Source organism: Nocardia sp. NPDC055165, assembly GCF_053606985.1.
This window is the reverse complement of sequence record NZ_JBSGSS010000009.1, coordinates 1-57,671: the sequence shown is the minus strand read 5'-3', so window position 1 is coordinate 57,671 and position 57,671 is coordinate 1. Positions and strand designations below refer to the sequence as shown.

Sequence of the window (57,671 nt, the reverse complement as noted above, 5' to 3'; positions counted from 1 at the left end):
CGCATCGCCGGCGCCCAGCTCGCGGTGGGGCCGCGGCTTCCGCACGGCGCGCCGCCGCCGCGGCTCAACTCTTGAACGCGGCCACCGTCGGCTGCCGCAGCGGACCGAACAGCGGGTCGTCGAACACGCTCCGCTCGACGACCGGGTCCGGCTCCCGCAACAGCTCGGCGGTGCTGATGTCGGACCAGTCGTAACGTCCGTCCTCGCACTGCATTTCGACCATCGAGACCGCCGAGACGGTGTCGTCGAGGGCGAAGTCGGCGAACCCGTCCTCGGCGAGCGCGGTGCGGATCTCGTGCACCGGTGACGGGTGGGTCACGTGGGCCAGCGCCAGGTAGGGACGCAGCGGCTCCCCGAAATCGGGGATCCGCTCGCGGATCCACACATCGGTCAGCGCATCGGTCAGATCCGCGCGCACCCGCAGCAGTTCCTCCGACACAGTGACCGGCAGCCGGATCGTCTCGGCGGTGACCTCGGGCGGCCCGAAGGCGAGCTGGAACGGCGCGAGTTCGGCGAGCAGGTCGCGGGCGCCCGCCACCAGCGCCGCCAGGTGCACCCCTTTGACCCCGTCGGCGAACCCGATGCCCTGCACGCCGATCCGCAGCCGGGCGGCGTCGACCTGTTCGAGTCCGGGCAGGCGTGACAACGTGGGCGCGAAGATCTCGACCAGCTTGTCGGCGACCGGCTGGGTCGGCATGATCTGCCAGTTGTAGAACGAACGACCCGGCGTCCACCCCGGACGCCACCACCAGCGACTGGCAACAGTCATTTCGCTCGCGATCATCGTGCGCCACCTCCCGATCTCGGCCGACCCGCGGGTGAACACCCGGCTGGCCGGTCGTCCGCCCGACACGATCGGCACCGATGCTGCGATGCCAGTTACCTCACAGCGACGGTATTCCCGGTGTGATCGGCGGGCAACCTGGTGAGACCGTTCCGTTGCGTCTTCGACGCACTACACTGACGCCATGCCTGTTCGACGGCTGATCACGCTCTCCGCGTTCGCCCTCCTGCTTCCCCTCACTGTTTCCGCGTGCACGATGACCGGACCCGGTACCACCTCCGAATGCAGTGTGAGCGGGTGCACCGTCACCTTCGATCGTGGAGTGAGCGCCAAAGCCTCGGTGCTCGGTATCGACGTGGAGCTCGTCGCGGTGAACGGTGACATGGTCACCTTGAGCGTCGGCGGTCAGCAGATCACGGTTCCGGTCGGCCAGTCGCAGGCCAGCAACGGGACCGATGTGCGGGTCAGCGAGGTGACCGACGACAAGGTCGTCGTCGTCTTCGCGACCGGCCTGAACCCGAACTGATCATCCGGGCACGTTCGACCGTTCTCCTGCTTCGCTGACCACCCAGGGCGCGTTCGGTTGATCGAGAATCCAGCGCCAGCTCCCGTCGGGTTGCCTGCGCGCCACCTCGACGGTCGCGCCGGTGCCTCCCGGCAACCGCGACGACGTCAGCGCCAGATCGCCCGCGAGCAAGGCGGGCGCCTGGTGCCCGGGTTGGAACACCGGTCGATCGGCGACCAGCCGCGCGTACGCCGCCCGTATCTCGTCCACGCCCGTCGCGACGACACCGTCGGGCAGTGCGAGCACCGCGTCGGACTCGTACAGCTCGACGAGTCCGTCCACATCACCGGCGTTCAATCGCTCGACCACCAGCCGACTCAGATCCTCCGGGCGCTGCGCACGTTCGCGCATCTTCTCGGCCATCGCCACCCTCCCTCGACTCGGGTTGTGCGACAACGGTAACGCCGGGGTCCGACATGAATCGGACACTCGGCACGGAGGTCAGGGGTGGTCGTGCATCGTCACCGCGAATCGGTGCCAATTCCCGTCATAGGGGGTGTAGACGGGCTGATATCCCGCACCGCCGTGATCCGGCGGCGGAGTTCCGGGCGGGAAGTAGGCCAGACCGCCCACAATCGCCATGTCATCGATAGTGAACTGGCACCCGCCGTCACTGGACCTGACCCTGTCGGTCCGAATGACCCCGAACCACTCTTCCTCCGATTCCCGGCAGCTCTGCGCGGCATCGGTCATCGCGTCGGCCGACAGCCACCACCCGACTTTCTCCGGCACCCCGAACCACACCAGACCCAGCCCGGCGATCACCACTACCGGCGCGACGGCGACGGCCCGGTACTCCCGATACCGAGCACACCCGATCGGCGCCAGAATCATCCACGACAGCCCGCAGGCCAGCAGTATCAGTACCGCGAGAACCCAGCCGAGAACGTCGATGTGCGTGGCATCGACCACTAGCATCAGCGCGATCGCCCCCATCGCGGCCCCGGTGGTGACCCGCATCGTCACCGACCATCGCCGTGGCGCCCGAACCGTCCCCACCGTCGTCATCAGCCCACTCTACGAGCGCCCCGCCCCCGCAGTGACGGCGAAACCCCCGAAGGCCAACGGCCTCCAGGGGTTTCGCGGACACCACGTGATGTCAGCCGATCACAGCGGCGGGAATCCCGACGATCCGGTCGCCATCCAGTTCCAGAACTCGGTGACGCGGTTGAGGACCAACGCCATGATGTCGAGGGCAGTGCTTCCCATTGTCTTCCTTCACATCCGAACGAACACTTCGCGCGTTCACCATAGCAACCGGCATCGAGTGAGCAACGTTGTGATAACGGACAGATGACAGCGACCATGATGGTCTCCGGTGACGAGCCTGATCGCCGTGACCGAATAAATCCGGCAGCCGATCATCGGATGCACCGGTCGCCATATAGCGAAATGCCCATATGAAACGCGCCAGGTGAACATCAGGGAAACGCACCTGTACAGACGGCTGCCGACAGTGTGATGGTGCCTACAAAAATCATCCCATCCGGAATGAACAAAATATAGACAGACAATCACGTACCCGAATACGGCCTTTTCCAACCCCGATGCAGGACAGGTGAATCCGTGCCGCAATCGCGAAAAGCAGCAGGCAACAGAGTTTTGTTCAGCTAAACCGTGATGCCCATCACTGTGCTGCTCTCAGCAGAATCACATATACGATCAATCTCGCCGAGGCTTCACGGAAATGTTTTCACCGCCGAAGTTCAACGCAGCAGGTGACACAGTGCGGTGTTCTCCTCCCCCATCCTTCCGCCGCTTCGGCATGCATTCGTCACGAGGTGAACCGGTCATGGAATACACCCACCTGTCCGAATTCGAAATCCGTTCAGGCGCTTTGTCGATGTGGACGCCCGAGCTCGCCGCCGACGCGTGGCAGCCCGACGATCGCCCGCTCACCAGCGTGCACGCCGATTACTGCGCGAGCGTCGATCCCACCGATCCGCTGCCCGGTCGCGGGCGCTGGATCGGCACCGTCTTCGAGATGGACGCCCCGCTCGACGGTCCCACCTGGCGTGAGACGCTGCGGCGCTGGCATGCCAGGCACGAGGGTCTGCGCACCACGGTGACCACCGCATCGGCGGGCGAGCCGCGCAGACTCGTCGCCGCGCCCACCGCCGTCGATATCACCGAACAGCCCGTTGCCGACTGCACCGACGGTACCCGGATCAACGAATTCCTCAGCGGCACACTCGAAGAGCGCCTGTCGCCACTGGTGTGGCCGCACTGCCTGGCCGCCACGGTCGAGCACGCCGCCACCGGTGACTTCACCGTCCTCGTCGCGGCCGATCATTCCGTGATGGACGCCTACGCACAGGCCATCCTGATCCTCGAACTGCGCACGCTCTACCGGGAGGTCATGGCGGGCGAGGCGTCGCGCGAGTCGGTCACCTTCGGTAGCGCGGCCGACTTCGCCGTCCTGGAGCGAGCGAGCGCGGCCGAACTCGGTCCGGATTCGCCCGCGGTCGCGACGTGGCGCGAATTCCTCGCCGACGGTGCCATGCCGCGCTTCGCCCCGCAGGCCCAGCGGCCCGCGCGCGCGGATCTGCCCCAGCCCAGTGTGTCGCGACGGCTGCTCGATCTCCCCGAACTCGAGCAGGTCGAAGCGGTCCTCGACCAGGTGCGCCACCGGATGTCGGTGGCGGTGTTCGCCGCGCTGGCGGTGGCCAATCAGCGGCGGTTCGGCGCGGACCGGATGCGTACCGCGATGCCGATCGCGACCCGCCCCGATCTGCGCTGGCTGGAGTCGATGGGCTGGTTCGTCAATGTGGTCCCGGTCGATATCGCGCTCACCCCCGGTGTCGGCATCGCCGGAGCCATGGATCTGGCGCGGGCCGCACTGCGTCGTTCACGCACCGCCAACGACGCCTCCTGGTCGCGCGTCCTCGACCTGCTCGATGTCGCCGAGACGCCGCGTTTCGGCATCTCCTTCCTCGACATCCGCGTACTGCCCGGCTATGAATTGGTCGCCGACCTGCGCGGACGGACCCTGCGGGCCGAGTCGTACTCGGCCGACGAGGTGTTCCTGTGGGTTGTGCGCGCCGCCGACGGCCTGTACGTGTCGACACGGTATCCCGCCGGCTTCCCCGCCGAGGTCATGGACGAGTTCCTGACCGCGTTCGGTCAGGCACTGTCGTCGATCACGGCCGCGGTGCACGCGGATCCGGCGGTCGACCAGGCTCGCGCCGGGCAGCCGTCCGCAGCGGTTCATGCGGGGTCGGCGGCCGACGTACTGCCGCCGTCGGTCGTGGCGGAAACACCGATGCCGACCGATGCCCGAGCTCTGCGAGCCGGCACGCTGCGTGTCGCCGTGCAGGCGGGGTGAGCGGATGCGCCCCCTGTTGGCCTTCACCGGCAGCCGAGGAGACGCCCAACCCGGCATCCTGCTGGCTCGTGCGCTGCGTGCGCGCGGTCACGACGTGACCTTGGCGCTCGCCCCGAACCTCGTCGCCTTCGCCCGTGAACACGGGGTTGCGGCGGTGCCGTTCGGCTGCGATACGGCCGACCTCTTGGTGGCACAGCGCACCGATCGACGGTTCGCCGGCCGCGATCCGCGCGCCCGGCTACGGGCGCTGTTCGATCTGCAACGGCGTGGCGTGCCCGAGCAGCTTCACGACCTGCGCGCACTGGCACCCGGACATGACCTGGTGGTCGCGGGGATGGCAGGCGAGGAAGTGGCCGAGTCGGTGGCGCGGGCGCTCGGACTGCCGTTCGCGGCGGTGCACTTCTTCCCGATCCAGCCGAACAGTACGGTCCCGGTCGCGCCGGTGCGCTGGGCGGACCGGCTTCCCGGGTTCGTGCACCGAGGGGGGTGGTCGCTCCTGGCACGGGCACGTGCGGCCGCGTTGGCCCCCGTTCTGCCGAGCGGGCGGCCGCCCGCTCGGGCGGCGACAGCGTCATCGGTAGCGTCCGCCGAAGCTGGGGCGACTGCGCGAATCCAGGCCTATGACCCGCGGCTGTTCCCTGGTCTGCGTCAGCAGTTGCCGGGCCCGTTCACGGGATTCCTGACCGATGTGGACGGATTCCTCACCGGTGTACCAGGTTTCGCGAGCCACGCACCTGCCGCCACCGCGGCCGAGGATCTCGATGCGTGGCTCGATGCGGGAACCGCGCCGATCTATGTCGGGTTCGGTTCCATGGATGTCGGCGATCCGGCTGCCTTCGTCGCGATGTTGCGCGAGGTGTGCGCCCGGCGGGGCCGTCGGCTGCTGCTGGCGTCGGGCTGGGCGAGGATCGATCCGGGATTCGAGGATGCCGTCGCGATCGTCGGTCACATCGACCACGCTCGGATACTGCCTCGTTGCGCCGTGGCCGTGCACCACGGCGGCGCCGGGACGACGGCGGCCGCACTGAGAGCGGGTGTGCCGCAAGTGATCTGCTCGGTCCAGGCCGACCAGCCCTACTGGGGCCAGGCGTTACGGCGACTCGGTCTCGCGGCCACGATTCCCGCGACGAAGCTCACCGCCGAACGCCTCGACGCACTACTCGACCAGGTCTCGCGTCCCGACGTGGTCGAGCGCGCGGCCTCCTGGGCCGCCGGTTTCACCACCGACGGTGTCGAGCGAGCCGCCGATGCCGTCGAAGCGCTGCTGGGTTCGCCGGACGCCCCTGAACTGCTCCATTCCGCCGGGAGGCAACTGTGAGTACCGACATCGCCATCCGCACCACCGGTCTCGGCAAGTCCTACGGTGATTTCACCGCCGTCGGCAGCGTCGACCTCACCATCGCGGCGGGGACCGTGTTCGCCCTGCTCGGCCCCAACGGCGCGGGTAAGACCACCACCGTGCGCATGCTCGCGACCCTGGTCCGTCCCGATCGCGGCTCCGCCGCGATCTTCGGCTACGACATCACACGCGACGCGACCGCGGTGCGCTCGATGATCGGGCTCACCGGCCAGTACGCCTCCGTCGACGAAACCCTCACCGCCGGTGAGAATTTGCGGCTCTTCGGGCGCTTGCTCGGGCTGTCCCGCCGTGATGCCGCACGCCGCAGTGCCGAGCTGCTCGAGGAGTTCGAGCTGTCGAAGGTCACCGACCGGCCGGTGAACCAGTTCTCCGGTGGTATGCGCCGGCGGCTCGATCTGGCGGCGACGCTGATCACCGATCCGCCGCTGATCTTCCTCGACGAGCCGACCACCGGACTCGACCCGCACACCCGCGACAAGATGTGGGGCGTGATCCGGCGTCTGGTCGCCCGCGGCGCGACCGTTCTGCTCACCACGCAGTACCTCGAAGAGGCCGACGCGCTGGCCGACCGGATCGCCGTCATCGACCGCGGGACGATCGTCGCCGAGGGCACCGCGGCCGAGTTGAAGTCGTCCATCGGCGATCAGGTGTTGCGCCTGGAACTCGCCGACCCCGCCCGATCCGCGCACGCGGAGGCCATCATCGTCTCGCTCACCGGCGAGGTGCCGGAAGGGTCGTCGGCGGGCATGCTCACCGTCGCACTCACCGATGCGGGCACCGCCGCCGATATCGTCGCCGCCTGCCGTGGCGCGGGCATCGCACTGCGCGGGTTCGCTGTCGACCGTCCCGATCTCAACGAGGTCTTCCTCGCGCTGACCGGCACCGACCGCGTCGCCGCCTGATCCGAAAGACCGAGGCCACCATGACTGCCACCATCGCCGAGAGCACCGTCGAGCTCACCGCAGCACCGACGATCGACCGCCGTCCCCGGATCACCCATGTCAGCCTGCGCGCCTCGCTGTTCCAGTCGCTGATGATGGCGTGGCGCGGTCTGCTCACCTTCCGGCACAGCCCGCAGTTGCTCTACGACGCGCTGCTGCTGCCCATTGTGGGGCCGTTGCTGTTCGGCAGCATCTTCGGCACTGCCATCGCGGGCAGCATGCAGGCCTACCTACCGATTCTGATTCCCGGCGTGCTGGTGCAGATCGTGCTGACGTCGTCGGTCGCGACCGGCGTGCAGTTGTCCGAAGACATTCGGTCCGGGGTCTTCGATCGGTTCGTCGCCATGCCGATCGCCCGATCCGCACCGGTCGCCGGAGCGCTGCTGGCCGGGGCGACCCGGTATGTCATCGCCGCGACCACGGTGGTGATCGTGGGGTTCGCGATGGGGTATCGGCCCGATCATCCGGTCGGGTTCGCCGCCGGTGCGGTGCTCGTCGTCCTGGCCACCACCGCGATCAGCTGGTTGTTCGCGTTCATCGGCGTCACCGTATCGAGACCCGCCGCGGTCCAAGGCATGTCGATGCTGGTGCTCACCTTCCTGAGCTTCGCCTCCAACGCCCTGGTGCCCGAGTCGGCGATGCCGACCTGGCTCCGCTACGTCTCCGACTACAACCCGGTGTCCTATCTGGTGTCCGCGGTGCGCGGGCTCGCCGAGAACGGCGTCATCGGCACCGACGCCCTGTGGTCGGTGGTGGCCTCGCTCGTGATCGCCGCCGTCTTCGCACCCCTGACCGTCCGCACCCTGCGTGCTCGCTGAGGAGTTCTGATGACACTCACCATGTCGACCCCGCCCGTCATCTCCCGGGTCGGTGTCAACCGGCTCACCGCCGACGACGACCTGTTCCTCAAGCTGCACAGCCTCTACGGCAACGCCCTGGTCAATCAGCTCGCGTGGCGGTTCGACGCGCCCCTCGACCCTGAACTGCTCACCCGATTCCACACCCGGTTGGCCCAGGGTTTCCTGGCCCGGCGCGTGCAACCGGCCCGGGTACCGTTCGCCCGCCCCTACTGGCTGCCCGCGACGGAATCGCTTCCGCTGGGCTGGGATTCGGTGCCCGTCGCCGACGAGGAGATCCTAGACTGGTACTTCGCGCAGAGCCGGGTCGACTTCGATCCCGAGACCGGTCGGGTGTGGCGACTGTCCGCGGCGCCGACCACGGCGGGTGGGACGCTGGTGTCACTGGTCACCTCGCATGTGGCATCCGACGGCGGCGCGGTGCTGTTCGCCGTGGGCGACGCACTGGCGCGGCTCGATGAGAGCCCGGACGTGACAACCGGTTCGGGCCTGCTGGTCGGGACACAGCCACGCAACACGCTGGGTGCGAATCTTATCGACGCGGGCCGCCAGCTACGTGCGGTCGCACACGGGATTCGCGCGGCGATCGCCACCCGTGGCGTCATCGAGCCGGACCGCAACCCTCGCCCCGCGCTGCCCGAGCTGCCCCTGCCGGCCCAGTGGTCACCGGCGGATCTGGTGGTCCAGGTCGATCTCGCGGAGTGGAACGCCGCCGCCACACGGCATTCCGGCACCACGAACGGGCTCCTGATCGCCCTGGGAGCCGGTCTCCTCGGGCGCAGCGGGCGCGTCGGTGACACCGCCGGCATCCGCGTCGACATCCCCCATTCGATGCGCATCCCCGACGATCCCCGGGCCAATGCCACCACCGGCCTGCCGATCTCGGTCACCTACCGCACCGGCGAACGCATCGACCTCGCCGCCGTTCGCTCGGCTGTGAAGCGCGCCGCTACCGCCTATCGCGACCCGGCGACCACACCCGCTCTGCAACACCTCCAGCCGTTGCAGATGATCCTGCCCCGTTTCGTCCTCCGTCGTTTCGCGCGCACCGCCAAGGCCCCAGAATGCCTGTGCACAAACCTCGGCGAAACTGCCAGTGGCGTAGCCGATTTCGCAGGTCATCACGCCTCCGCCGTCCTCATGCGGCCTGTCGTCTGCACCAACGACACCGCCATGTTCCGCCGAGTGGAGGTAGGTGTGAATCTCTCCTTCTCCACCGACGGCCACACGGTCACCTTGGCTGTCACCGGCGCCGACCCCGACCGCTTTCCCAGCCGCACCGCCCTGCGTGAGCTGCTGACGGCAGAATGCGCGTCGTGGGGTCTCGCCCCCGACTTCTGGTGACTCCTCCGCGTCAGTGACCCGTCGCCACCGCACGCACAGCCGCCCGAGCCGCGACGAGGACGGGGTCCCATACCGGGGAGAACGGTGGGGCGTAGCCGAGGTCGAGCGCGGTCACCTGCTCCACCGTCATTCTGGCGGTGAGCGCCACTGCCGCGATGTCGATTCGCTTGGCGGCACCGGTGTAGCCGACGATCTGCACGCCGAGCAGCCGCCCGGTGCGACGTTCGGCGAGCATCTTCACCGTCATGGGTTCCGCGCCGGGGAAATACCCTGCGCGACCGGTGGATTCGATGGTGACGGAGTGGAACTGCAACCCCGCCCGCCTAGCGTCGTCCTCTCCCAGGCCGGTCCGCGCCACCTCGAGGTCGCAGACCTTGCTCATGGCGGTACCGACCACGCCGGGGAAGGTGGCGTATCCGCCGCCGACCCCTGATCCGATCACCTGCCCGTGCTTGTTCGCGTGGGTGCCGAGCGGAATGTGGCGCAGCGAGCCCGACACCAGGTCCAGCACCTCCACGCAGTCACCGCCGGCCCAGATGTCGTCGTATCCGCGCACGCGCTGAGCGAGATCGGTGAGCAGACCACCGCTCTCCCCCAGCGGAAGCCCGGCCCGACGCGCCAGCTCGGTCGCCGGTTGCACGCCGATCCCGAGCACGACCACATCGGCCGGGTACTCGGTGTCGGCGGTCGTCACGGCGCGGACCCTGCCCTCCTCCGAGGTCCGCATTCCGGTTACCTCGGTACCGCGAACGACCCGTATTCCCATCCCCTCCATGGCTTCTCGCACGCGCGCACCCATATCCGGATCCAACGTGGACATGGGTTCAGCGCCCCGAGTGACCATGGTGACCTCGAACCCCCGACGCACCAACGCCTCAGCCATCTCGACACCGATGTAGCCCGCACCCACCACAACGGCTCTACGCCCGCCGGCAGACTCCAGGCCTTCGATCAGTGCCTGCCCATCGTCGAGGGTCTGCACTCCGTAGACCCCCTCGGCGTCGATACCGGGCAGTGGCGGACGGATCGGTGTCGCCCCCGTGGCCAACACGAGCTGGTCGTAACCCGTCCACGCTTGTACGCCGGTGTCGAGATCGCGAGACAGGACCCGTCGCCCCACCGGATCGATCTCGAGAGCCTCGGTCCGCATCCGCAGGTCGATGTCACGAGCGCGATGTTCGGCCACCGAGCGCGCGATCAGATGATCGGCATGGGCAACGTCACCGGCCACCCAGTACGGAATCCCGCACGCCGAATACGAGGAATGGTGCCCCTTCTCGAACACCACGATCTCGAGCTCACCGGCATCGCGCAATCTCCGCGCCTGCGACGCCGCCGCCATCCCCGTCGCATCCGCCCCGACAACCACCATCCGTGCGCCCATGTCACCACCGTACGAGAGCCTGTCGTGGTTTCGGCCACCAGCACCGCGAGTCGCCGGTTCACGAGTTTCACGGACCGAGGCCGTCGAAGATCCTATGAGTTGTCGGATCCACCTACACCCAGGCGGTTCCCTTGCGTTCCAACCACTCCCAGATCAGCTCGGCGGCCGATTCACCATCGCGCAGCGTTGTCGATGCCAGTTCGTCGAGGGAATCGGGTGAGCGGATCTCGAGGTAGTAGTCGGTGTCGCTGTGACGGTAGGTCTGGATGAATTCAGGGTGGTCAGGACGGGATACCGTCATGAACGGGCCGCCGCGACTGTATTGCAGTTTGCTGATCCAATAGCTCAGCTGGGTGCGGGTGAGTGTGGTCAGGGTGCGCCCGCCGACCGTCACGTCCAGATTTCTGTGTATCGCCGGCGCTGTTTCCGGCAGTACGTCGGGCCATTCGTGGCCGGTGTTGTCATTCTTCATCCGGATACCCCCAGTCGAAAGCCACGCGGGCCTGCGGGACGAGCGCCGTCACCCGACGGGTGAGGCGATCTTCGAAAGCCTCACTCCAGCGGAAGAATCCGCTGAAGATCACCGGGTAGTCCGAGTCCGCGCGGACGAACAGACCGTCCTCGGTCTCCCCCATCCAGACGAACACCTCGTCTTCCAGCCGCTCGTCCTTGAACACTTCGACGAGCAAGTCGGTCATTCCCACCCACTCGCGTTCGTTCGCGAGCCCCCGAACAGTCAGGGCGACATCGATATTCACTGACACCGGAGGAGACTATCGCCCGCCACCGACAACGTTTCTCGAGCTGAACGCTCAGGATTCGCGCGCGGCGATCGCGGCTTGGATTCTGCGTAGCGTGCGCAGGCCCTTCTTCGCGGCGACGCTCACCATGCCGTCGAAGACGGTGGAACCGCGATCGTTGGCCATCAATCGTTCCAGTGTCGGCACGGCGCGATCGTCGCCGGTCGAACCGAGGGCGACGGCCGCCCAGTACCGCTTGTCGGGATCGTCACCCGAGGCCGCCTCGATCAGCCTCGGGATGATGTCGGGAGCGAACTCCGACAACGCACTGGCGATGTAGCCGATGCGGTAGTAGCGGCGGTTCTCGAATTCGTCCCAGAGCGCTGCCAGTGCCGCGTCACCACCGATCATGCCGAGGGCTTCGGCGGTGCGTTCGCGCATTCCGCTGATCGAGTCCTGCAGCAGGGGCGCGAGGGCCGGGACCACCGCTTCGTCCCCGAGGACGCCGAGGGCGATCACCGCCTGGTCGCGGGCGATGTCCTGTGGGTGGTCCAGCATCGCGACCAAGCCGGGAACCGCATCGCGGATGCCGAGGGCCGCGCAGCCCATCGCGGCCCATGCCTGGCAGTTGTAACGGGTGTCGGCGAGGGACGCGAGCAGGGGTTCGCGCAGGGTGTCGTCACCGAAGACCTCCGCCCGGTTCAGCGCCCTGCTGTAGAGCGACCGATGGTAGTCGGGATAGTCGCGAACGAGCGCGCGCAGTGTCTCCTTGGCGGACATATCGCCGTCCTCAGCCCGCACGAGCAGATGGCGCAAGTTTTCCTCGCGGGTCTCGAGGTCGCCATCTTTGAGTAGTCGCACGTCAGCTGGGTTCACCGCCCAACGGTACCTGGCAACTCGCCAGATCCTCGACACACCGCAGGTCACGGCGCCGGGCCTCGACACCGGCCCCTTCACGAGGTCACTGAGTGAAGTAGATGAGCACCACCGTGGAGACGACCAGAAACAACATGGCCCAGGCGACTTGCGACAACACCGCGATCGTCCAACCGACAGCGCTGCGCCCCGGCTTCCAGCCCAACTCGGCCAACTCAGCCGCGATCAAGTTCCGTACCGGCTGTTCCTGATCTCGATCGCGTCGCAAAGGTGTGCCGCCGTCTGCCGACCAGTGCTCGACGGTTTCAGCGAATCTGCGCTTCTCCTCGAGCAGGAGCGAGAAGCGGTAGGGAGTTCGTTCCATGTTGTGGTCGTACGGCCGTGCGACGCGCAGTTCACGCCGACCGACCACCCGAACCTCGAAGGTCGGGTGGCTGGCGAGCGCCAGCCGCAATCGCTGCTCCAACTCGGTTCTCGGGGAGTCGGTTGCGTCGAGCATGCTCGTAGCCTACTTCGACGACGAACCACACCCACCGACTACGAAAACCCCCGGGAATCCCAAGGCCCCCAGCTAATTTCGTTCCGACAAGCAGAGATCAGCTGTTGTCGGCGGGCCTGGACGTCATGGGCATATGTGTGGCGTTTGTGGAGCAGTTGCGGACACAGTAGTGGCTCCGGTGGGCTGAGCGAGATCGGTCCCCGCACACACGCTGATCCCGAGCACGACCACACCCCCGGATACTCCGTCGGCTTCCCTGTCTTGATGAACGGCTGCCGATTCCACGAGTTCAAGGGAGAGACTGGGTTCGGAACGTCCGTTTGATTCGATAGGCGTGCCCGAGATCGGCGACGAGATAGTGCAGCGTACAGATGAGAGTGGTCGCGACCAGCACAACCATGGGAGTGGCCCAGAACGCTGTTGCCGAGTCTATCTCAGGGGCAGTCGCCACAGATATCCAAAAGAATCCATTCGCCGCGACCACGAATAGAAAGGCGGCGTAGTCGCGACGGCGCTCGGTAACGGCCGCCGCACGAGCCGTTGCAACCCAGTTGAGCAGACCGAAGGATCCGAGAACGACGGCGACCACTAACAGGCGGACGACAATGCGGATCGCTGTCTGGCCACGACTGCGGTATTCGCTCGCGGCGCTCCATTGCCACAGTTCATGTTGCGTCGGCGGTGTGAACACGCCGGCGAAAATTGACCCAGGACAGAGGATCACCTCATGGCCCTCCTTTCCGGAGGTCGCCCAAGTGGCGGGCAACCCGTGCCATGGCGCGAAACACCACGGTTGCGGACACACCTCGTCTTCATGGGGAGTGGGCGCTGAAACACCGCCCGACAGGGATAGATCGACCAACTCGTCGATCAGATCTGCGCTCTCACCAGCAAGCTGCGTCGGGCAGCCGCGCTGTCGCCACAGTTCGAGCCCAATCGACTGAACTGTCAATCCGGCTGTCGCCGAAAGCCTTTCGAATGGATCGGTGAGCTCGTACGACAGGAACACCAGGCCACGTTCACCCACCTCGCCGAGCAACACGGCTGCGGTGCCGAACTCGAGGCAGCACGCACCTACCTCGCACAGAAGCTGCTGTAGGTCGATCTCATCGAGACATGCATCATCGGGAACCTCCTCGATTTCACCTGTTTCAGGGTCGATCCAGTCAAGGACTCGAAGGGATGCGCGCAGTCGCTGGTCGGACACTCCGCGCGGGAAGCCGTCGGTCAGCGCGAGTGAGAGAAGTAGATCGTCGATGCTGTCGACACCGTCGACCCACGCCGAGCGCCCGATTCCGTTCGGGCCGAGGCGCTGTATCAACTCAACGGGATCCGCCGCCATCGCGACCCACGGGTCGGCTGTCAACATGCCGGTAACTCGGGCGAGAGCGGCGGCCTCATCCCCGATCAGCTCTCTACGAGCGGGAACGACCTTCGGCTGAGCAGCTGTTGTTCTAGCGTTGGGACGGACGAACCATTCTTCAAGAGCTGGCATGCCGAGCAGCCACACGAACGCCGCGAACACGACAACCGACCACCCCTCGCCCCACCCTTCATCGGTAACTACCCCAACCGCGATGACCGATGTGAACATCGCGCCCGCGATAATGGCGAACCCCACTGCCATCCTCCACCGTATGCACTTCGAAATCTGTTGCGCTGCATTGTTACACCGGCCACCGACATCGAACTCAGCGTGCACGTCGTCGGCGAAGCTCGAGGTATGGAAATTCCGCGGAAGTTGCGTACCGTTGAGACGAGTGGAGCCTGGCGCACCACATGAGCCATGCTGTCCCCGTGAGCAAGAACGCGACACCGTGGGTCCGCGGTCGAGGGCTCGACCGTCTCCTGGCCCAGGAGACGAATGTGTCGGATCTCATCCAGTTCCTCAGTGATCGCGACCGAGCGCCCTGGGGCGAACTCGTCGGATTCGTCCCAGACGTCGTCACCCGCGAGGCGCTGGATGCCAACCATGCGGACCTGCTGCTGACAGCGGGACCGCGGAGCGCCGTAGTCGAAGTGAAGCTCGGTCACCTGATGAGTAGCACTCAGCAGGAGGCGTACGAATCGCTCGCATTCTGCCCGACCCTCTACCTGGCGGCCCTGGCGTCTGACGGAGCACGGTTGGCATCCGACTCCAGCCGATGGAGTTTCCTTAGCTTGAGCGATCTGGTCGGCCGCTGGGAGAATGCCGGCGCCGGCGCCGGCCGGTGTCGCGACGCCCGACCTGAGCCCTCGATACCGTCTGGAGACAGTATGACCTCCCCCCTGCTGGTCGCGGTGCTCGGCGCGGGCCGCTCGTCGACCGGATCGCCGCGCACCCCGATATCGCTGTCGCGCCGCCTTCCTCGGCCGCGGTGGTCGTCCACCTGACTGCCGATGTCGATGCGGTTGTCGCCCAGCTCGGCGCGGGCCGTGACGTGGTGTCCGCGCTGCCCCTCGAAGCCCTCCCCCTGGACGAGGTCCGGGATGCCTGCCGCAACGGATCGTCCACCCTGCACGCCACCGGCGGCTTCCAGTCGGCGGTCGCGGCGCGGCTCACCCGCTCGCTCGCCGCCGCGACGCGGGAGATCACCAGGATCGAACTGATCGAGGAGCTCGAGCTGCCCGACGACGGCGTGTATCCGTGGAACACGGTGCCGGAGGAGATGTTGCCCGGTTACTACTTCTCCGGTCTGCGTGTACTGGAAGACGCCGCCTTCACCGGCTCACGCTCCGACACTCCCGAGCAGGCCGGTGCCGTCTACACCCTGGGCGACCGGATCACTTACCGTTCGATCCGCACCCGAGACACCGGCACGGTTGCGCTGCGCTATCGCCTGGTCACCACCACCACAGCTGGAACTGCCACGGCCACAGTCGATTTCCATCCCACCGACGGCGTTCACCCGGCCGATCATCTGACGTCGGTGGATCTGGTGAAGGCACTCGGTCCGGTTCACGCGAGCGAGCCCGGCATCGTGCTGCGCGATCTCGGCATCACCTATTTGGTCCCGGACGACCGGCTGCCGCGGTCCACGTAGGGCCGAAGGCGGTTGGGTATCACCTTCTCGCAGGCCGTTACCCAGACCTTGCCGGTAACTGCAGGTTCTGTTGCTCCGGATTCATCGCGAAGGCCACTTGCCTCACAGCCCACAGCCGCGCTTCTCCGCCGTGTCGTGAACTGCAAACATATTTAGATGCGAATATCTATACCTCTTACTACTAAATGCTCGGCACCCCGACCGGTCCCAGCTGGGCCCGTGCCGGACATGGGCTTCACTGACCGTTTCGAGGCAGACGACCCGGTAACCAAGATGATGTCCGGTGACGGCAGCGGCCCCGCCTCGGAGATCTCCGAGGCGGGGCCGCAAGCGAAAAGAGCTGCTACGAGCTACTTTTCATGCACTCGACACCACTACTTCTGCGCGGCCTTGAACTCACGACGACGCCGGTGCAGGATCGGCTCGGTGTAGCCGTTGGGCTGCGTGGTGCCTTCCAGGACCAGTTCCTTGGCGGCCTGGAACGCGATGTTGTCATCGAAGTTCGGGGCCAGCGGGCGGTAGGTCTTGTCGTTCGCGTTCTGGCGATCGACGACCGGGGCCATCCGCTCGAGGCTGGCGATCACGTCGGCCTCGGTGACGATGCCGTGGCGCAGCCAGTTGGCGACCAGCTGGCTCGAGATGCGCAGGGTGGCACGGTCTTCCATCAGGCCGATGTCGTTGATGTCGGGCACCTTGGAGCAGCCGACACCGTGATCGATCCAGCGGACCACGTAGCCCAGGATGCCCTGGGAGTTGTTGTCCAGTTCCTGACGCTTCTCCTCGTCGGTCCAGTCGGTGGACTGGGCGAGGGGGATCTCGAGGATCTGGTCGACGGTGGCGCGCGGGCCACCCTTGGCGATCTGCGACTGCTGCTTGAACACGTCCACCAGGTGGTAGTGGGTGGCGTGCAGGGTGGCAGCGGTCGGCGAAGGCACCCAGGCAGTGTTGGCGCCGGCCTTGGGGTGGCCGATCTTCTGCTCGAGCATGCCCGCCATCAGGTCGGGCATGGCCCACATGCCCTTGCCGATCTGCGCCTTGCCGGGCAGGCCCTTGGCCAGGCCGGTGTCGACGTTCCAGTCCTCGTAGGAGGTGATCCAGGTCTGGGCCTTCATCTCGGCCTTGCGGACCATCGGCCCGGCCTCCATGGAGGTGTGGATCTCGTCGCCGGTGCGGTCGAGGAAGCCGGTGTTGATGAACACCACGCGGTCCTTGGCGGCCTCGATCGACGCGGCGAGGTTGACCGTGGTGCGGCGCTCCTCGTCCATGATGCCGACCTTGAGGGTGTTGCGGGTCAGGCCGAGGACGTCCTCGATCCGGCCGAACAGCTCGTTGGTGAACGCGGCCTCGTCGGGGCCGTGCATCTTCGGCTTCACGATGTAGACCGAGCCGGTGCGCGAGTTGAGGCGAGTGTTGTCACCATTGAGCGAGTGCACGGCGATCAGCGAGGTGATCAGGCCGTCCAGGATGCCCTCGCCGACGTCGTTGCCCTCGGCGTCGATGATCGCGTCGGAGGTCATCAGGTGGCCCACGTTGCGCACGAACAGCAGCGAACGACCGTGCAGGACCAGCTCGGAACCGTCGAGCGCGGTGAACACGCGGTCGGGGTTCATGGTGCGGGTGAAGGTCTTGCCGCCCTTCGAGACTTCCTCGGCCAGGTCGCCCTTCATCAGGCCGAGCCAGTTGCGGTAACAGACGACCTTGTCGTCGGCGTCGACCGCGGCGACCGAGTCCTCGAAGTCCATGATCGTGGTGAGCGCGGACTCCAGGACGATGTCCTTGACACCGGCGGTGTCGGTGGAGCCGATCGGCGAGGTGGCGTCGACCTGGATCTCGATGTGCAGCCCGTTGTGCTTGAGCAGGATCGAGGTCGGGGCCTCGGGGTCGCCGAGGTAGCCGACGAGCTGCGACGGGTCGGCCAGGCCGATGTCGGTGCCGTCTTCCAGACCGATCTCGAGTTCGCCGTCGACGATCTTGTAGTACGCCGAGCCGAGATGCGATCCGGTGATCAGGGTGACCGCGTCGTCGAGGAAGTTGCGGCCCCACTCGATGACCTTGTCGCCGCGCACGCGGTTGTAGCCGCTGCCCTTCTCCGCGCCGTTGGCCTCGGGGATGGCGTCGGTACCGTAGAGCGCGTCGTAGAGCGAGCCCCACCGCGCATTGGCGGCGTTGATCGCGAAGCGCGCGTTCATCACCGGCACCACGAGCTGCGGGCCCGCGGTGGTGGCGATCTCGGTGTCGACGTTTTCGGTGGCGATCTGGAACGCGGCCGGCTCCGGCTTGAGGTAACCGATCTCGGTCAGGAACTGCTTGTAGGCGGCCTTGTCGTAGCCGGTGCCCGGGTTCTCGCCGTGCCAAGCGTCGAGCTTGCCCTGGAACTCGTCGCGCTCAGCGAGCAGAGCGCGGTTACGCGGGGCGAGGTCGTTGATGATCTGCTCGGCACCGGCCCAGAACGCGGCGGAATCTACGCCGGTACCGGGGAGCGCCTCGTTCTCGATGAAATCGTGAAGAACGCTCGCCACCTGGAGCCCGCCGACCTGAATCCGCTCTGTCATCTACTGCCTCACTTTGGTGAAAACCGGGTGGGAAAAGTCGATGTCATGTTACCCGTGGGTAGAGGTGACACCTCGTGTGGGTTCGAACGCCCTGGGGCCTCCGTCCATTCCGCCACGCCGAGCCACCGAGGTCGGAGGCGTGGGCGCGGCGGGTCACCCCTTGATTGTAGGTGCGCGGGCAATTAATGTACTGATCGGAACATTAAGTCGCGTGCCGGACCGAACGGAGGCGCCGTGACCACCGAACCGGTATCGCCCGTGCGCCGGCGCGGACGCCCTCGTGCCACCGAGCGCGCCGACACCCGCGAGCGGATCCACGACGCCGCGCTCGAGCTGTTCGCCGAACGCGGATTCCACGCCACGGGTGTGGCCGAGATCGGCGCGAAAGCCGACGTCCAGCGGGGTGCGCTGTACTACCACATCGGTTCCAAGGAAGACCTGCTGTGGGCGATCCTGCGCGACTACACCCGGCTGCTGCTCGCCGACGCCGAACGCATCATCGAGGCCGATGCCGACCCTGTCGAGACCCTGCGCCTGCTGATTCGCAGTCACGTCGAGCTGATCGTCACCCATCGGCGCGCGGTGGCCGTGCACCTGCGTGACGCCGACGCGCTCACCCACGAACACGCGGTCGTGCTCCAGCAACTGCGCGATCGGCTGCAGCGCCACTGGCAAGACGTGATCGACGCGGGCCACGCGGCCGGGCAACTACGCACCGCCGACCACATCGTCACCAACGGCGTGCTCGGCATGCTCAACTCCCTGGGCTACTGGTACCGCGAGCGCGGCTCCCATTCCCCCGCCGAGATCGCCGACATCCTCACCGACACCGCCCTGTCCGGGCTGCGCGCCACGGGCGACAACACGAAAGGCTGACCATGGCTTGGGATTTCGAGACCGATCCGGAGTACCAGCGCAAGCTCGACTGGGTAGCGGAGTTCGTTCGCACCGAGGTCGAGCCCCTGGATCTGCTCTACCCCAACCCCTACGACCGCGCCGACCCCGAGATCCGGGCGCTGATGCGGCCGCTGCAGCAGCAGGTCAAGGATCAGGGCCTGTGGGCCTGCCATCTCGGTCCCGAGCTCGGTGGTCCCGGTTTCGGCCAGCTCAAGCTGGCACTGCTCAACGAAGTGCTCGGTACCTCGATGTGGGCGCCGCTCGTGTTCGGTTGTCAGGCACCGGATTCGGGCAATGCCGAGATCCTGGCGCACTTCGGCACCGAGGAGCAGAAGGCGAAGTATCTGCAGCCGTTGCTCGACGGCGAGATCGGCTCCTGCTACGCGATGACCGAGCCCACCGGCGGCTCCGACCCGACCGCGTTCCGCACCACCGCGGTGCGCGACGGTGACGAGTGGGTCATCAACGGCGAGAAGTGGTTCAACTCCGCCGCCGAATTCGCCACCTTCCACATCGTGATGGTCGTGACCGACCCCGAAGCCGAACCGCACCAGCGGTTGTCGATGTTCATCGTGCCCGCCGATGCGCCCGGGCTCGAGCTGGTGCGCAACTTCACCGTGCCCGGGTTCAGCGAACACGAAGGGCATCTGCGATTCACCGATGTCCGGGTGCCCGCCGATCATCTGCTCGGCGCGGAAGGCGCGGGGTTCATCGTCGCGCAGACCCGGCTCGGCGGCGGACGCGTGCATCACGCGATGCGCACGGTCGCGTTGGTACGCAAGGCCTTCGACATGATGTGTGAGCGCGCGGTGTCGCGCCCGGCCCGCAGAGGTGTCGTCGGCGGCTTCCAGATGACCCAGGAGCGCATCGCCGACAGCTGGATCCAGATGGAGCAGTTCCGCCTGCTGGTCCTGCGCACCGCGTGGCGCATCGACCAGGCCCAGGACTATCGCGCCGTCCGCAAGGACATCGCCGCCATCAAGATCGCCATGCCGACCGTCATGAACGACATCGCCCGCCGCGCACTGCATCTACACGGCGCGATGGGCGTGAGCACCGACCTGCCCTTCCTCGACATGACCACCTACGCCGAGGTCATGGCCATCGCCGACGGCCCGACCGAGGTGCACAAGATCACTCTCGCCAAGGAAGTGCTCAAGAACTACGCGCCGGGAGATCCGGTGTATCCGAGTGGCTACCGGCCGGCACTGCGCGAACAAGCCCGCGATCTGGTGGCGCGCAGGCTCGAACACGAGGTCGGCAACCACTGAAGGTCCCCGATCGCGGGGTAGGCACGAACTAGCCTGCCTCGCATGGGTGGTGTCAGCAATCCCGGGGACAACGGCACGCAACGATCACCTGCCGGGACCGAGGACGAAGCGGTCCCGGCACATCCGGTCGCGAATCGTCGTTCGGTCAACAAGCCGGTGTTCCTCATCGCCGCGGGCACCGTGCTGGCCTTCGGGATCTGGGCACTGGCCTCACCGTCGAGCGCCGAGACCATCGTCGGCGAGGTCAAGACGTTCACCACCACCTGGTTCGGGTGGTGGTACTTCGTGCTCGCCACGGCCATCCTCGGCCTCGTCGTTTTCCTCGGCGCCAGCCGGTACGGCCGCTACCGGCTGGGACCGGAGGAGTCACGGCCGGAGTACAGCCTGTTCTCCTGGACGTCGATGCTGTTCGCGGCGGGTATCGGCATCGACCTGATGTTCTTCTCGGTCGCCGAGCCCGTCTACAACTACCTGCGTCCCCCGCTGGGTGAGCCGGGCACCAACGAAACGGCCCGCAACGCGGTGGCCTGGACGATCTTCCACTACGGCATCACCGGTTGGGCGATGTACGCGCTGATGGGCGGCGCACTCGCCTACTTCGCGTTCCGCCACAACCTGCCGCTGACGATCCGTGCCGCGCTCTATCCGATCTTCGGCAAGCGCGTACACGGCCGGTGGGGCGACGCGATCGACGTGGCCGCGGTGCTCGGCACCATCTTCGGCATCGCCACCTCGCTGGGCATCGGCATCGTCCAGCTCAATTACGGACTGCACCAGATGTTCGGAATCCCCCAGGGCAAGGCCGCCCAGATCGGGCTGATCGCACTGTCGGTGGCCATCACCACGATCTCCGCTACCACCGGCGTCGACAAGGGCATCCGGCGATTGTCGGAGCTCAATGTCATCATGGCGATCGCGCTGCTGATCTACATCCTGGTGGCGGGCAACACCGATTTCCTGCTCAACGGCCTGGCCCAGAACGCGGGCGACTACCTGTCGACCTTCCCCGACCGGACCCTCGACACTTTCGCGTGGGAGCGCAACCCCGAGACGGCGAACGCGCCGTCGACCTGGCTGGACAGCTGGACGTTGTTCTTCTGGGCGTGGTGGGTGGCCTGGGCACCGTTCGTCGGCCTGTTCCTCGCGCGCATCTCGCGCGGACGCACGCTGCGCGAGTTCATCTTCGGCGTGCTCGTCGTGCCGTTCAGCTTCACCCTGATGTGGATCTCGATCTTCGGCAACAGCGCGCTCGAGGCCGCCAGGGACGACCGAGCCTTCGCCGAGAAGACCGCGGACCGAGCCGAACTCGGCTTCTACTCGCTGCTCGAGAAATATCCCGGCGCGACGCTGTTGCTCGGCGTCGCGACCATCACCGGGCTGCTCTTCTATGTGACCACCGCCGATTCCGGGTCGCTGGTCATGGGCAATTTCACCTCGAAGCTGCCCGATCCGATGGCCGACTGTGCCACCGGCACCCGCATCTTCTGGTCGGCCGCGATCGGCGTGCTCACCCTGTCGATGCTGTTCGCCGGTGCGGGCGGGTCCATCACGACCCTGCAGAACGCCACCATCATCATGGGGTTGCCGTTCTCGTTCGTGTTGGCGCTGATCGGCATCGCGCTGCTGCGCGCTGTCCGCAACGAGTCGTTCAAACTCGACAGCTACCGCACCTCGTTGCCCAAGGCTTTCGCCGCGGGCCGTGGACCGGCCGAACTCAGCAGTTGGCGTCGCCGGTTGCTCTCGACCATCAACTACCCGGGGCCCGCGGCCACCCGCAAATTCATCAGCGGCACCGTCGATCCGGCGATGCACGATGTCGCCGCGGAGTTCGAGCACATGGGTATGACGGCGACCATCGACGATTCCCAGTCCAACGAGGGTCTGCCGTCCCCGCGACTGCTGGTCGATCAGGCCAGTGAGCCCCGGTTCGAGTACGGCATCTGGCCGGTCTCGGCACCGGCCCCGACCTATGCCGTGCTCGCGCAACGATCCGGGGATCGCTACTTCCGCTGCGAGGTCTACCTGGCCGAGGGGTCACAGGGCTACTCGCTCAACGGCTACAGCCGCGAGCAGATCATCGGTGACATTCTCGACCAGTACGAACGCCACCTCGGCTATCTGCACCTGCGCCGCGCGGCGAGCGATCACCACGAGCCCGAATCCGGCGACGTCGACAGCACCGACCGCGAACTGTGAAGGGATCAGCATGAGCGACACTCTCTATATCGACGGTTCCTGGCGACCGTCAGCGTCCGGGCAGACGCGCGAAATCCGCTGCCCAGCAGATGATTCCCTCGTCGGGGTCGTCGCCGAGGCCGGCCGCGACGACACGGTCGCGGCGATCATCGCGGCCCGGCGGGCCTTCGACGAAGGCCCGTGGCGCCGCACCGGCGCCGCCGAGCGGGGTGACCTGCTGCTGCGGGTCGCCGACGCGATCGACGCGCGACGAGACGAGTTCGTGCGCGCCGAGACCCTCGACACCGGCAAGCGCCCCTACGAGTCCGACATCGACATGTCCGACATCGCGAACTGCTTCCGGTATTTCGGCAAGCTCGCCGCCGACGACGCGGGCCGGATCGTCGACGCGGGCTCCCCCGACATCGACTCCCGCATCGTCTACGAACCGGTCGGGGTCTGCGGGTTGATCACGCCGTGGAACTACCCGCTGTTGCAGGCGGCCTGGAAAGTCGCCCCAGCGCTGGCGGCAGGCAATACGTTCGTGCTCAAACCGGCTGAACTGACTCCCCACACCGCGATTCTGCTGATGTCGGTGCTCGATGACCTCGGCGTGCCCGCCGGGGTGGCCAATCTCGTGCTCGGCGCGGGCGCCACCGCGGGTGCGCCGCTGTCCGAACATCCCGATGTCGACCTGGTCTCGTTCACCGGCGGGCTCGCCACCGGCAAGATCATCGCGCGCGAGGCGGCCGCCACGGTCAAGAAGGTGGCACTCGAGCTGGGCGGCAAGAACCCGAATGTCGTCTTCGCCGACGCCTGCGACACCGACGAACGGCTGGCCGCGAGCGTCGACAACGCACTGAACGCGGCCTTCCTGCACTCCGGTCAAGTGTGTTCGGCGGGCGCGCGCCTGGTCGTCGAGGAATCGGCACACGACCGTTTCGTCGACGAGTTGGTGCGCCGCGCAGAGCAGATCCGGCTCGGCTTGCCCTTCGCCGAGGGGACCGAAACCGGGCCGCTGATCTCGGCCGCCCACCGCGACAAGGTGAACGCCTACGTCGAGCAGGCCCGCGCCGAGGGTGCCGTCATCCGCACCGGTGGCGCGTTCGCCACCGGCGACCGAGGCTCCGGAAACCTCGACAACGGGTGGTTCTACCTGCCGACCGTCATCGACGACGCCACCCGCGCGATGGCGTGTGTGCACGACGAGGCGTTCGGGCCCACCGTGACCGTGGAGACCTTCACCACCGAAGACGAGGCCGTCGCCATCGCCAACGACACCGAATACGGGCTCGCGGGCGCGGTCTGGTCCGGTGACGCCGCACGCGCCCGCCGCGTCGCCGCCCGGCTGCGGCACGGCACGGTGTGGGTCAACGACTTCGGGCCGTACCTGCCGCAGGCCGAGTGGGGCGGTTTCGGCCGCTCGGGTGTCGGGCGCGAGCTCGGTCCGTCCGGCCTGCACGAGTATCGCGAGGCCAAGCACGTCTACGAGAATCTCCGGCCGGGCGTCACCGGCTGGTTCGCCGATCGGGAGGAACAGCGGTGACCACATACGATTACGTGATCGTCGGCGGCGGTTCCGCGGGAGCGGCCGCCGCGGCACGGTTGTCGGAAGACCCGTCGGTGACCGTCTGTCTGCTCGAGGCGGGACCGTCCGATGTCGACGACCCGGCCGTCCTGCGACTCGATCGCTGGATGGAGCTACTGGAATCGGGCTACGACTGGGACTACCCGATCGAGCCGCAGGAGAACGGCAATTCGTTCATGCGCCACGCTCGTGCCAAGGTGCTCGGTGGCTGCTCCTCGCACAACAGCTGCATCGCGTTCTGGGCTCCGCGCGAGGACCTGGATTCCTGGGAACGCGAGCACGGCGCCACCGGGTGGGGTGCGGACTCGGTGTATCGGCTGTACCCGCGGATCGAGACCAACGACGCCCCCGGCGAGCACCACGGCCGCGGCGGCCCGGTGCACATCATGACGGTGCCGCCGCACGATCCGTGCGGTGTCGCCTTGCTCGACGCCTGCGAGGCGGTCGGTATCCCGCGCGCCGAGTTCAACGCGGGACGCACAGTCGTCAATGGCGCCAACTTCTTTCAGATCAACCGGCGAACCGACGGAACGCGCTCGTCGTCGTCGGTGAGCTATCTGCACCCTCATCTCGACCGGCCGAACCTCACCATCCGGACCGGCGCGTGGGCCAAGAAGATCGTGATCGAGAACGGGCGAGCCGTCGGGGTCGACATCACCGACAACGCGTTCGGCCGCACCACCCGGATCACGGCGAACCGTGAGGTGATCGTCTCCGCCGGCGCCATCGACTCGCCGAAGCTGCTCATGCTCTCGGGCATCGGGCCCACAGTTCACCTGCGCGAGAACGGCATCGAGGTGATCGTCGACTCGCCCGGTGTCGGCGCGAACCTGCAGGACCATCCGGAGGGTGTGATCGGTTTCGAGACGACGCGACCGATGGTGGACAGCTCCACCCAGTGGTGGGAAGCGGGTATCTTCACCCCGACCGAGGACGGCCTCGACCGGCCGGACCTGATGATGCACTACGGCAGCGTGCCTTTCGACATGCACACACTGCGGCAGGGGTATCCGACCGCCGAGAACACCTTCTGCCTGACGCCGAACGTCACCCATGCCCGCTCACGCGGCACGGTGCGCTTGCGCTCGCGCGATTTCCGGGACAAGCCGAAGGTCGACCCGCGCTACTTCACCGACCCCGACGGTCACGATATGCGCGTGATGATCGCCGGTCTGCGCAAGGCACGCGAGATCGCCGCGACCGCACCGCTGTCGGATTGGGTGGCGCGTGAGCTGTATCCGGGGCCGGAGGCGCAGACCGACGCCGAACTGGCCGACTACGTCCGCCGGACCCACAACACCGTCTACCACCCCGTCGGCACGGTCCGCATGGGCGCGGTCGACGACCCGATGAGCCCCCTCGACCCCGAGCTGCGCGTCAAGGGCGTCGAGGGTCTGCGTGTCGCCGACGCTTCGGTGTTCCCCGCGCACACCACGGTCAATCCGAACATCACGGTGATGCTCGTCGGCGAACGCTGCGCCGAACTGGTCGCCGCCGATCGGACGTAGGTCAGCCGAGGACCGGCCCGTCCCCGCGCAGCAGAACTCTGTGCCCCGAAATAAATCAGCCGACATTTCGGACACGGTGTGCCACCATGATTTCACGCAGGTGATTCGCATCGGGCGAGGTACCGACGAGCAGCATCGAGAGGAGGAGACGGCCGTGAAACAGCAAGCGCCACAGCGAGAATCGGATAAGACCTATCGCCGCGCGAGTTCGGTCCATCGCGCGATGCGCCTGGATATCGATGGCTCCGGCCGTTTCCTGATCGTGGCCTGACCGGCCCGACCCGCCTCCGCTCCCGACGTTCACACTTCTCTCGAAACATGGTGATTCCCATGCTGATTCGTCATGCCGTCGACCCGACGGCGCCCGCTTCCGACACCTGGATACACACGAGGGTGCTCGTGCTCAATGCCAGCTACGAGGCCCTCGACGAGATCACCGCCGATCGGGCCGTGACCTTGCTGATCAGCGGCGCCGCCGAGACCGTGATCGAGCGGGCACCCCGGTTCCCGATCCGCTCGCAGCATCTGGTCATCGCGTTGCCCGAGACGATCCGGCTGGTGCGCTACGTCTACCTGGCGCACGTCACGCCGATCGGTGACGACAGCCGCGCCACCCTGGCCGGCGTGTTGCGTCGCGACAAGCACCGCTGCGGCTACTGCGCCGACTGGGCGCACACCGTCGACCACATCCGACCCCGCAGCCGGGGCGGACCGAACACCTGGAGCAATCTCGTCGCCTGTTGCGCACCGTGCAATTCAGGCAAGGCCGACCGCACCCCGGAAGAGGCGGGGATGCGGCTGCTGTGGGAGCCCAAGGCTCCCGACCCGCTCGCTCGCAAGCAGCGCCGGATCTGGAAGGAGTACGCGCCGTGACCACCACCGACCTCGCACTGACCGAACTGCTGACCCTGTCCGATTCGGGGCAATGGCACCGCGCCGCCTGCCGTGGTGACCCCAACCACGAGGCGTGGTTTCCCTACCCGTCGCAGGACTTCGACTACGCCCGCAAGATCTGCGCCGGGTGCCCGTTGCTCGCGGGGTGCGCGGAGTACGCGGCGCAGACGGGTCAGTCAGGGGTGTGGGGTGGTCGTGAATACGATCGCGGCCGCGTGATTCGCGCGTGACCGGCAGCGCCGGGTGTCCGCTGTGGCACCCGGCTCTGCGCGTCCGGCACGCACTGCATGGTTGCATGCGTTGCCTCGACCGAGGCTGACCACTCTTGTCACCTGCTGTGACCTGCGGCGATGCGCACCGGTATGCGCTGTGCTGCGGTTGCGCGCGGTGTCCTTAAACTTGCCGCGTGGGTACGCATCGCAACGGGACCAGTTCTCGAAGTATCAGCAAGGGTCCGGTTATCGCGGCATCGGCAATCGTGCTGGTGATCGTCGCCGTCTTCGCCTGGGTCCAGCTCAGTGATCGTGCGGCGACCACCGATGTCGCGGCCGCCGCCGAGTGCGTCGAGGGAGCCTCACAGCTCGACGTCACCGTCGATCCGGCGATCTCGGGCCCGGTGCGTGCCGCGGCCGACCGGTTCAACGCGACCAAGCCTCGGGTGCGCGACCACTGCGCGCAGGTGAAGGTGTCGGCCCGCCCGTCGAGCGCGCTGGTCGCCGGTCTCGCCGACACCACGAAATGGGATCCAGGTCTCGGTCCGCAGCCGGGGCTGTGGATCGCCGATTCGAGCCGGTCGATCGAGCTGGTTCGGGTGCCGGGTCTGATCGAGGGCACACCCGCCTCGATCGCCACCAGCCCGATCGTGCTCGCCGTGCCCGATGCCCTGCGTCAAGCGCTCGAACAGCATCAGATCTCCTGGGCCGACCTGCCACGACTGCAGCAGGGCTCGCTCGACGAGGTCGACCTGTCCGGCTGGGGTGGGCTGAGCATGGCACTGCCCGCCGGTGACGCCACGACCGCCGCCGCCGCGTCCATCGGCGCGGCGATCTCGGGCACCGAACCGTTGACCGAGCAGGCCGCCAAGTCGGGTCAGGTCGTCGCCGCGATCTCCGGGCTCGCCGCCGGCGCGCAGGCACCGGCCGACTTGATGACCGCCATGTCGAAGATCAGCGCGAATCCCCTCGATGACGATGTGCACGCGGTCGCCGCGACCCAGCAGCAGCTCGGCACCGGCGGACTCACCGCGTTCCGGCCGGTCGGCAGCGCGCCGCTGGCCGATTATCCCGCCGCGCTGATGTCGGGTCCGTGGGTCGACAAGACCCAGAATCTGATCGCGTCACGATTCATCGACTTCCTGCGGGCCCCGGAGCAGGCGGGTGCGCTCGCCACCGAGGGCTTCGGGCCCGCCATCGGTTCGGCACCGGCGAATCCGCCGCGCGCGGCACTGGAGAAGGTGCAGTCGACGCTGGCCAACCCGGTGCTCGGGGTGAACGCGACGGTCCTGCTCGACGTGTCGTCGTCGATGGGTACCGCCGAGGGCTCGACCACCCGGCTGTCGAACGCGATTGCCGCGGTCGCCTCCACCCTGCAGGTGATGCCGCCCGACTTCGGGCTCGGCCTGTGGACGTTCGGCAAGAACCTCGACGGCACCACTCCGTACAAGGTGCAGGCGGCCACCGAGCTGCTCACCGATTCCCAGCGCAATGCGGTCGGCTCGGCGGTCACCGCGGTGAAGCCGAGCCAGCTCGCCGCGGATCAGGCCTACCCGAGCCTGCTCGCCGCCTACCGCGCGGCGGTGGCCGGTTACTCCCCCGGTCGCACGAATTCGATTCTGCTGATCACCGACGGTCCCGACGACGATTCGACGCTGACCGGCACCGCGCTGGTCGACGAGATCACCGCGGCGACCAAGTCGGGCAAGCCCATTCGCATCGACATCGTCGTGGTCGGCGGCCAGGGCACCCAAACCCTGCAGACCCTCGCCGACCAGACCGGCGGGACCTACACCCGCATGCCGACGAGCAACGACCTCGGTTTCGGCACCGCGGTCGTCAAGGCGCTGACCACGCCGTAGGTCACCGGCACGGCGGCCGCTACAGGGAAACCCGCACCAGTGCACCGGATTCCATCGCTACCCAGAGGTCACCGGCAGCGTCGACGGTGAGTCCGTGCGGTTCGGCGCCCGGTAGGTCGAGATGAGTGATCGTGCCGTCGGTGGTGATCCGGCCGAGACGGCAGCTCGCCCACTCGGTGAACCACAGCGCACCGTCGGGGCCTGCCACGATCGCGTGCGGGCGGGCGTCGGTCGCCGGGAGCGCGAATTCGGCGACGGTGCCGTCGAGGTCGATGCGCCCGATCGCACCCGCGCCGATTTCGGTGAACCACAGTGCGTCGTCGGGGCCCGCGGTGATGCCGACCGGCGCGGCCGCGGGCGTGGGGATCGGGTAGACGCGCAGCGCGAGGTCGGTGTCGACGCGGGCGATCGCGTTGCCCTGGTTCACCGTGAGCCACAGCGCCCCATCGGGCCCGGGCGTGATCATCGAGGGCATACCGTCGACCTCGACGCGGGTGAGGTTGCCGTCCGCGGCCAGCCGCCCGACCCGACCCGCCTGTAATTCGGTGAACCAGAGCGCTCCGTCCGGCCCGGCGCACGCACCGTAGGGACCTTCCACGGACAGGCTCGTTACCACACCGTCGACGGTGATCCGCCCGAGCCGACCACCCTGGAACTCGGTGAACCACAGGTCATCATCGGAACCGGCGACGATCACCGTCGGTTGCCCGTTGGACTGCGCGAGCGGATAGGACCGCACGATCCCCTCCGCGCAACGTCCGATCACACCCTGCGTCACCAGCGTGAACCACAGCGCCCCGTCGGGCCCGACAGTGATCCCGTACGGAGCGCCGGGCACGTCGATCACTTGCACGATCTCAGCCAAAGTCTTCAATTCCCTTCTGTATTCCGCGGAAACGGCGGCGCAGCGCCCGGTCGTGCGACACCACGACCACCGCACCCCGATACTCGCTCAGCGCGCGTTCGACTTCCTCGACCAAGGTCAGCGACAGGTGGTTGGTCGGCTCGTCCAACAGCAACAGGTCGTGTTCACCGGCGAGCACACCGGCCAGCGCGAGCCTGCGCCGCTGACCTTCCGAGAGGGTACCGACCTCACGATCGAGCAGTTCGGGGGCGAACAGCCCTGTCGCCAGCAATGAATCGCGCCCGAATCCGTAGGTGTCGGTGACACTTCGGGCCGGATCGAAGCGCTCGTCCTGGCGCAGGTAGCCGATGCGTCCCGGTGCTGCCGCGTGGATCGCGTCGAGCAGTGTCGACTTGCCCGAACCGTTGGGTCCGTGGATCAGCAGCCGCTCGCGCGGGCCGAGCGTCAGCGCGCCGAGGTGGAACTCCACGCCGCTGCCTGCCGCGAATCGGCCGCGGAACCGCAACGGTTCGGGTGGTCGCGGCACCGGATCCTCGCGCAGCCGGCGCAGTCGCTCGGCCGTATTGCGCACCCGCGACGCGACCGAGCTCTGCACCCGCCCGGCATTGCGGTCGTAGGCCATCTTGTTGTTGTCGGTCATCGCGCGACCCGGCGCGACCTGCTGGGCAGTGCTCGTGGCGAACTCCTCGAGCCGCCCGATCTCGCTGCGCCACTGCGCATAGGCCTGTTCCCAGCGAATGCGCGCGGCCGCCTTCGCCGTCAGGAATCCGGTGTAGCCGCCGCCGAAGCGGGTCAACGCGCCGTCGGCGACCTCGAGCACCGCGGTGACCACCCGATCGAGGAAGGTCCGGTCGTGCGAGACCAGCACGACTGTGCCCTGATGGGTGCGCAGGCGGTGTTCCAGCCAGGTGAGCGCGGCGTCGTCGAGGTGGTTGGTCGGTTCGTCGAGCAGGAGCACCTCCGGCGAGGCAGCGAGCAGGCAGGCCAGCCCGAGGCGGGCCCGTTCGCCGCCGGACAGGCTGTCGAGGGGTCGGTCACGGCCGATACCCGCCACTCCGAGTCCGTGCATCGACGCGTCCACCCTGGCATCGGCGGCGTAGCCGTCGCGCGCCTCGAAACGGGCGAGCAGCGCGCCGTAGCGGTCCATGTCCTGCGCTTCGGCGGCGGCTTGCATGCCTGCCTCGAGTTCGCGCAGTTCGGCCAGCGCCAGTTCGATGGCCGCACCGACTGTGTCGCCGGGCAGTGTTTGCGCGAGGTGGCCGATCCCGCCCTCGGCGGTGACGGTGATCGTGCCCGCGTCGGGTCGAGCGAGCCCGGCGAGCAGGTCGAGCAGGGTCGATTTGCCTGCGCCGTTCTCGCCGACGATGCCGACGCGTTCACCGGGCCGGATCGAGGCCGAGATGGTGTCGAGCACGGGCCGGTCCGCATAGGACTTCGAGACTCCGCGCAGGGACAGTTGAGTGGTCAAACAGTGCTCCAATCGCTACTCGTGTAGCTTTAACTGTACAAAACCGCGACAGCTAACGCAACAGGAGTTGTTTTTGGAACCACAACGACGCCCCGGCGGACGCAGCGCCCGAGTCAGGGAAGCCGTTCTCGACGCGACGGCGGACGAACTCGCCGAGCGGGGCTACCAGGACCTGAGCATGGAAGCTGTCGCTCAGCGCGCCGGAGTGCACAAGACCACCGTCTATCGGCGCTGGCGCGGCCCGGAGGGGCTCGTCGCCGACGCGCTCGAGCGCGCCTCGCAACAGCCATGGCCGATCCCCGATACGGGCACCCTCACCGGAGATCTCCGTGCGCTGACCGAATTGCTCCGACAGGGCTTCACCGATCCCGAATCAGGCTCGCTGGCAACAGCTTTCATCGCAGCGGGGATGCAACATCCCGAGGCCGCCGACGCGCTGCGCGGCTTCTACGCGGCGCGACACGACGAGGCGGCGGCGATCGTGGCGCGGGCGGTCGCGCGCGGTGAAGTCCACCCGGAGGTCGACGCCGCCGAGATCATCCGGCTCGCGGTCGCACCACTGTTCCACCGGCTGTTCATCACCCACGAACCCGTCACTGCCGACCAGGCACGCCGAGCCGCCGACGTGGCCGCCGCGCTGGCGAGAACACCGATCGGCACCTGAATCGGGTTGCGCGACAGTACGACCCGTGCCATCAGGCTCGCACGGCATACACCTCGTGCAGTTCGGTGCCTACCAGCGACGGGTCCTGCCTGGTACGTGAGGTGAGTCCGTGGAGGTTGAGGACCTCGCAGAATTCGGCGAGGCGGCCGTCGCGGTCGTGCACCTCGGCGACGACGGCGCGGATACGCGGCCAGTCGGATTCGGTGATGCCGAGCAGGACATCGAATTCGGCGCGCTCGACGTCGATCTTCAGCACGCCGATCTCGGCAACCGGATCTTCCTGCGCAAGGATCGCCGACACCGTGGTGACCTCGACATCGATCTGCTCCCCGTCGTGCAGGCCGCGGGTGATGAGACTGATCGCGTCGTCGGGCAGGCCACTGTTGCGCAGGAAGGTCTTCGTCGCATCGTCATCGGCTTCACGGTCGGCATACAGACTCGAGTTCGCGGTGGCGCGGGGGTACCAGGTGAACGGCAGCACACCGGGTGCGGCGCCCACCGCGACCTCGAGGGCAACACCGCCTGGCACATGGGCTGCCATATTGCGGTGCAGGCAGTCGAAGATAGCGGGAGCGGGTTCGGCGGCGATCACGCGGACACCGGGGAGCGTTTCGGCGAACATCATCGCGCTGAGTCCGATATTGGCGCCGATGTCGACCGCGAGGTCACCGGGACGCAGGGTCGCGGCAGCCTGGCGGTAGTACCCGTCGGCGATCATTTCGTTCCAGAGCATGCGCGCTTCGGCGGGGCTGGTGCAGGTGACGGTACGGCCGTCGTCGAGGCGCAGTTGCTGCTGTGTCGTCATCAGATCATGAATCCTTCGAGGATCGGGCCGATCACGGCCAGCGCGGACGGGTGGGTCAGCTCGAGATGGCGAGCGTCGAGCACAGTGTTGTGGATACGGCCGGTGATGTGCGGTTGCCACGTCTGCGCGACGGCCTCGGTGTCGTCGCGGTCTTTGCCCGCGGTGAAGAAGATCAGGTCGCCGTCGAAGATCCGCGGGTGATAGTCGCCGACGAGTTCGCCCGCGGTGGAGAAACTCTCCATCACCCGGTCGACCTGGTCGGCGCCGAACAGGCCGGTACCGGTGATCTGATCGCGGATCACCTGCCAGGCCTGCTCGGTGGTGCTCGCGGTGACGGTGTCGCCGAGGTCGAACAGTTCCCGCCAGCCACCGAGCAGGTCGGCCATCAGCTCCCCCGGCGCGACATCGGTGTCGGGAGTGATCGGTGGCGCACCGACCGCGCTGTCCATCATGGCCAGCAGCGCGACCTGTTCGCCCTGTTCCTGCAACTGTGTCGCCACCACGTGGGCGATCTGGCCGCCCAGCGACCAGCCGAGCAGGTGGTACGGACCGTTCGGCTGGGTCCGGCGGATCTCGTCGACATAGCGGTGCGCGAGCTCATCGATCGACGTGGCCGGGGGCTCGGCGGCGACGACGTGCGGGTCCTGCAGGCCGAACACCGGCCGATCGCCGCGCAGATGCCCGACGAGTCCGCCGTAGAACCAGGCCAGCCCGCCCGCCGGGTGGATCGCGAACAGTGGGGTCGCATCGCCCGCGGGCCGCAAGGGCAGCAGCACCTGCATGCCCGAACCGCCCTCGGCCGCATCGACCCTGCGCGCCAGAGCCCGCGGTGTCGCGTCGTCGAACATCCACGGCAGTTCGAGTTGCACGCCGCGGCCCTGCAGTTCGGCCACCGCCATGGTCGCGAGCAGTGAGTTGCCGCCCAGATCGAAGAAGCCGGCACCGGCACCGACCCTGGCCACGTTCAGGGTCCGTGCGAAGACCTCGGCGATCGCGATCTCCGACGGTGAGCGCGGCGCGTCGTATTCGTCCTCGTTACGGCCGAAGTCGGGTGCGGGCAGAGCATTTCGATCGAGCTTGCCGTTCACTGTCACCGGCAGCGTCGAGAGCACCACGACGGCCGAGGGCACCATGTACCCGGTGAGCAGGTCGGCGGCGGTGTCTCGAACCCGCGCCGGGTCCAGTTCCTGCCCCTCGGCGGGGACGACGTAACCGATCAACTGGTCGACGTCCCTGGCGTGGCGATGCACCGCGGCTGCCGCCTGGGCGACACCGGGATGACGGAGCAGCGCCGATTCCACCTCACCCAATTCGATACGGAAACCACGCAATTGGATCTGCGCGTCGGCGCGTCCGCGGTAGTCCAGTTCCAGTCCGTGCCCGCCGCGATGCCACCGCCCGACATCACCGGTCCGGTACAGGCGGCTACCCGGCGTGCCGAACGGATCGGCCACGAACCGTCCCGAAGTGAGCGCGCCCGCCCCGTGGTAGCCGCGCGAGAGCTGGCCGCCGCCGACATAGAGGTCACCGGTGACGCCGACCGGCACCGGCCGCAAGCGCTCGTCGAGCACGTACACCCTCAGGCCGGGCAGGGCGCGCCCGATCCCGCCGCCCGCCTGATCGACCTCGGCGTAGCTGACATGCACGGTCGTCTCGGTGATGCCGTACATGTTGACCAGGGTCGGCGTACCCGCCGGGTGGGCGAGGAACCAGCCGGTCAGCCGGGACGGGTCGAGCGCTTCGCCGCCGAACACGATGTAGCGCAAGGCGAGGTCGGCGCCACCCGCGCCGTGGTAGCGGCGCTCCGCGTCGACGAATCCGTAGAACGCCGACGGGGTCTGGCTGAGCACGGTGACCTCCTCGCGCGCCACGAGCTCGACGAAAGCATCGGGCGTGCGCGTGGTGTCGTAGTCGACGACCACCAGGCGACCGCCCGAGAGCAGGGCGCCCCACATCTCCCAGACCGCGAAATCGAAAGCGTAGGAATGGAACAGTGTCCAGACATCGTCGGGCCCGACGTCGAACTTCTCCGCGGTGTGGGTGAGCAGGGTGACCACATCGCGGTGGGTGACCGCGACACCCTTCGGCCGACCGGTGGAGCCCGAGGTGTAGATCATGTAGGCGATGTTGTCGGGTAGCGCGGCAACGTTCTGCGCACTGTCGACGACGTTCTCGTCATCCACAAGGACTGTCGGCCCGGCGAATTCGGGTGTCTGCGATACCATCGCCGATGTGGTCAGCATCGCTACCGGTCGTGCGTCGTCGAGCACGAACCGGAGCCGCTCGGCCGGGTACGTCACATCCACGGGCAGATAGCCCGCACCCGACATGACCACGGCCAGCAGCCCGATCGCCAACTCGGCCGAGCGCGGCATCGCGACGGCGACCAGTGTTTCGGGGCCCGCACCGGAGGCGATCAACTGGGCGGCAACAGACTTCGCGCGCCGATCCAGTTCCGCGTAGGTCAGGACCGTCGTCCCATCGGTCACCGCGACCGAATCCGGGGCCACCGCCACGCGCCGTGCGAACAAGCCACCGATCGTTTCCTCGGGAACGTGCGCGCCGGCCACGCCTGCCGCATCGAGAACCTCGTAGCGCTGGCTCGATTGCATGAACTCGATGTCACCGATGATCGCCTGCGGATTCGCGGTCACCGCCTCCAGGATGCGCAGATACCACTGCGCGAACCGCTCCATCGACTCTTCGACGAAAAGGTCTGTCGCGTAGGTCAATCGGCCGAGTGTACCCAGCGGGTGACCGTCGGCGGCGAACCGCTCGACCAGCTTCACATTGAGATCCGACTGCGCCTGATCGACATAGTCCTCGACCGGTTCCACCGAGATCCCCGGTAGTTCGAGCACCACCTCATCGAGATTCTGGTAGTCGATCGTCACCTGGTACAGCGGCAGATGCGCGGTCGAACGCGGCGGATTGAGCGCCTCGACGACCTGCTCGAAGGAGACCTCCGCATGTGCGAGGGCAGCCAGGTCGGCTGCTCGGACGTCGGCCAGAAGCGCGTCGAACGGCTGATCGGCAGAAACCTCCGTCCGCAGGACGACAGTGTTGACGAACATGCCGATCAGGTCGTCGAGTTCACGTTCCCCGCGCCCGGAGACCGGGGTACCGACTGCGATGTCGCGGGTATTCGCCAGCCGTGCCAGCAGCACGGCCAGCGCGGCGTGAGCCACCATGAACGGCGTCGCGCCCGCGGCCCGCGCCACCGCGGCGATCCGCTCCTGCAGCGATGCCTCGATGTCGAAGTCGATGGTCCGGCCGCGCATCGACGCGACCGGCGGCCGCGGCATGTCGGTCGGCAGTTCGAGGAGTTCGGGCAGCCCGGTGAGGGTAGCGCGCCAGTAGTCCAACTGGCGGGACAGCAGCGACTCCGGATCGTGCTCTTCGCCGAGCAGATCGTGTTGCCACAGCGCATAATCCGGATACTGGACTCTGAGCTGCGGCCACGCGGGCACGCTCGCGGTGATCACCGCATGATAGGCGGCCGCGACGTCGCGGGCCAACGGAATCATCGACAGCCCGTCCGCACAGATGTGGTGCACGGCGATCACCAGCACGTGATCATCCGAGCCGAGATCGAACAGTTCGGCCCGCACCGGCGGTGCCTCGGAGAACTGGAAACTCTTCGACAGCACCGCCGCTGCGGCCTTCGGCAGCACCGATTCCTCGATCGCGATCGGGATCAGGTCGGGCACGACCTCGTCGGCGTCGACGATCATCTGCCACGGTATACCGTCGATTACCGGGAATTTCGTGCGCAACGATTCGTGACGGCCGATCACCATCGCGCAGGCTGTACGCAACGCGGGGATTTCCAGCTCGCCGGTCAGCCGGATCACCAGCGGCACGTTGTAGGCGCCGACAGAGGCGTCGAGCTGGTTGAGGAACCACATCCGTTGCTGGGCGGGCGAGAGCGGGATCAGGCCGGTGCCTGGTCGCCGGGTCAGCGTCGGGCGTTCGACGTGGTCGCGGCCGGTGAGCCGGGCGGCGAGGTCGGCCATCCGCGGGTACTCGAACAGGTCGCGCACCGCCACCCGGACGCCCAGCGCGGAGCTCAGGCGAGCGGTCAGCCTCGTCGCGGTCAGCGAATTGCCACCGAGGTCGAAGAAGTCGTCGCGCATGCCGACTCGGGGCAGGTCCAGCACTTCGGCGCAGATGTCGGCGACGAGGCACTCGGTCGGATTGCTCGGCGCCAGATATCCGGCAGCGGCGAAACTCGGCATCGGCAGTGCGCCGCGGTCGAGTTTTCCGGTGGTGGTCAGCGGAAGCTGTTCCAGCACAACGCAGATGTCGGGAACCATGTGGGCCGGTAGCCGGCGGCGTGCCGATGCCCGCACGTGCTCGGGGTCGATCGTGTCGCCGATGAGGTAGCCGACGAGCCGGTCCGCGCCGTTGTCGTCGGTGCGCAGCACCGCTACCGCATGGGTGACCGATCGATGTTCGGCGAGGACGGCCTCGATCTCGCCGAGTTCGATCCGCTGGCCACGGATCTTGACCTGATGGTCGGTACGGCCGACGTAGTCGAGTGTGTGGTCGGCGGTCCATCGGACTCGATCGCCCGTGCGGTACATCCGGGTACCCGGATCGTAGGGGTTGGCGAGGAAGGTGGCGGCGGTGGCGCCGGGACGGCCGAGGTATCCGCGGGCGAGCTGGATGCCGCTGACATACAGTTCGCCGGTCACCCCGATCGGCACGGGCCGCAGGTGCGAGTCCAGCACCACCGCGGATGTTCCGCGAATCGGACCACCCAGGGTGATCGGTTCGGGCGGCGCGAGGGGATCGCTGATGGCGACCATGATCGTGGTCTCGGTGGGTCCGTAGCCGTTGAACAACTGGCGTCGTGGCGCCCAGAGCGCGGCGAGTTCGGCGGGCACGGCCTCGCCGCCGGCGACCAGAACCCTGAGGCTGTCCAGCCCGTCGGGTGACATGGTCGCCAGCACGGTCGGGGTGAGGAAGGCGTGGGTGACCGCGTTGTCGCGGATGAGCCCGGCCAGCTCCGTGCCCGCGTAGGTGTCGGGCGGCGCGATGACCAGCGTCGCGCCGTGCGGGTGCGCCATCAGGACTTCGAGCATGACGGCGTCGAATCCTGGTGCGGCACACTGCAGCACCCGTGAATCGGGGCTGACCTGGTACCGGTCCCGTTGCTCGGCGGCGAAGTTCGCCATTCCCGCCTGGGTCACCGCGACGCCCTTGGGGGTGCCGGTGGTTCCGGAGGTGTAGATGACATAGGCCAGGTCGGTGTCGCGGACGGTCCGTTTCACCGCGCGCGAAGGTCGGCTCGCGATCTCGCGCTCGGCCGCCGGATCGTCGACGACCAGGCGTGCCCACTCCCCTTCCGGCACTCCCTCACTCACCTCCGCGACGGTCAGCACGACGTGGGCAGCACAGTCGGACAGCATGACCGCGAGCCGCTCTCGCGGGTTGCGTGGGTCGAGTAGCGCACACGCGACACCGATCTCGGCGAGCGCCCAGATCGTGGTGATCAACGGGATCGACCGCGGCATGACCACCCCGACGGTGTCCCCCGTGTCGACACCGTGCTCGACCAGCCACTGCGCCAGCCGATGTGCTCGGCCATCCAGCTCGGTGAAGCTCACCGTCTCGGTCCCGGACGCAACCGCCACACCGTCGGGGTGTCGGGTCACGCCGTGGCGCAACAAATCGGTCAATGGTTCAGGAGCCACCCGTTCCGCGCCTCTGGCCGGGACGAGTGCCGCATGCTCGGCGGCCGACAGCAGGTCGATATCGCCGACGCGTCCGTTCGGGTCGGAAGCGACCGCACGCAGGACCCGCTCGACACGGTCGGCGAGCCCGGCGGCGGTCACACGGTCGACGCGAGCCGCCTGATACCGAAGGCGGATGTGCAAGGTGTCGGTCTGGTGGGCCTGCACGGTGATCGGGTAGTGCGCGGCATCGGTGCCGGCCACCCCCGCAACCCGCACTCCGTCGATGTCCGCGTCACCGAGTCCGCTGCTGTCGACCGGGTAGGACTCGAATGCCACCAGGGTGTCGAACAGCTGTCCGCCGCCGAGCGCGGCCATGATGCCGGACAGTTCGACGTGGTGGTGGTCGAGCAGCCGGGTCTTGTTCGCCTGCAACTGTTCCAGCGCCGCCACGATGGTCCGGTCACCGCGCACGAGAACCGGAACGGGCAGCGTGTTGATGAACAGCCCGATCATCGACTCGACGCCCGGCACCTCGGCCGGTCTGCCGGAGACGGTCTCGCCGAACACGATCCGCTCGCGGCCCAGCTGGTTGGCCAGCACCGTCGCCCACGCGAATTGCACAATCGTCGACATCGTGGCGCCCGAGGTGCGAGCGAGCTCGGTGAGGGCGGCGGTGATGTCGTCGTCGAGATCGATGCTCAGATCGGTCGGCACCTCGACAGTGGCCGCGCCGACCGTGTCGGCGATCAAGGTGGGTTCGGTGAAGCCCGCCATCGTGTCGCGCCAGATCTCGACACCGGCGGTGGTGTCGCGCCGGTCCAGCCAGGCCAGGTAGTCGCCGTAGGACGGCGCGGGCGGCAGCAGGGCGGCGTCCGCGCCTGCCGCGTACAGCCCGACCAGGTCGCGCAGCAGCAGCGGTAGTGACCAGCCGTCGAGCAGCAGGTGGTGCGCGGTCAGGATCAGCCGGAATTCGGTGGGTGCGACGGCGACGAGGACGAATCGCACCAGCGGCGGATCGGCCGGGTCGAAAGCCGTTTCGCGTTCGGCTGTCAGGATCTGCGGCAGTGCTGTCTCGGAGGCCTCGATGCGGCGCCAGTGCACAGCGGATTCCGCCGGAATAGCCTGCGCGACAACACCATCAGCCGTTCGGGTGAACGCCGCCCGCAGGTTCGGATGCCGATGCAGCAAGTCCGCCGCGGCTCGCCGCAGCCGCGCCTCGTCGACCGGACCGGTGAGCGTCATCTCCGACTGCGCCGTGTACACATCGAGGTCGCCCGCGGCGAGCTCGGCGTGGAACAGCAGCCCCGCCTGCAACGGCGCCATCGACCAGACGGCCTCGATCGGTCCGTAGCGTTCGGTGAACACGTCGAGGTCCTGTTGGGTCAGGGCGACCAACGGGGTGTCGGACGGGGACAGTCCCCAATCTTGTTCGCGTGCCGCCGCTTCCGCGATTTGCCCGAGGGCCGCCGTCCACTCGTCGAGGAGTTCGTCGACGTCATCACGATCGAGAATCCTCGCGGCATAACCGATCTGCACGGCGAGGGTCCGCCCGACGGGGGTATCGACGATGCTGATGTCCAGAGTCAGCGCGGCGGACGCGGGCATGTCCGGATCGAACGAGCCCTGGTGGTCGAATTCCTCGTCGGCGGGAATCCAGGCGAGCCCGGACAATGCCGAGATGTCGACGCCCGCCCGGCCGAGGTTGTTGAAACTGATCTGTGGCGCGGGCAGCGAGGCCAACCGATCGGCGGTCGCCGGGTTCAGGTATCGCAGCATGCCGTAGCCGATTCCCTTGTCGGGCACGGCTCGCAGCTGTTCCTTGACCGCCTTCACCGCGGCACGTGGATCGGTGCCGTCGATGTCGAGGTCCACCGGGTAGGCGCTGGTGAACCAGCCGACGGTGCGCGACAGGTCGGCGCCCGGGGCGAGTTGCTCTTCGCGCCCATGGCTCTCGAGCAGGATGCGCGCGCCGGAGTGGTCGACACCGCGCCGGGCACGCCAACGTCCCAGTGCGAGAACGAGGCCCGCCAGCAGAGCATCGTCGGTGGTGGCATGCGCGGCGCGGGGCACCGCATCCGTCAGAGCGGTGGTCAGCTCGACAGGCAGCGCCAGCGTCAGCCGCTCGACCGTGGCGTGCACGTCGAGCGCCGGGTCGAGAGGTGCGCGCCCGAGCAGCGGTTCAGGTCGCGACCCCATCCGCTGCCACAACGCCAGCTCGTCGGCACGGCCGCCGGCGGCAGCGGAGACGACCTCGGCCCACCGGCGCATAGATGTGCCGACCTCGGGCAGTTCGACCGCTCGCCCCGCACCCACCTGCTGCCACGCGGAGACGAAGTCGGGGAGCAGGATGCGCCAGGAGACACCGTCGACAACCAGGTGGTGGATCACGATCAGCGCGCGCCCGCGCGACGCCACGCCGGGCTCGGGCAGCAGGCAGACGATCTGCATCATGACGGCATCCACCGGGTTCAGCGTGGCCGAAGCGTCTTCGAGGGCACCCTCCACCAATGACGTGAAACCCGCAGTGCCAGGGGCATTATCGGCACCGAACGTACGCACCGACACCAACTGCTCGGCATCGATCTCGCCGGGCGTCAACGCTTCGAGGTGCGCCGCACTCAGGCGTGCACGCAGCATGTCGTGCCGATCCAGAACGGCTCGGACGGTGGCGATCACGTCGGCCGGGCGCGCGTCGCCGGGCAGCTCGACCAGCAGCGACTGCGCGAACCGGTCGCTAGTGGGACGGTCGAGGTACCAGGACACGATCGGCGTGCGCGTCACCTCGCCGATGCCACCGCCGGGCAGCTCCTCGAGACCCACCCGTCCGGCGCCCCCGGCCACGGCGGCCAGCCCACGAACGGTGCGGTGCTCGAAGATGTCCCGTGCCGTCACAACCACGCCTGCGGTCTTCAATCGCGACGCCAGTTGGATCGACATGATCGAGTCACCACCGCGCGCGAAGAACGACTCGTCCGCACCCACCGAGGCCACACCGAGCACCTCGGTGAAGATCCCCGCGATGGTCGCCTCCAACTCGCTCGCCGCGGCGGCCACCGCCGAATCCGGCACCTCGGCACCGGGTTCGGGCAGGGCGCGTCGATTCACCTTGCCCGTCGAGGAGACCGGCATCTCGTCGAGCACCATGAGCACAGCGGGCACCATGTGGCCGGGCAGTGCGCCCGAGATCTGGTCGCGGATCGCGGCCGTGTCGATCGTTCGCCCCTCGGTGGCCACCAGGTAGCCGACCAACGTCGGTTGCCCGGCCTGGCCACGCCTGCTCACCGTGACCGCAGAGGCGACGTTCGGGCAGGCGACCAGCGCCGCGTCGATCTCGCCGAGTTCCACCCGCTGACCACGGATCTTGACCTGGAAGTCGGCGCGGCCCACGTATTCGATGGTGTGCTCGGCGCTCCAGCGCACCAGGTCACCGGTGCGGTACATCCGGGTGCCCGGTGCACCGAACGGATCGGCCACGAACGCGCCCGCGCTCGCCGCCGGCCGATTCAGGTAGCCGCGCGCCAGCGCATTGCCCGCCAGGTACAGCTCACCGACGACGCCGACCGGTACCGGCCGCAACCGGCTGTCGAGCACGACGGCGCGCACCCCGCGGATCGGGGTGCCGATGGTGATCGGATCACCGGGCTGCAACTGGGTGCTGACGCACACCGCGATCGTTGTCTCGGTCGGCCCGTACACATTGTGGAAGCGGCGGCCCGGCGCCCAGGCGGCGACGAGTTCGACGGACAGCGCTTCGCCGCCGATGGTGAGCATCTGCAGCGCGTCGAGACCCTCGGGCCGCAAGGTCGCCAGCACGCTGGGCGTGAGGAACGCGTGCGAAACCCGGTGCGTGCGAATCAGTTCGGTCAGTTCCGCACCGGCGAACACCTCGGCGGGCGAGACGACCAGGGCGGCACCCGCCGCGTAGGCCATCAGCGATTCCATCATCACCGCGTCGAACGCGGGCGCGGCGACCTGCAGGACCCTCGATTCTCGATCCACCTGATAGTGCTGGTGCTTCTCGTGCGCGAACGCCGACAACCCCGCGTGTGTGACGACCACGCCCTTCGGCTTGCCCGTCGAGCCGGAGGTATACACCAGGTAGGCGACATCGTCGAGGCGTGCCGCCTGGAAGGTGTGATCCGTTGGCGCGGTCGACAAGTCGGCAATCACTCGGTCGTCGTCGAGGCACAGCCAGTCGACCGTGTCCGGCAGTGACGAGCGCGCCTCGTGCAGAGTCACGCCGAGCGTGACGCCGGAGTCCTGGGCCATGTGCGCCAGCCGGTCCGCGGGGTAACGCAGATCCATCGGCATGAACGCGGCACCGGTTTTCGCGATCGCCCACAGCACCACGTGATAGGCCACTGACCGCGGAACAGCAAGGGCGACATAGGTTCCCGGAGCCGCACCCGCTCGCGCCAGCAGCACCGCGAGCCGATCGGATCGCCGGTCGAGTTCGCCATAGGTCAGGGTTTCGTCGGTACCGATCAGCGCGGTCGCCCTCGGGTCCGCGGCAGCGTCGGCGAGCAGCGCGGGCAGCGTTTTCGGCACCACGGCGGTCTCGCGCCCGACAGGGAGCAGGTGTGCGGTCTCCTCGGGGCACAGCAAGTCGATGGCCCCGACCACGGTGTCCGGCCGCGTGGTGATCGTTTCGAGAATCCGCAGCAGGCGGTCGGCGAACCGCGCCGCCGTGGCCCCGGTGAACAGGTCGGTGGCGTAGACGATCTCACCGTCGATACCCGCGCCGTCGGCACGTTCGCTCAGCATCACCATGAGGTCGGTCTTGGCCTGTGCAACACCGGGATCGAGCACCTCGATGCCGATATCGTCGAGTTCGAACCGAGTGGGGTCGGCATGCCGGAAGCCCAGCATCACCTGATAGAGCGGTGAATACGCGGTCGACCCCGCCCGGTCCAGTATCTCGACCAGGCGCTCGAACGGTACGTCCGCGTGAGCCAGCGCTTCCAGATCCGCGCCACGCAGGTCGGCCAAGAATTCACGGAACGACAGTTGCTCGGCGACGCGGGTGCGCAGGACCACCGTGTTGACGAACATGCCGACCACATCGTCGAGTTCGGGGCGGCCACGACCGCCGACGGGGGTGCCGATCGAGATGTCGTCGCTGTGTGCGGTGCGCGAGAGCAGAATCGTCAGGGCGGCGTGCAGAACCATGAACACCGTGGCACCTTCGCCGTGCGCGAGTGCGACGACGGCATCGCGCAGACCCGGCTCGATCGTGAAGGCGACGCTGCCACCATCCATCGACAGGACCGCGGGCCGTGGGCTGTCGGTCGGCAGGGCGAGCAGTTCAGGTGCGTCGGCGAGAATCCGCTGCCAGTAGGCGATCTGACGCCCAGCCAGCGAAGTGGGGTCGTCCTCGGCGCCGAGGAATTCGCGCTGCCAGACCGCGTAGTCGGCGTAGTCGACAGGCAACGGCGGCCACAGCGGCGCCGAGCCGGTACGACGAGACCGGTAGGCGGCGAACACATCTCGGGCAAGCGGCCCCATCGACGCACCGTCAGCGGCGATGTGGTGCACCACCAGGACCAACACGTGGTCGTCGGCGCCCGTGCGGTACAGACGTACGCGGACCGGCGTGTTCGTGGCAACGTCGAAACCCGACTCGACCGCATCGCGCAGCCGCTCTGCCAGCACCGTCGGATCGTCGATATCGGCCAGTTCGATATCGGCGGCGCCGACCATGCTGTCGTGGACGAACTGATGTGGTTGTCCGCCCACTGCGGGATAGATCGTGCGAAGGGTCTCGTGTCGGGTGACCACATCCACCATCGCGGCGCGCAGCGCCGCCACATCGAGCGGTCCGCTCAGCCTGGCCGCGAAACCGATGTTGTACGCACCGGACTCGGGATGGAGCTGATTGAGGATCCAGATACGCCGCTGGGCGGCTGCCAAGGGAATTTCGGACCGGTGCCGGCGACGGGCCAGCGGCACCGACGCGTGTTCGTCGCGCATCGCGATTCGTTCGGCGAGCTCAGCGACGGTCGGCGCGTCGAAGACATCGCGTACACCGACGCGCACGTGCAGCGCGGCCTCAGCACGGGCCGCTACCTGAGCTGCCGACAGCGAGTTCACGCCGAGCTCGAACAGGTCGGCAACGACACTGACCTGGTCGGCACCGACGATCTCGGCGACGATCTTCGCCAGTACCGCTTCACGGTCTGTGCGGGCGACGAACTCTGCCAGCATCGTCGCGCGCGTCGCGGCGTTGTCCGCGTCGGTGGCGATGAACCCGTCCGCATCGTCGAAGGTCATGTGCGACAGGGCCGACCTGTTCACCTTGCCGTTGGAGCTGAGCGGCATGGTGTCGAGCACCTGAATTCTTGCCGGCACCAGGTAGGACGGAAGCAGTCGGGTGAGACGTTTGCGGACCTTCGGCTCGGAGAGGGTCGCACCCGGTATCGGCGACACATACGCCGTGATCCGGTCAGCGGAAACGATCGCGATTGCTCCGGAGATCTCCTCGATCGAGCGCAGCGCGGCCTCGATCTGCGCGGGCTCGACCCGTTGGCCGTGGAATATCGCCTGGAAGTCACTGCGGCCCACATACTCCAGATCCCCGGACCATGACCAGCGAACGAGATCGCCGGTGCGGTAGAGGCGGTCCCCTGGCTCGCCGAACGGATCGGCGACGAACCGACCGCAGGTGAGGTCCGGCCTGCGGTGGTAGCCGCGAGCGAGTTGGACGCCCGAGACGTACAGGTCGCCGACAACGCCGACCGGTACGGGCCGAAGCCGTGCGTTCAGCACGTACGCAGACATTCCGGTGACCGGGCAACCGATCGGGACCGCTTGCCGTGCCGGAGAATCCGCCGGGCAGCGGTAGGCCGTCACAACTTCTGCCTCGGCGGGGCCGTACCAGTTGACGACCTCGGCCCGGTCGAAGCACTGTCTGGCGCGTACGGCGGTGCGCTGGGCCAGCGCCTCACCTGCCGCGAACACATAGCGGACCGACGGCAGGCGCGTCGTGCCGGTGTGCTCGAGCAGCACCTCGAGCATCGACGGGACGAAGTGCACGGTGCTGACCTGCTCCTCTGCGATGATCTCGGCCAGGTAGGCGGGATCGTGGTGGCCGCCGGGTTCGGCGACGACGATCTGCGCACCGATCTGCAACGGCCAGAACAACTCCCACACCGCGACGTCGAAGGTGATCGGGGTCTTGTGCAGCACCACATCCGACGCGTCGTGCGGGAATTCGCTTTGCGCCCAGGCCAACTGGTGGGCGGTGGCGGCATGGGTGAGCGCGACGCCCTTCGGTGCGCCGGTCGTGCCGGAGGTGAACAGCACGTACGCCGTGTTGCCGGCGCGCAGCGGTGCGCGACGTTCGTCGTCGCCGACCGGGCCGCCGGGGCGCGCGCTCAGGTCCAGCTCGTCGAGACGGACACGCTCGATGCCGTCGGGCAGGGAGCTCTCATCACCGGACGTGGTGACGAACAGCAGTGGCCGGGCGACCGACAGGACGTCTGCCAGCCGGGCGGTGGAGCGGTCCGGATCGAGCGGAACGACGGCGGCACCGGACTTCACGACGGCGTAGACGGCGGTGATCAGGTCGATCGAGCGGTGAATCGCCACGGCCACGGTCGTTTCAGGGCTCGCGCCGAGATCGATGAGGTGGCGGGCGAGGCGGTTGACGGTGTCGTCGAACTCGCGGTAGGTGAGAGCGCGGCCGCCAGGGACTCGGACGGCGACAGCGTCCGGGGTCCGTGCGACCTGCTCGTCGAAGGCGTCGACCAGCGTGCGGCCCGCGCTCACCAGTGGTGCGTCGTGGGGGCGCAGCAGCCGATCGCGGGTCGTGTCGTCGGCGAGGTCGATCTCGCCGGCGATGACCCGCTCGTCGGCGGTGACCGCGTCCAGGACGCGCCCGAACTGTTCGGTGAACCGGCGCGCGGTGGCGTCGTCGAACAGGTCGGTGGCGTAGGTCAGGCGCAGATTCATGCCCGCGATCTCGTTGTGCGGACCCCGGTCCTCGGTGATCATGAGCAGCAGATCGCAGATCGCCGCGTCGGCGCCGACATCGATGCCGCCGACCTCGAGCCCCGGTACCTCGAGCTGGGCGGGCGCCATGTTCTGGTAGGCGAGCATCACCTGGAACAGCGGCGAATGTGCCGTCGAGCGCGCCGGATTCAGCACTTCCACCAGCCGTTCGAACGGAACGGCGGCATGATCGAATGCCTCGATGTCGGTGCGCCTGGTCATGTCGATCAGGTCGGCGAACCGCTGGTCGGGGCGGACACGGGTGCGCAGGACCAGCGTGTTGACGAACATGCCGACGAGGCGATCGAGGGCTCGGTCGCCGCGGCCCGCGTACGGGATGCCGATGGCGATGTCGTCGCTGCTCGACAACTGCGCGAGCAGGACGGCAAGGGCGGTGTGCACCACCATGAACGGGGTCACGCCGCTGCGTCGCGCCAAGGCCGCCACGGCTTCGGCCACCCGGGAAGGCACCACGGTGTGGACGGTCGCGCCGCGGTGGGACCGCTCGAGCGGGCGCGGGCGGTCGGTGGGCAGCGCGAGCACATCCGGAATCCCCGCGAGTTGGGTACGCCAGTACAGCAGGTCGCGGCCCGGCGCGGAGTCGGGTGCCACGAGCAGCTCGCGCTGCCACAGCGCGTAGTCAGCGAATTGCACGGGTAGCGGCGCCCATTCGGGCGCGGCACCGACCCGGCGTGCGCGGTAGGCCTCGATGATGTCGGCGGCCAGCGGCGCCACCGAGTAGCCGTCGCAATTGATGTGATGCACCGCAAGTGCCAGTGCGTGCGCGGTTTCGGTGAGCCGGAACAACGCCATGCGCAGCGGGGCGCCCGCCGAGACATCGAAGCCGGTGCCGAAGAACTCTGTCAGCCGTGGGAGCAGTTCATCGGCGGACACCGGGTGCACGGCGAGATCGCAGGACGCGACGACGTCCTCGGCGGTCAGTACGACCTGCGCGGGGGTGCCGTCGTGGGCCGGATAGGTGGTGCGCAAGATCTCGTGCCGTTCGATGACATCGCGGAGCGCGGCCGTCATGGCCTCGATGTCGAGTTCACCGTCGAGGCGGATCGACAGTGGCACCACGTAACTCGCCGACTCCGGGTCCAGTTGGTTGAGCAGCCACATCCGGCTCTGCGCGGGCGAGAGCGGGATACGCTCGGGCCGCGGTTTCGCCACCGGTCCCGCGACATCGCCGACGGCGCGCTGCTGTTCGATCCACCGCGCCAGTTCCGCCACGGTCGGCGCTTCGAAGATGGCGCGCACGGGAATCGTCACGCCGAGGACTTCGCCGATGCGGCTGAGCACGCGGGTCGCCAGCAGCGAATTGCCACCGAGGGTGAAGAAGTTCTCGTCGGCGCCGACCCAGGGAGTTTGCACCAGTTCGCCGATCACGCCGGCGATGGTCTCCTCCGCGATCCCGCTGGGAGCGCGGTAACGGGTTGCGGCGGCGCGGGTGTCGGGGGCCGGGAGGGCGCGGTAGTCGATCTTGCCGTTGGGTGTGAGCGGGATCGTGTCGATCCGAATCACCTGGACGGGCACCATGTACGCGGGCAGTCGCGACAGCAGGTACGTCCGCAGCGAGTCGGGGTCGATCGCCTCGTCGCTCACGGCGTAGGCCACCAGGATCTGCCCCTCGGCGACCGTAGACACCCGCACGACCGCGGCATCGATGTGATCGTGGGCGAGGAGCGCGGCTTCGATATCGCCGAGTTCGACGCGCAGGCCGCGAATCTTCACCTGGGAATCACGGCGGCCGACGTACCGAAGTCGACCTGCCGTGTCCCAGCGGGCCAGGTCGCCGGTGCGGTAGAGGCGTGCCCCCGGCGTCGAGCCGAACGGATCGGCCACGAACGCGGTCGCCGTCAGGTCCGCGCGGGCATGGTACCCACGGGCGAGCTGGATTCCGCCGAGATACAGCTCGCCCGTTACGCCGGCGGGGACGGGCCGCAGCCGTGCGTCGAGCACGTGCGTGACGGCATTCGCCTCGGGCGTACCGATCGACACGACAGGTCCGTCGAGCTCGCCGATCTCGTAGGCGGTGACGCTCACGGCCGCTTCCGTCGGGCCGTACAGGTTGTCGACGCGTGCTGCGCTGAGGTCGCGGAACCGGCGAACGGTCGCGGAGTCCAACGCCTCACCGATGCACAGCACCTGGCGGACGGCGGCGAGATCGTCCGGGGTCGCGATCTCGAGGAACGCCGACAGGAGCGAGGGAACGAAGTCGACCACGGTCACGCCGTGACGAGCGATCAGCCGTGCGACGGCGGCGGGGTCGGTGTGATCGTCGCGCCCGGCGACGACCAGCGCGGCACCAGCGGTGGGTGCGGTGAACAATTCCCACACCGACAGGTCGAAGGTCGCGGGCGTGCGCAGCAGCAGCACGTCGTCGGTGCCGATCCCGTAATGGTCGGTGAGCCACCGGAGTTGGTTGACCACCGCCTCGTGGGAGAGTGCCACACCCTTGGGGACACCGGTCGACCCGGAGGTGAAGATGACGTACGCCAGATCCTGCGGGCGCAGCGGCCTGATCCGATCGGCGTCGGTGACCGGCATGGTGCCGGTCGTGGGCGAGGTGAGATCCGACAGACGCCAGACCGGTGCCGGTGCCGTCAGGTCGATGTCGTCGCCGGTCAGCACCGCGTCGGGTCGCGCGGTCGCGAGAACCGTGCGCAGCCGGTCGACGGGGTGATCGGGATCCAGCGGAAGGTAGGCGGCACCTGCCGCGTGGACGGCGTAGAGCGTGGTGAGCAGCTCGACCGAGCGGCGCATGGCCACGGCCACCACGCTTCCCGGCCCGATACCGCGACCGATCAGCCCTCGTGCCAGCGCGTTCACCTCGGCGCCGAACGCGGCATAGGTGAGCGCGTCCCCGCTCTCGCCATCGATCACCGCAGGGCGTTCGGGCGTCGCCGCGACCTGCTTCGCGAACAGATCCGCGATCGTCGCGCCGTCGGAGGGCACGTCGGGGCCGGACTCGCGTAGCGCCAGTTCGTCGAGTTCACGCGGGCTGAGCAGCGGCAGATCACCCACGGGCACATCGGGATCGGCGACGACACCGCGCAAGATGGCGACGAACCGCTCGAAGATCGGCATGATTGTGGCTTCGTCGAAAAGGTCGGTCGCATACCCGAATTCGACCTGCATGTCACCGGGAGCGCCGTGCGCATCGACCGTGTCGACCAGGGTGAGATGCAGGTCGTACTTGGCGACACCCGGCTCGACGAGGTCGGCCGCCACCGTGAGCCCGCCCAGGCGCAACGTCGGAATATCGATGTTCTGGAAGGAGAAGCCGACCTGGGTCAGTGGCTCGTGTGCGGTGCTGCGCGGCGGATTGAGGACCTCCACCAGCTGTTCGAACGGAATCGCGGCATTGTCGAACGCACCGAGATCGCATTCGCGGGCGCGCTCGAGCACCTCCGTGAACGGGGCCGCGGGATCGACCTGTACCCGCAGCACCAGCGTGTTGACGAACATGCCGATCAGCGGGTCGAGGGCGGGCTCTCCGCGCCCGGCGACCGGCGTGCCGACCGCGATGTCGCCGGTGCCCGACAGCCTTGCCAGCAAGATCGCGAACGCCGCATGGGTGACCATGAACAGCGTCGAGTCGTGGCGCCGTGCGAGAGCGATGATGTCGCGGTGCAGGTCGGCGGGAATCGCGGCCGACATGGTCGCCCCGCGGTAGGACTGCTGTGCGGGACGCGGCCGATCGGTCGGCAGGTCCAGCATCTGCGGTAGGTCGGCCAGTGCCGCGAGCCAGTACCGGATCTGGCCCGCGGTCACACTGGTCGGGTCTTCCTGCACGCCGAGGTTTCGCCGCTGCCACAGCGTGTAGTCGGCGTACTGGACCGGCAGGGGCGCAAAGGCAGGCGCTTCGCCCGCCGTTCGCGCCCGGTAGGCCACGGCCAGGTCGGTGGCCAGCGGCGCGAGCGAGGATCCGTCGATGGCGATGTGATGCGCGGTGAGCACCACGGTCCATTCCTCGGTGGTGGTGCGCAGCAACGTGATCCGGAACGGGACCTCGGTGCTCACATCGAAGCCGAGGGCGGTCTCACGCGCGATCTGTTCGGCGATCTCGGCCGCGGCGACCTCGCGGCGCTGGAGCTGCGGTGCCGATTCCATGGGCAGGATCTGCTGCCATGGACCGCTGTCGCTGTCCGGGTAGCGGGTGCGCAGCGTCTCGTGCCTGGTGATCACGTCGGCCAGTGCCGACCGAAGAGCGTCGACGTCGAGCGGGCCGGAGATCCGCACGACGACAGGCACGTTGTAGACCGCCGCCGAGGTATCGAACTGGTTCAGGAACCACATTCTGGTCTGCGCGGGCGAGAGCGGAATCCGATCCGGACGCTGCTGTGGCACCAGCCGACGATGGACTGATCCCCGATCAGCCTGTCCACCAGCCGCATCCAGCTCGCGGGCGAGCGCGTCGACGGTCGGCGACTCGAACAGCGCCCGCACCGCGATGTCGGTGCCGAACACATCGGACAGGCGCGCCGCGACCTTGGTCGCGGTGAGTGAGTTGCCGCCCAGATCGAAGAAATTGTCGAGCGCACTCACGTGCGCCGCGCCGAGCACATCGCGGTAGACGCCGGCGACGAGTTGTTCGGTGGGCGTGCGTGGCGCGATGGCCTGGGCGGTCTGCGGGAACACCGGCTCGGGCAACACGGCGCGATCGAGTTTGCCGCTGGCGGTCAGCGGGAATCGGTCGAGCACCATGCACACATCGGGCACCATGTGCGCCGGCAGCCGATCGCGCGCGGCGGCGCGCACCCGCTCCGCGTCCACGCCCGCGCCGACCAGGTAGCCGACGAGCCGGTCGGCGCCCGCGCTGCCGTGGATCACGACGACGGCGTGGGTCACCGCGGGATCCTGGGCGAGTACGGCTTCGATCTCCCCCAGTTCGGTGCGTTGCCCACGGATCTTCACCTGATGGTCGGCGCGGCCCAGATATTCGATGGTCTGCTCCGGGGTCCACCGGGCGAGGTCGCCGGTGCGGTACATCCGGGTGCCCGCACCACGGGGATCGGCGACGAAACTGGCTGCTGTCACCGTGGGCCTGCCGAGGTAGCCGCGCGCCAATTGCACACCGCCGATATACAGTTCGCCCGCCGTACCGACCGGCACCGGCCGCAGCCGGGAGTCGAGGACCTGCGCGGAGATCCCGCGAATGGGCCCGCCGATGGTGATCGGCCCCTGGACGGGGATCGGGTCGCTGATCGCGACCATGATCGTGGTCTCGGTGGGTCCGTAGCCGTTGAACAGCCGACGCCCCGGCGCCCAGGTCGCGCCGAGCTCGGCCGTGAGAGCTTCTCCACCGGAGACCAGCACCCGCAGGCACTCCAGGTTCTCCGGCGACATCGAGGCCAGCACGGTCGGCGTCAGGAAGGCATGGGTAACCCCTTGTGCCCGAATGAGTTCCGCCAGTTCGGTGCCCGCGTAGACATCGGGTGGGGACACGATCAGCGCGGCGCCACCGGGGTGGGCGAGCAGAATCTCCAGCATCACCGCGTCGAATCCCGGACCGGCGGCCTGCAGGACCCGCACGGTGGGCTCGACGTCATAGCGGTCCTGTTGTTCGGCGGCGAAGTTCGCCAGCCCCTGGTTGGTGACCTCGACACCCTTCGGAACACCGGTCGTTCCGGAGGTGTAGATCACATACGCCACGTCGCCGGGGTGCACGGGCCTGCCACGGTCGGCGTCGGTCACCGGCGCGGACGAGTACCCGGCGGTGATGCTGCGCGAGACCGGGTCCGCGACCACCAGCAACGTCCACGGCCCCTCGGGCGCAGCGCCCTCGACTTCGGCGCTGGTCAAGACCACCCGGGGCGCGCTGTCGGCGAGCATCGAGGCGACCCGATCCCGCGGGTTGCGCGGGTCGATCAACACCAGGGCGGCACCGGTTTTGGCGACGGCCCATACCGCGACCACGAAATCGACCGAGCGCGGCAGGACCATCGCCACCACCGCACCGGGTCGGGCTCCGTCGTCGAGCAGACGCCGGGCGAACCGGTTCGACAACGCGTCCAGCTCCGCGAAGTCCAGGCACTGTGCCCCGGACACGACAGCCGTACCCTCCGGCGAGATCGCGACACCTCGGGCCAGCAGATCCGACAGCGCCACGCCGGGTACCGCGTCGGCGCCCCGAACCGGATGCAGCACAGCGCGTTCGGCGTCGGACAGCAGTTCCACATCGCCCACCGGCACAGCAGGGTTCGCCACCACCGCGTCCAGGATCCGGCCCAGCCGTGCGGCCATCTGCTCGACGGTGGCGGGGTCGAACAGGTCGCTCGCGTAGTTGAGCCGCACCGCGACATCGCCGGTGCCCGCGGCGTTCGCGCCCACGGTGACGACGAGGTCGACCTTCGCGGGTTCGGCGCCGGGATCGACAACGTCCACCGTGAGATCGGGCAGGACCAGTCGAGGCAGTTCGGTGTTGTCGAAGGCCAGATACACCTGACACACGGGCGCGTAGGCCGCCGAGCGCCGCGGATCGAGCTCTTCCACGACCCGGTCGAAGGGCAGCTCGCCGTGCGCGAAGGCATCGATGTCGATGTCCTTGACGCGTTCGAGCAGGGCCGTGAACGACTCCTCGCCGCGAATCGGCGTACGCAGCGCCACGGTGTTGACGAACATTCCCACCAGCGGAGCCAGATCCGGCTCGCCCCGTCCGGCCATCGGGGCGCCGATCACGATGTCGCCGGTTCCCGACAGCCGGGCCAGCAGAACGGCGAGTGCGGCGTGGACCACCATGAACGGGGTGACGTCCGCGGCGCGGGCGAGTCGCTCGATCTCGGTGTAGGTCCGGGCGGAGAGCTGCGTGGTGACGGCCTCGCCGCGCATCGAACGGCGAGCGGGCCGGGGCCGGTCGGTCGGCAACTCGAGCACTGCGGGCGCATCGGCCAATTGGGTTGTCCAGTACCGCAACTGGTCAGCGGCGAGCGAATCCGGATCCGCTTCGTCGCCGAGCAGGCGACGGTGCCAGTCGGCGTAGTCGGCGTACTGCACCCGAGGTGGCACCTGATCGGGTGCCGTTGCCTGCGACCGTGCCGCGTAGGCGGCGGCGAAGTCGGCTGCCAGCGGCGCCAACGACGTACCGTCACAGCAGATGTGGTGCAGGACGAGCACCAGCACATGCGTGTCGGGGCCGATCGTGAGCAAGTCCGCGCGCAACGGCGGGCGGGCACAGACATCGAAGCCGGCGGCCGTCAGCTCGCGGATCCGGCCGGCAAGCCGGTCCTGCCCGAGTTGTTCCGGGACACAGTCGAAGTCGGCCAGAGCCGCCTCGGCCGACAGAACCTCCTGCATACCGTGACCGTCACGGGCGGGGTAGCGCGTTCGCAGCGCCTCATGGCGATCGAGGACATCGCCCAGCGCCGTGCGCAGTGCGGCGGGATCGAGTCGCCCGGTCAACCGCAGGACCAGCGGAATGTTGTAGGCGGCGGACTCCGGGTCGACGCGGTTGATCAACCACATCCGATGTTGCGCGGGAGCCAGCGGCAACAGGCCGTCGCGCGCGATCGGTGTGAGTGTGGGCCGCACCCGGCGCCGTGCCCGGCCCACGCACGCGGCGAAGCCTGCCACCGTCGGGTTGCCGAACAGATCACGCACCGACAGTGCGCATTCGGTGGCATCGGCGACCCGGGCGACGGCGGCCGCCGCAGTGAGGGAGTTGCCGCCCACCTCGAAGAAATTGTCGAACGCGCCGACCCGGTCCATCTCGAGCACCTCGGCGAAGACGTGCGCGACGGTCTCTTCGGCATCGGTGCGCGGCGCGAGATAGCTCGTGGTGCTCCCGGCTGCCGGTTCGGGCAATGCACGCAGATCGAGTTTGCCGTTCACCGTCAGCGGCAGTTCATCGACGACCAGCACGACGTTGGGGATCATGTAGTCCGGCAGCAACGAACCCGCCTGCGCGACAACGGCATCGACATCGCAGTCGGCGCCCGCCGGTACGACGTACCCCACCAGACGCGCCGTGTCGGTGCCTGCTCGATGCACCACCACCGCGGCCGCGGCCACCGCCGGGTGGGCCAGCAGCGCGGCACGGACTTCATCGAGTTCGATGCGGAACCCGCGCAGCTGTACCTGCTGATCCGCACGCCCGCGGTATTCGAGAGCGCCGTGGTGATCGCGGCGGGCCACGTCCCCGCTGCGGTACATCCGCTCCCCCGGCGCACCCCACGGGTCGGCGACGAATCGACCCGAACTCAATGCCGCCTGCCCGAGATAGCCGCGAGCCAATTGTGTTCCCGCTACATAGATTTCACCCCACGCGCCCACCGGCGCCGGTCGCAGCCGCCGATCCAGCACGTAGGCGCGAAGGCCGGGGAGCGCCGCGCCGATCACGCTGGGCGCGCCGGGTACCGCCAGATCGCCGCTCATGTCGGTGTGGGTGACGAACACGGTGGTCTCGGTGATGCCGTAGCTGTTGACGACGACCGGCCCCTCCGGGTTGTCCACGTACCAGGGCGCCAACGCCGCCGGATCCAGACCTTCGCCCGACAGCACGACCAGCCGCAGCCCCAGCTCACCCTCGGGCGCACCCGCCGCAAGGTAGCGCCGCTGAGCTGCGGCGAATTGGTAGAACGCCGAAGGAGTTCGGCTGAACACGGTGACGCGTTCACGGGCGACCAGGCGCACCAGTTCATCGGGCGCGCGCGTAGCCGGCGTATCGGCGACCACGACTCGGCCACCGGTGACCAGCGGGCCGAAAACCTCCCAGATCGAGTAGTCGAAGGCCACCGAGTGCAGCCATGTCCACACGTCGTCGGCCCGAATATCCAGGGCGGCACACGCATTCGCCAAGTAGGTGACGACCGAGCGGTGGCTGATCACCACGCCCTTCGGCCGCCCCGTGGAACCGGAGGTGAAAATGACGTAGGCGGCGTCGTCAGGCCGCAGTGGTGCGGTGCGCTCGTCATCGGTGATCGGGTCCGCGGCACCGTCGAGGTCGTCGTCTTGCCCGAGAACCAGAGTCTGGCCCCGACCTACCGGCAGTCCGACCTCTTCGACGATGACAACTGTCGGATCTGCCTGGCCGACAACGTATTCCAGCCGCTCCCGCGGATGGGCGATATCCAGTGGCAGATACGCGGCACCGGATTTCAGCACGGCGAGCATCGCGACGATCAGCTGGGTGCCACGCGGCAGTGCGATGGCGACCAGCGTGCCCGGACCCGCGCCACGGCCGATCAAACGCCGGGCGAGCCGGGTGGAACGCTCGTCGAGGTCCCGATACGTGATCGTCTTGTCCCCGGCGGTGACCGCGTCCGCGAGCGGGGCCGAACGAGCCTGTCGCGACAGCGAATCCACCAGCGTCTCGACCGGGGCGACACCCTCGGCACCGGCCGACTCGCCGATGATCGAGAGCTCTTGCGCGGCGGACACCAGCGGCAGTTCCACCACCCGCTCGCCGGAGTCGGCCTCGATGAATCGGTGCAGGAAATCGATGAATCGGTCGGCGTGCGCGTCGATATCGCGCTGACTGTAGAGGTTGTCGTTGCCGTGCAGCTCGATCAGCAGCGGCGTGTCCGGCCCGGTCCGGTAGAGGTTCATCTGCAGATCCTCGAGGGCGCCCGAGGTGAGCGCGTGATAGCGCCCGACGGCGTCGCCGAGACGGATCTCGGAGTCGAAGAACAAGATGTTGACAACGGGGCCGAAAGTGTTGGCGGAGTTGTCGATCGAGGCGGATTCGCGACGCAGATCCTCGAAGCGGTAGCGCTGATGACGCAGCGCGGAGACCAGCTCGCTGATCGACGCCTTGACCAGTTGCTCCACGGTGGTCGCGTCATCGATCGCGAAGCGGATCGGCACCATATTGGCCAGCATCGCCGCGGCGTTGCGGAGCTTCACGGTGACCCTGGCGCTCATCGGGACCGAGAGCACTACCTCGTCGGCACCGGTCATCCGTGTGAAGAAGGCCGCGAACGCCGCGACGACGACCTGCGCGGCCGACGCGTCGAGTTCGGCCGAACGACGATCGAGCAGCGCGCACAGCTGCGCCGGAAGTTCGCGCGCCGCAACTTCGTCCACGGTTCCCGCGCGCGCCGACCGACCGGACAGACCGGCGGGCGCGGGCAGATCGGCGACCTTGTCCAGCCAGTACTGTCGATCGGCCTCGAACCTCGTGCCCTCCCGATAAGCCTGTTCGTCGGCGGCGATTTCGCGCAGGTGCGCGGCCACCAGTCGAGCGGGCGGCCTGCCTTCCGACAGCGCGTTGTAGTGCTCGGCGACCCGGCACAGCACGCTGAACGCGCCGTAGCCGTCGATCACGAGATGGTGGGCGCGCGCGTACCACAGGTGCAGGTCATCGCTGATTCTGATCAGCCGTGTGACCGCGAGTTGATCTCGGGTGATGTCGACCTGCCGGGTGTAGTCGCGGCGCATCCACTCCAGCGCCGCGGCCATCGGATCGCTGTGCGTGCCGAAGTCGAGCACGAGTTCGTTGAACGTGATGTCGCGGTCGACGACCTGGTAGGGACGCCCTTCCACCTCGACCACCCGCACCATGAGCGACTCGGTCTCTTCGGCCGCCTCGTGCACCGCCGTATTGAACAGGGCGACGTCGATCCGCCCCGCTATCTCGACGTACTGCGCGATGTTCGTCGCCGGTCCACTATGCGCGCCGTCCGCGTACCACATGCCATATTGCGCAGAGGAAAGCGGAATAAGATCCTGATTACCGGCACAGCTCTCGACAGACTCCATGATTACCCGACCCCTCGCATGGCTATCGACCTAACACGGACCCCGAGTATGGACATCCGTGCGCTTTCCTACCCCACGTAACAACGTGTACCACAACCGCCGAATGCGGGGTCCGTTTACTGCCGAGCAGCCATACGTATTCCCCTTGCTGTTCTCAGGACCGATACGGATCCGTTAGACACCGATCCGACATCCCGCGAGGTGCGGTACCCATCCGGTTACTACCCGAAACATCTCACCGAGATTAGCCTGACAGCTAACAACCGGCATACGATTTACGGGGAACACACTAGTAACAATTCAATTCAGATCGATCACGAATCCGGACATTCCACGCGAAACCAATATTCCGAGAGCACTGCAGGTCCAAGCGATAGGTTCGCAGACACAGCACTGCCGCTCGTACTGCGGACCGATCGCCACCGTGCGATCTCCGGCCTCGATACTGCACATCCCCAGCGTGTGTGGCAAATTTTGCAAACAAATCAGCCGAACTGATCTACTGACCGAATCTACCGATTGCTGCCGCGTCGACATTCGACACTCCCCCGGAATGTCGAGAGCGAAACCAGAGCCCGGATTTGTTGGGGACATCCCGATTTTGCGCGTGTCGCGCGGCGGATATACCAATTCGGTTGCCACCAACATTTGGGGCTTGACTCAATAGTGAGACCATTTGACGGCGCGAGACATACTGGACATTCCCCGAATAGCCGAAAACGAGGCAATCGGTATGTGACGCGCCGCCATTACGGCCGATGAGAATTCACTTTCGGCAACCATGCCGCGACTGCAACGTCACCTGGCCCGCACAGACGACAACGGGCCCCGCCGACAAGGT

32 protein-coding genes (1 of these 32 running past the window's edge) are annotated in these 57,671 nt (G+C 67.7%); 18 read left to right on the top strand and 14 right to left on the bottom strand.

The window, feature by feature from the left end; translation table 11 throughout:
* Positions 1–75, top strand: the end of a protein-coding gene (locus ACWFRF_RS19595) for a 4Fe-4S dicluster domain-containing protein (RefSeq protein WP_379315814.1). It extends 264 nt beyond the left edge of the window; the window shows 75 of its 339 coding nt (coding positions 265–339); its start codon lies off the left edge, out of view; the stop codon is at positions 73–75.
* Here ACWFRF_RS19595 and ACWFRF_RS19590 read toward each other — a convergent pair.
* Positions 65–784 (bottom strand): 2'-5' RNA ligase family protein, encoded by a 720-nt coding sequence (locus tag ACWFRF_RS19590; protein WP_387444236.1) that lies wholly within the window; start codon positions 782–784, stop codon positions 65–67. The two genes, ACWFRF_RS19595 and ACWFRF_RS19590, sit on opposite strands and share 11 nt — an antisense overlap.
* A 184-nt stretch (positions 785–968) precedes the next feature.
* Between ACWFRF_RS19590 and ACWFRF_RS19585 the strand changes: the two genes are divergently transcribed.
* Entirely contained in the window at positions 969–1,310 is a 342-nt protein-coding gene (locus tag ACWFRF_RS19585) for a hypothetical protein (protein ID WP_378991952.1), read from the top strand.
* On the opposite strand, the gene ACWFRF_RS19580 is transcribed toward ACWFRF_RS19585, so the two are convergent.
* Both ACWFRF_RS19580 and ACWFRF_RS19575 read right to left on the bottom strand, forming a co-directional pair.
* Complete coding sequence (locus ACWFRF_RS19580) at positions 1,311–1,712, bottom strand: YybH family protein (RefSeq protein WP_378991950.1); 402 nt, start codon at positions 1,710–1,712, stop codon at positions 1,311–1,313.
* A gap of 78 nt (positions 1,713–1,790) precedes the next feature.
* On the bottom strand, positions 1,791–2,357 hold the full coding sequence (locus tag ACWFRF_RS19575; RefSeq protein ID WP_449962992.1) for a hypothetical protein: 567 nt from the start codon (positions 2,355–2,357) through the stop codon (positions 1,791–1,793).
* Between the two features lie 784 nt (positions 2,358–3,141).
* On the opposite strand from ACWFRF_RS19575, the gene ACWFRF_RS19570 reads away from it, so the two are divergent.
* Genes ACWFRF_RS19570 through ACWFRF_RS19550 form a run of 5 tightly spaced genes read left to right on the top strand, consistent with a single transcriptional unit; the run spans position 3,142 to position 9,176 of the window.
* Positions 3,142–4,674, top strand: coding sequence for a condensation domain-containing protein (locus ACWFRF_RS19570; protein WP_452451406.1), 1,533 nt, complete (start codon positions 3,142–3,144; stop codon positions 4,672–4,674).
* A gap of 4 nt (positions 4,675–4,678) precedes the next feature.
* Entirely contained in the window at positions 4,679–5,992 is a 1,314-nt protein-coding gene (locus ACWFRF_RS19565) for a glycosyltransferase (protein WP_452451405.1), read from the top strand.
* Positions 5,989–6,936, top strand: a complete 948-nt coding sequence (locus tag ACWFRF_RS19560; protein WP_452451403.1) for an ATP-binding cassette domain-containing protein — start codon at positions 5,989–5,991, stop codon at positions 6,934–6,936. The genes ACWFRF_RS19565 and ACWFRF_RS19560 overlap by 4 nt, the downstream gene beginning before the upstream one ends.
* A gap of 20 nt (positions 6,937–6,956) precedes the next feature.
* The gene (locus ACWFRF_RS19555) at positions 6,957–7,793 is read left to right on the top strand and encodes an ABC transporter permease (RefSeq protein ID WP_378991941.1); all 837 of its coding nucleotides are present in this window, start codon (positions 6,957–6,959) and stop codon (positions 7,791–7,793) included.
* A 9-nt stretch (positions 7,794–7,802) separates the two neighbouring features.
* Positions 7,803–9,176: a hypothetical protein gene (locus tag ACWFRF_RS19550; RefSeq protein ID WP_452451402.1), complete on the top strand. Its 1,374-nt coding sequence runs from the start codon at positions 7,803–7,805 to the stop codon at positions 9,174–9,176.
* A 10-nt stretch (positions 9,177–9,186) separates the two neighbouring features.
* On the opposite strand, the gene ACWFRF_RS19545 is transcribed toward ACWFRF_RS19550, so the two are convergent.
* The 6 genes from ACWFRF_RS19545 to ACWFRF_RS19520 all read right to left on the bottom strand — a co-directional run bounded on the left by ACWFRF_RS19545 (position 9,187) and on the right by ACWFRF_RS19520 (position 14,296).
* Entirely contained in the window at positions 9,187–10,560 is a 1,374-nt protein-coding gene (locus ACWFRF_RS19545) for an FAD-dependent oxidoreductase (RefSeq protein ID WP_452451400.1), read from the bottom strand.
* Positions 10,561–10,672: 112 nt separating this feature from the next.
* On the bottom strand, positions 10,673–11,032 hold the full coding sequence (locus ACWFRF_RS19540) for a hypothetical protein (RefSeq protein WP_452451398.1): 360 nt from the start codon (positions 11,030–11,032) through the stop codon (positions 10,673–10,675).
* Complete coding sequence (locus ACWFRF_RS19535) at positions 11,022–11,324, bottom strand: hypothetical protein (protein ID WP_378659886.1); 303 nt, start codon at positions 11,322–11,324, stop codon at positions 11,022–11,024. The genes ACWFRF_RS19540 and ACWFRF_RS19535 overlap by 11 nt, the downstream gene beginning before the upstream one ends.
* A 48-nt stretch (positions 11,325–11,372) precedes the next feature.
* A complete protein-coding gene (locus tag ACWFRF_RS19530) occupies positions 11,373–12,176 on the bottom strand; it encodes a HEAT repeat domain-containing protein (protein WP_452451396.1) in 804 nt (267 codons plus the stop codon).
* Between the two features lie 85 nt (positions 12,177–12,261).
* Complete coding sequence (locus ACWFRF_RS19525; RefSeq protein ID WP_452451394.1) at positions 12,262–12,675, bottom strand: hypothetical protein; 414 nt, start codon at positions 12,673–12,675, stop codon at positions 12,262–12,264.
* A 289-nt stretch (positions 12,676–12,964) separates the two neighbouring features.
* The gene (locus ACWFRF_RS19520) at positions 12,965–14,296 is read right to left on the bottom strand and encodes a hypothetical protein (protein ID WP_452451392.1); all 1,332 of its coding nucleotides are present in this window, start codon (positions 14,294–14,296) and stop codon (positions 12,965–12,967) included.
* A 245-nt stretch (positions 14,297–14,541) separates the two neighbouring features.
* Here ACWFRF_RS19520 and ACWFRF_RS19515 point away from each other — a divergent pair, with 245 nt between their 5' ends.
* Positions 14,542–15,048, top strand: a complete 507-nt coding sequence (locus ACWFRF_RS19515; protein WP_452451390.1) for a hypothetical protein — start codon at positions 14,542–14,544, stop codon at positions 15,046–15,048.
* Positions 15,033–15,698, top strand: coding sequence for a hypothetical protein (locus ACWFRF_RS19510; protein WP_452451388.1), 666 nt, complete (start codon positions 15,033–15,035; stop codon positions 15,696–15,698). Before ACWFRF_RS19515 ends, ACWFRF_RS19510 begins: the two co-directional genes overlap by 16 nt.
* A 374-nt stretch (positions 15,699–16,072) precedes the next feature.
* On the opposite strand, the gene ACWFRF_RS19505 is transcribed toward ACWFRF_RS19510, so the two are convergent.
* On the bottom strand, positions 16,073–18,250 hold the full coding sequence (locus tag ACWFRF_RS19505; protein WP_452451386.1) for a malate synthase G: 2,178 nt from the start codon (positions 18,248–18,250) through the stop codon (positions 16,073–16,075).
* 234 nt (positions 18,251–18,484) lie between these two features.
* Here ACWFRF_RS19505 and ACWFRF_RS19500 point away from each other — a divergent pair, with 234 nt between their 5' ends.
* From ACWFRF_RS19500 to ACWFRF_RS19465, 8 genes are all read left to right on the top strand, one after another.
* Positions 18,485–19,126 carry a TetR family transcriptional regulator gene (locus ACWFRF_RS19500; protein ID WP_452451385.1) on the top strand — a complete coding sequence of 214 codons (642 nt, stop codon included), beginning with the start codon at positions 18,485–18,487 and terminating at the stop codon, positions 19,124–19,126.
* Positions 19,127–19,128: 2 nt separating this feature from the next.
* Positions 19,129–20,418 (top strand): acyl-CoA dehydrogenase family protein, encoded by a 1,290-nt coding sequence (locus ACWFRF_RS19495; protein ID WP_379312258.1) that lies wholly within the window; start codon positions 19,129–19,131, stop codon positions 20,416–20,418.
* A 42-nt stretch (positions 20,419–20,460) separates the two neighbouring features.
* A complete protein-coding gene (gene betT / locus ACWFRF_RS19490; RefSeq protein ID WP_452451383.1) occupies positions 20,461–22,614 on the top strand; it encodes a choline BCCT transporter BetT in 2,154 nt (717 codons plus the stop codon).
* A 10-nt stretch (positions 22,615–22,624) separates the two neighbouring features.
* The gene (locus tag ACWFRF_RS19485; protein WP_379312260.1) at positions 22,625–24,139 is read left to right on the top strand and encodes an aldehyde dehydrogenase family protein; all 1,515 of its coding nucleotides are present in this window, start codon (positions 22,625–22,627) and stop codon (positions 24,137–24,139) included.
* On the top strand, positions 24,136–25,689 hold the full coding sequence (locus ACWFRF_RS19480; RefSeq protein WP_452451381.1) for a GMC family oxidoreductase: 1,554 nt from the start codon (positions 24,136–24,138) through the stop codon (positions 25,687–25,689). The genes ACWFRF_RS19485 and ACWFRF_RS19480 overlap by 4 nt, the downstream gene beginning before the upstream one ends.
* A gap of 330 nt (positions 25,690–26,019) precedes the next feature.
* The gene (locus tag ACWFRF_RS19475) at positions 26,020–26,562 is read left to right on the top strand and encodes an HNH endonuclease (RefSeq protein ID WP_452451379.1); all 543 of its coding nucleotides are present in this window, start codon (positions 26,020–26,022) and stop codon (positions 26,560–26,562) included.
* Positions 26,559–26,813 carry a WhiB family transcriptional regulator gene (locus ACWFRF_RS19470; protein ID WP_378991918.1) on the top strand — a complete coding sequence of 85 codons (255 nt, stop codon included), beginning with the start codon at positions 26,559–26,561 and terminating at the stop codon, positions 26,811–26,813. The genes ACWFRF_RS19475 and ACWFRF_RS19470 overlap by 4 nt, the downstream gene beginning before the upstream one ends.
* Positions 26,814–26,989: 176 nt before the next feature.
* Positions 26,990–28,657, top strand: coding sequence for a VWA domain-containing protein (locus tag ACWFRF_RS19465; RefSeq protein WP_452451377.1), 1,668 nt, complete (start codon positions 26,990–26,992; stop codon positions 28,655–28,657).
* A gap of 19 nt (positions 28,658–28,676) precedes the next feature.
* Here the strand turns inward: ACWFRF_RS19465 and ACWFRF_RS19460 are convergent, their stop codons facing one another.
* Positions 28,677–29,531, bottom strand: coding sequence for a Vgb family protein (locus ACWFRF_RS19460; RefSeq protein ID WP_452451375.1), 855 nt, complete (start codon positions 29,529–29,531; stop codon positions 28,677–28,679).
* Positions 29,515–31,002: an ABC-F family ATP-binding cassette domain-containing protein gene (locus ACWFRF_RS19455; protein WP_452451373.1), complete on the bottom strand. Its 1,488-nt coding sequence runs from the start codon at positions 31,000–31,002 to the stop codon at positions 29,515–29,517. Before ACWFRF_RS19455 ends, ACWFRF_RS19460 begins: the two co-directional genes overlap by 17 nt.
* Positions 31,003–31,063: 61 nt before the next feature.
* Here ACWFRF_RS19455 and ACWFRF_RS19450 point away from each other — a divergent pair, with 61 nt between their 5' ends.
* Positions 31,064–31,654 carry a TetR/AcrR family transcriptional regulator gene (locus ACWFRF_RS19450; protein WP_452451371.1) on the top strand — a complete coding sequence of 197 codons (591 nt, stop codon included), beginning with the start codon at positions 31,064–31,066 and terminating at the stop codon, positions 31,652–31,654.
* A 31-nt stretch (positions 31,655–31,685) separates the two neighbouring features.
* Here the strand turns inward: ACWFRF_RS19450 and ACWFRF_RS19445 are convergent, their stop codons facing one another.
* Together ACWFRF_RS19445 and ACWFRF_RS19440 are read right to left on the bottom strand one after the other, a co-directional pair.
* A complete protein-coding gene (locus tag ACWFRF_RS19445; RefSeq protein ID WP_452451370.1) occupies positions 31,686–32,459 on the bottom strand; it encodes an FkbM family methyltransferase in 774 nt (257 codons plus the stop codon).
* Positions 32,459–56,830, bottom strand: coding sequence for a non-ribosomal peptide synthase/polyketide synthase (locus ACWFRF_RS19440; RefSeq protein ID WP_452451368.1), 24,372 nt, complete (start codon positions 56,828–56,830; stop codon positions 32,459–32,461). Before ACWFRF_RS19440 ends, ACWFRF_RS19445 begins: the two co-directional genes overlap by 1 nt.
* Positions 56,831–57,671 lie beyond the last annotated feature (841 nt).

Bases quoted from the DNA above. Each gene is read 5' to 3' on its own strand.
- ACWFRF_RS19590 (WP_387444236.1), bottom strand. From the start codon at position 784: ATGATCGCGAGCGAAATGACTGTTGCCAGTCGCTGGTGGTGGCGTCCG.
- ACWFRF_RS19585 (WP_378991952.1), top strand. From the start codon at position 969: ATGCCTGTTCGACGGCTGATCACGCTCTCCGCGTTCGCCCTCCTGCTT.
- ACWFRF_RS19580 (WP_378991950.1), bottom strand. From the start codon at position 1,712: ATGGCCGAGAAGATGCGCGAACGTGCGCAGCGCCCGGAGGATCTGAGT.
- ACWFRF_RS19575 (WP_449962992.1), bottom strand. From the start codon at position 2,357: ATGACGACGGTGGGGACGGTTCGGGCGCCACGGCGATGGTCGGTGACG.
- ACWFRF_RS19570 (WP_452451406.1), top strand. From the start codon at position 3,142: ATGGAATACACCCACCTGTCCGAATTCGAAATCCGTTCAGGCGCTTTG.
- ACWFRF_RS19565 (WP_452451405.1), top strand. From the start codon at position 4,679: ATGCGCCCCCTGTTGGCCTTCACCGGCAGCCGAGGAGACGCCCAACCC.
- ACWFRF_RS19555 (WP_378991941.1), top strand. From the start codon at position 6,957: ATGACTGCCACCATCGCCGAGAGCACCGTCGAGCTCACCGCAGCACCG.
- ACWFRF_RS19550 (WP_452451402.1), top strand. From the start codon at position 7,803: ATGACACTCACCATGTCGACCCCGCCCGTCATCTCCCGGGTCGGTGTC.
- ACWFRF_RS19545 (WP_452451400.1), bottom strand. From the start codon at position 10,560: ATGGGCGCACGGATGGTGGTTGTCGGGGCGGATGCGACGGGGATGGCG.
- ACWFRF_RS19540 (WP_452451398.1), bottom strand. From the start codon at position 11,032: ATGAAGAATGACAACACCGGCCACGAATGGCCCGACGTACTGCCGGAA.
- ACWFRF_RS19525 (WP_452451394.1), bottom strand. From the start codon at position 12,675: ATGCTCGACGCAACCGACTCCCCGAGAACCGAGTTGGAGCAGCGATTG.
- ACWFRF_RS19505 (WP_452451386.1), bottom strand. From the start codon at position 18,250: ATGACAGAGCGGATTCAGGTCGGCGGGCTCCAGGTGGCGAGCGTTCTT.
- ACWFRF_RS19495 (WP_379312258.1), top strand. From the start codon at position 19,129: ATGGCTTGGGATTTCGAGACCGATCCGGAGTACCAGCGCAAGCTCGAC.
- betT (WP_452451383.1), top strand. From the start codon at position 20,461: ATGGGTGGTGTCAGCAATCCCGGGGACAACGGCACGCAACGATCACCT.
- ACWFRF_RS19485 (WP_379312260.1), top strand. From the start codon at position 22,625: ATGAGCGACACTCTCTATATCGACGGTTCCTGGCGACCGTCAGCGTCC.
- ACWFRF_RS19475 (WP_452451379.1), top strand. From the start codon at position 26,020: ATGCTGATTCGTCATGCCGTCGACCCGACGGCGCCCGCTTCCGACACC.
- ACWFRF_RS19445 (WP_452451370.1), bottom strand. From the start codon at position 32,459: ATGACGACACAGCAGCAACTGCGCCTCGACGACGGCCGTACCGTCACC.
- ACWFRF_RS19440 (WP_452451368.1), bottom strand. From the start codon at position 56,830: ATGGAGTCTGTCGAGAGCTGTGCCGGTAATCAGGATCTTATTCCGCTT.